We start from the raw sequence: 57671 nt of genomic DNA, 5'->3' as shown, positions 1-57671 counted from the left end.
GCGCGAACCCCAAGTACGACGTGAACACGAGCGCCGCGGTCGTCAACACCCGGAAATATCCTCTGGAGAAGAACTGCTCCGGAACGCTGCCGCCACCGAACACGCCCACAGCGTCGAGGACACCGTAGGAAAGGAAGCCCGTCAGCACTACCAGAAGGATACCGACCACCACGTTCTGAATCTTCGCGGTGTTTTCCGTACCGCCGATACTCAGTGCCGTCAGTGCGACCCCGAACAGTAGCCCGATTCCGATGACCGGGCTGAACGGGAGTACGACATTGAGTTCAGCGAACACAGCGCTCGCGTAGTGGCCGAGTCCGACCAGATAGAACGCGGATGCGAACATCAGCCCCAGCCACAGCCCGAGGCCCACGATTGCGCCATACGCCGTCCCCATTCCCCGCGAGATGAAGTAGTACCCGCCACCGCTCCGGGGCATCGCCGTGGCGAGTTCGGAGGTCGGAAGCGCCACAAGCAACGCAATCAGGCCGCCGATTGCGAACGAGAGCGTCGCGGCGAGTCCAGCGTTGGCAGCAGCCAGCCCTGGAAAGACGAAGATGCCGGCCCCGATCATCGTCCCGATGCCGATTGCCAGCCCACCGACGAGCCCGATGGTCCGTTCGAGTTCAACGTCGTCGTCGTGGACAACCGCGTCGTCGGTGACGGCTTCTGGCTCCTCGACAGGTGCCTCACCGGCGACGTTCTCGCCCGCTGGCGCGACATCAACAGGCTGGTCAGTCATATGATAGATGTAGTTTCACCTGTCGGATAAAACCGCCGCCGAGATGGGGTTTCAGTTCTGGAGGCGACAAGAGCCGACTTTACGGGTAGTAATCCGGACAGTGAAAGCAACTGAACAGAGCAGGGCGTTGCGTAGAGTCGGCGATTCAGGCTCTCAGTGGTTGTCATGTTCGGCTTATACTGTCGGCTGTCCGTCTGGAAAGAACGTTGCCATTCCGGGGTGGAAAATATCTCAGAACAGGTACAGCCGACAGTATTAGTCGGGGCTCGTTTGGGATCACTAGCACTCACACACGTCGGCGTCGACACCGTGTGAGTCCTCGTCGCTCTGGCTGTGCTGGAACCGACCGACGACGCCAGCGGCAGTACCGCTGACAACGGCGGCATCGGCAGTGGGTTGGCCAGCTGTCGTCTCATTGAGAACACCGTCGTGGACGTGTCGGCGTTCCCGCACGGGCGACCTGCCACATTCGAGGGCGTTGTGGCACCGATTCTGTTCTTTTGCAGTAACGCGGCTGATTACGTCGCCGGCCAGAACGTAGCCGTAGACGATGGCCGCCTGCAGGAAGCGTGATCGGGCAGCGGTCCGCACACAGCCAGACAGTCAGACACCAATACAACCCCGCGGAACCGTCTGTCTCACCGTGAAAGCTGGTTCTGTATCGCGTTCCCGAGGTTAGACGCTATCGGCGGTTTCCGACTCATCGCTATCCCGCCGTGCAAGTACGATGCCGGCGATGAAACAGGCAGCCCCCAGCCCGTAGAGACCATAGCTCAGTGGTGCCGAAACGAGGAATCCTGCGACGATCAGTACTCCGAACGCGGCGTGCAGAATCGCAGTCTGATTCACAGCCAGATTAGCGGGTTCAGAAGCAAAAATAGCGCGGTACCGGGCTCGCTGATCGGGTCCAATCGAGAAGGGGTTGTGTGTGGGTATGAGAACGCCCCTCACTCACTGTTGGCACCGTTCGAATTCCGGCCACAGGTCATCGACCCCACACGGTCGTCGCCGACGCACTCGATTCAGGCGGGGTGAAGTCGCACAATAGGTGCGTCCGATGAGTCGACGGCAGCGAGCACGCTTCCAGTATCGGGTTCGACCACGACATCACGGATCCGCCACCCTCGGTCGGTGAGGAGAGGCGTCGCTTCTTCGACTGTGCGCCCATTGACTGTAAACCGGGCAAGGTATTGCGAGGCCAACCCACCGACGAGCAAGTCACCGGTCCACGCCGGAAAGGCGTCGCCGGTGTAGAACGTGGCACCGCTGGGTGGAAACCCACCTGATCCACAGTCCCACGAATACACTGGTGCAACGACATCGTCGCGTTCCGCGTGGCTGACGCCGATCGGATCGCCGCTGCCGTAGGTACAGCCCTCGTCGGCGACCGGCCAACCGTAGTTGCCGCCCCGTTCGACGACGTTGATTTCGTCGCCGTCCTGCTCGCCGAACTCGGTCTGCCAGATAGCTCCCGTGTCGGGATGGACGGTCATCCCCTGTGCGTTGCGGTGGCCGTAGCTGAATATCGAATCGACTGCGTTCGGGTCATCGGTGAACGGGTTCGCATCGGGAATACCGCCTGAGGGTGTCAGTCGAAGCGTGGTTCCGAGTTCGTTCGTCCTGTCCTGAGCGACGTGATTGGGGCCGAAGTCCTTGAACTGCCTGTCGCCGACAGTCATGTACACCAATTCGTCCGGACCGAACACGACTCGGGACCCGAAGTGCCCGTCGGAGTCGACGAACGGCTCCGCGACGTGCAGTTGTTCAAACGTCTCGAACTGTGGGGCAGCCACATTCAGGCGGCCGCGGCCAAGGTGTGTGGCCGACCCACCGCTGTCGTTGGCCTTCGAATATGTCAGATACACCCACGCCGGATCAGGAAAGTCAGGGTGGAGCGCTGCATCAAGCATCCCGCCCTGACCCCTCGCGTACACCGACGGTGTGCCAGTAACAGGCGTGACTGTGCCGTCCGCTAAGTCGACCAGCACCACGCGGCCGACGCGCTCCGTGACCAGCAACTGTGAGCCGTCAGGCAGGGGTGTGATGCTCCATGGCGATTCGAGTCCGTCGGCGACGGTTTCGACGGCCACAGCCGTCTCTGAACCGTCGGTCTGTCCGGAATCCGTCGCTGTAGCGCCGTCCCCCTGCTCATCACTGGGAGTATGACAGCCCGTGAGTGTGCCAGCTACCGCAACTCCGCTCACAGCGAGGAATGTCCGTCTGTCCATCGTGGCCACAGCTACGGTCTCAGTGCTGTTAACTGCGGCCCTGATCGGTCCACGGCGACAGTGATCCGATCACCGATCGGTACGTTTCTGACTATCTCAGGCCTGTCACAGCGAAGTGTCTTTTAGCCACCCGCAGCTACGTCTCATTGATGGACCGTCACAATGAGCCAGCAGCTGATAGAGAGCGGCTGCCGTCGGAGACGCTCTCGCCGCTAGCGACGCGGATAGACGAACTGCTGGCGCTGTATCGATACGAACTCACCCCCGCTATCGATGCGATCAATGGGGCCGTTGCTGGCTACGGTGGCCTCTTTGACCCGGAGACATCCCCTGACGAGATACGGGCTGCAATCGGCGAACTGCTCGAATCTGGCCCGCCCCCGGCACAGCAGGCCGCGGCTGATGCCGCCGTGTCACAGGTCGTCCTCTATGTGGACGGCAGTGCACACAGTAACGGGCCGGCTGGGGCCGGTGCCGTGATTCAGGCGGATGAGACACAGATTGCCAGTCTCGGACGGCCGGTCGGCTCCCGGACAAACAACAACGTTGCCGAGTACGCCGCCCTCCATCTCGGACTGCAAGCGCTGGCAGAACGGTGTGACCCGGAATCAGTCGAGATACGAATCGATTCGATGACCGTCATCAACCACATCTGGGGTGACAGCGAGAGTACTGTGAAAGCGACTCCGTACAGCGCTGCAATTACTGACTATCTGTCGACGCTGCCCGCCCACGAGTGGACGCATCTGGCTGACAGTGACCCGAACCCGGCTGATGCACAGGCGACGGTCGGAGCCGACATCGCAGCACTCGGTCCGGGGTGAGACAGGGGGTCGGCGAGCCGGCCGTTCGCCTCGCCTGTAGAGTGACGCAGAAGTGACAGATTACTGTGCAGGTGGCCGCTGTTCTGCTGTTTTTATTCCTTGAGCACGTGTAGTATGATAATGTACACCGATGGGCAGTTCGACTATGACGTGGCCGTGGTCGGCGGCGGGCCGGCCGGCCTGACGAGCGCGCTGTACACCACTCGACTGGGGATGGACACCATCGTCATCAACCGCGGTGGGGGCCGCGCGGCGATGATGACCGATACGCACAACGTCATCGGCGTCACCGAGGACGTGTCGGGGAACGAATTCCTCGAGACAGCGCGCGAACAGGTACAGGACTACGGCGGGACCTACGAGCGGGGCTTCGTCGAGTCGGTGGACCCACTCGCCGACGAAGACGAGGATGGATTCACCGTGACGACAGGCGACGACGAACTTGCTGTCAAGCGAGTCGTTCTAGCCACCGGGTTCGCCGACGAGCGTCCGGACCCGCCGCTGCCACGGACCGGGAAGGGGCTACACTGGTGTCTCCACTGTGACGCGTTCATGTTTGTCGGCGAGCCGGTCTTCGTCATGGGGACCGGCGAGGCCGCGGCCCACGTCGCGATGATTATGCTGAACTACACCGACGACGTGGATATACTGACTCGCGGCGAAGAGCCGGAATGGAGCGAGGAGACGCAGACGATGCTCGATAATCATCCTGTCGAAATCGTCGATACGGAACTATCTGGCAAGCAAACTGATGACGACGGCTGGCTATCCGCCTACGAGTTCGAAGACGGGAGCGTTCGGGAGTACAAGGGCGGTTTCCCGATGCTCGGCTCGGATTACCACGCAGAACTGGCCGACGAACTGGGGCTCGATAGAAACGACGACGGGACGGTAGCCGTGGACGACCACGGCGAGACCAGTGTCTCCGGCGTCTACGCTGTCGGAGACCTCACACCGGGCCACAACCAGATCCCGATTGCGATGGGTGAGGGTGCTGACGCGGGCATTGCGATCCACAAAGACCTCAGGAAGTACCCGCGTTCAGTTGACGAAATCGAGTCCGAAGGGGCGGTCGAGGACGTGGACGTTCCCGCAGTCTCGGCGGAACTGTTCGCGACGGCGCTGACGCATGAAGGGCATGCCGCCGGGCCACGCTCGGAGGTGACGCCAGAGGCCCGCGCTGACGACGACTGACGCTCCGGAGAACGGACGCTCAGCTGTTCACTACCGCTGGGAGCGGTGGAGAGATGCAAAGGACTGGTCGGTCCTATCGAACCCACAGACAGGGAGCAGCCGTAGAATAGTTCAATTGGAGAGGTGAGGAAGCAATCGAGTGCCAGCTCGGGGACGCGATCTACTCGTCTTCGGTTTCATGCTGTCGATAGGATTCGAGAAGGTCGTCAAGCAGCAAACAGCGGGGGTCAGTAACGGGGTATGCTGTGTCGATATACTCTTCTGCCGTCTCGATGTCACCGCGAATAGCGAACTGTCGAACGCGCGCAGCGTTCTCGTAGAAGTTCTCGTTGATCTCCGGCGACATCTCTGCCCCGCTGGAAGCCGGCTGGTGCTGGAAGACCTCTTTCTGAAGCTCGTTAAAATCAACCATCTCGGGCTCGTAATCCTCGATTTCGGAAAGAACGTACTCAACGGCGAACCGCTGAAACTCGGACTTGTTCGAGAAGACACCTTCCGCTACCATCTCCTCGACGCAGTCCATCACCGTTTCGGGGAACCGGACCGTTGATTTGACCACGTAGTTATCACCAGACTGTCGACCCATATAAAATATACTCACGAAGAGATGGGTCACGTGGCATGATAGAGCCCTGTCCATGGACCCACAGCTCGACGACTGATTCTGTTCCGGTCTAGCTGTCGATACTGTACTGTGTTGGCGCCGGCCGCAGCTACTGTGTTGAAAAGTCGCGATTACAGAACATACTTTTGCCGTGGACACCTTCTAACGCCTGACAATGGGTCGGCCAAACGTGCTACTCGTCGTTCTTGATTGTGTCCGTGCGGCGAACACCTCTCTGTTGGGTCATCGGCGCAGGACGACGCCATTTCTCGAAGAATTCGGTCGTGAGGCGACGGTGTACACACAGGCACGGACAACCGCTAGCTGGTCGTTGCCGGCCCATACGAGTCTGTTCACCGGTGTTCCGTCCGAGGGCCACACGCTCCGGATTACCGAACGGCTGCAACCCGGCCAAACCATCTTTGATTTTCTTGCTGACGAAGGCTACGAGACCGGCGTGTTCACCGAGAACCCGTATCTCACAGTGCATCCATCCGGCCTCAGTGACAGCTTTGAGACCGTCGTCACGGAACGACCCGATTCGACAGATGTTGACGACCCATCCGAGACCCGTAACGGCGTCGACGGCTTCTGGTACGCTGATAAGCTAACTGAGTGGATCGACGGGCAAACGGAGTCTTGGGCGGCGTGCCTGAATCTGATGGACGCGCATATGCCGTACGCGACGCGGGACGCCTACGATGAGTGGGGCACGGACTTTTACTGGGCAATGCACGACGAACTCCCGATTAAGTGGGAGTGGAGCGTCTACGGGGAGCAACTCCCGGCAGGGGTTGGACAGCTACTCAAGCCGCTGTACGACGGAGCGATTCGACAGACTGATGCCATTCTAAGGCAGGTTATCGGTGAGTTGAAGGAACGGGGCGTGTTAGACGAGACGCTCGTAGTCATCACATCCGATCACGGTGACGGGTTCGGGGAGCCGCCACAGGCGGCTACTGAGCCACCTGCCGTCATGCACGGAATGGGTACACAGGAAGAACTGTTTCATGTCCCACTGCTCGTCCGAGGTCCGGGGCAGACCGATGGACGGCGAATCGAGTCCCTAGCGACGCTATCACAGTTCCCCGACGCCGTACTGGCTGCCTTCGACGGCGAAACGGACGACTCCGGGTGGTTCGTCGCACCCGACGGGCAGACGACCGCGTACCAAGCGCCACCGACCGGTCAGACGGCAGAGTACGCCGAACAGTACACTGACGAACCGGACCGATTCCGACAGCCTGCATCACTCGTGTATCGTGACGGCCCCGGCGACACCGTATACAAGCGCGCAGCGTGGGGAGATGACGAGTACGAAGCGGTCGTGCGCGGCCGTCGCTCCGAACGTAGTGACGAAACCCCTATCGACCGGCCGCCGTCAGCAGTTGTTGCTGACTCTGCAAAGCGGAGTGAGACACTCGACAGCACCGAACTCGCTTCTGGGGAAGACGAAATGGCAGAATACGACATCGATGGCTTTGACGACGTAGACCTCAAGTCGCGGTTGGAGCGGCTTGGCTATCTTTGAACCGGTGCAAACTACTCCGCGACCGAGATACGTCTCCCCAATCTCGCCACGGCTGCCGCATCTGCGATGCCTGAGCAGAATCGAAAGCGATGTTTGTGACAACTTGATTTGTACGAACGATGTATAGCGATATTCTCGTTCCAACGGATGGGAGTGCGTCAATGCAGCAGGTGCTGGAGCATACAATCGATATTGCCGACGGACGGGATGTCACCGTCCACGCGCTGTATGTCATCGACGACCGGGCGTTCCTGTCGATGGATGACGAGATGCAGGACGAAGTGCTGGAGAATCTGCGAGCGGAAGGCGAAAAGGCCACGTCGGTCGTTCGAGACACGCTTGAACAGGACGGGATTGAAGTCTCGACAGCTATCCAGCGGGGCAAACCAGCGGACCACATTGTGTCGTATGTTGCAGACGCCGACATTGACCTGATTACGATGGGAACGCAGGCAGACAAATACGAAAAGAATATGCTCGGAAGCACAGCGCAGAAGGTCGTCACGAAGTCGTCTGTTCCCGTACTCACTGTTGACGTGTCCGAGTCAGAACAAGAGAGTGCGTAGTCAGTAATCGCAGACTGTTCGGTTGCCGCCTGACTACCAGTTGTGCCGCTACGGTCTCGGATAGTAGTTGGTGATAAGCTGGTTTGAAATAATGATACAATGAAGTGTTACATCTAAACACTCTTGCCCGACTGAAGCTGTTTGTGACTGTTTTGGATGGTAAGTCGTAACCGAGAAGTTCCGCGCATCCGTCGTCAAAACCGCTATGTCTACGACGTTGACCGTTGCGGGGATGAGTTGTGGTCACTGTGAGCAAACCGTCGAGGAAGCCATCGAATCGCTCGCTGGTGTCAAAGACGCTGAAGCCGACAAAGACGCCGAACAGGTGTCTGTCGACGGCGATGTCAGCACAGACCAACTCATCGCCGCTGTGGAGGATGCGGGGTATGACGCAGGGACCTGAGACAGCCCCATCGCGGATAGTGTCGTAGTTGTTGTCGATACGGCTTCCGCTGCTACGGCTGAGGAACACCACTCACGCAGTCAAGCGGGTGAGGAACGTCCGGCTCAGTCGAATAGCCCCTCTTCTCGAAAGCCAGTCATCAGATCGTCGATGAGGGCCTCAGCCGTCTCGTACGGATAATTTTGGTACTCGGCGTACTCCGCGCCAAAGTCCATCACTCCGACGCGTACGTCACCAGCCTCGAACGTCGTGCTCGGGCCGTCCGGCAGAGCTGGCACCAACTCCATCGGTTCCTCAACAGGGTACTCTGCGCTGGTGAAAACCGTCTCTAGTTCCGCTCTGAGTTGCTCGGCGGTGTCTGCTGTCATACCGGGAGCTTTGTCGAGAGGGACAAAAGGCTTGTTCTGTGCCAACAGGTAACTGCTACCGTGTTACCGCTGATGAGCCATCGAATCCATAGTAGAACCGTCACTACCCAGATTCGAGAGCGGCTGTACGCATTCTGAACACCCGAGGGAGAAATTCTTGCTCCTTGGGATATCGTATTAACATTTTTTATCCAGCTATCGGAACGCACAGTCGATGCCCTCCACGCTGCGGCGGACATTCCTCGGAATGGTCGCCACCGGCTCAGTCGCCAGCATCGCAGGCTGTTCGTCGTCGTGTCCTGACGACGGCGCACCAGACCCATCGCATACAGTCGAACCGAGTATAGACACCGCTGGATTTGAGACAGTACCCGGCGGCTCGTGGCCGTCGCCGCGGTTCGACGCAGCGAACACGGGCTATGCGTCAGTCCAACTGGCAACGACAACACCGTCGGTCAGATGGCAAGCAGATATTTCGACCGCAGCTACTGGCGATGAAACAACTAGTGCGGCGGTCGTCGCCGACGAAACTGTCGTGCTAACGACTTCGACCAGCGTCGTCGCGCTGTCACTCAGTGACGGAACAGAACAGTGGCGGCACGAACTCACACCAGCCACAGTCCCGTCAATTGTCGGTATTGGAGACGGCCCAGCGCCACCGGTGCTAGCAGACGGTCGGGTCTTTCTCTCCACGGAAGAGGGTGTTATTGCACTCGAGATTGGCGACGGAACTGTCGCGTGGCGGAACACCGACACGGCCGGAGCGGGCGTTCCGACGGTAACTGATGCTGCCCTGTTCGTTCCCATGACCGATGGGGTTGCGAGATTTGATGTCGACGACGGACGACGGCAGTGGACGGCAACCGTCGATGGACCGAGGCTGGCCGTGGCCGACGGCACTGTGGTTGTCGCTGGTGAGCAGATCGTTGCGGTAGACGAAGCAACCGGAGAGCGCCAGTGGGAACACTCGGACCGACCCGACGGATATCCTGTCGTGTCCGATGGGACGGTCTATGTGTCCGGCACGTACGGCGACCTGATCGGCCGTGACCTCACAGACGGGACCGAGCAGTGGCGTCTCGACGACAGACGGTCACTCGAAGTCCCGGTCGTGACGCCCGATAGCGTGTACGCAATCGAGCGTCCCGGTGAGTCCGCCAGCGCGACGTTCGCTTTCGACCGCGTCGATGACGGCCCACCGGCGCCCCGGTGGTGCTCGGAGATCAATATTAGTGGCGCGGTGACTGCCGCAGCTGACGATGCTGTGTTCACGTTCCAGCGTGACGATGGTCTCACCGCGTTCACGACGCGTTTCGGCGAGGCAGTATGGCAGTATCCGGCCGAGTATGAGGCAGTCTCACTGGCGGTCCTCGATGGTGGAATCGTGAGCGCGTCGCCGGACGGAACGGTCGTGGCTCTTGGAGGTGCGTGACCTGCTATGTGGCGTCGCTCATATCGGATCGCTAGCGCGCTCCTCGGTCTGAGTGCAGTTTGTCTGCTCATCACGACAGTGCCGTTTGAACTCTGGCCGGCACCGCGGCCGGGAGATTCGTATGTGTTCAACCCACCGCCGTTTAGTGCGATCTGGGTGCAACAGACGCTCAGACCCGGACTCATCATAAGCGCAAATGCGTTACTGTTGGTCGGTCTGGGCGCAGTACTCAGGCGAGACAGCGCGTCGATGTCCCGCTTGCAGCGTGCGTTCGCACTCGGCGCGCTCTTCGGGACTGGGATCTGCTTGCTTGGCACGCTCCTGTTCATTACAGCCGGCCCAAACGATATCGGGAGAGAACTCACCGCCTTCCTCATTTGGGCGCTTGCGATCCCGCTCATAGTCACCGGACTCGTCGGCTGGGGCGCTGGCTACCTCCGGTCGGACAATACTCGTCTCGGTGCTGCGCTCGCTGTCCCACCCGGACTCGCTGTCGCATACATCGGTCTCTCGATGGCAGGCGTTGACTTCTCACCCGTTGGCAGGCTGCTGTTGATTATACCGACGAGTGGCATGGCGCTTGTCGTCGGCTATGACCTGTGGACCGACAACGCCGTCGCCGAGGAGAGATAACGAGGTCCGGCAGAGTCGACCTACCCACGGCACGCTGATATCCAGTCACGTTTCGTCGCTATTCCAGAGCTATCGAGCGATTGCATCGGAGACAGAACCGTTACAGGTCCAAGTAGCCCCAGCGCCACTCCAGACTGTGCAGCAAGTCACCCGGTTCGACAGGCTACAGACCCACCGTTGGGCCGGGACGACCTGTTCCGGACAACGAGCAGCCGACTCACCCGAGTAACCCAGCCTGACCGGGGATCAGCTGTGCTGCGCGCTCAGGCTGTCGGTCAAACACCGCTACGACTGGAGTGACATCAGGCAAGTGTGGCAGGATATACTCGCCCTCAGCGTATTCGATAGTAACCGTCTCAGTTCCGAGCAGCGAATCAAGAGGCGTCTGCTCAACGCGGAGACCACGTTCGTCCCACGACTCAATGCGCCAGAGTGCCGTGCCAAAGAGGCGGTCGTATGCGACGACCACACCGGCATCAGGGTCAATTCGGTATTCGACCGTGCCGTATCGCAATAGCTGATCGAAACACAGCAAAAGAATCGGGATGCTAACGCTTGTGACAACAATTACGGCGACGATGTCCCACGCACTGCCGATTGCAAACAGGACCGCAACGAGCAGCCCCATACCACCGAGAAACAGGCTTCCCGAGTGGTATGGGAACTGGAGTAGGCCACCGAGTACCCGTCCCCAGCGAACCGGGCGAACGCGCTCAGGTGCATCAGTGAGCGTCCCGCCAATAGATCGTGCTTCCGGCGGGGCGTTTTGCCAGCCATATTCCGCATCGTATGATTTGAAATAGACGGCAAGACGGTCGCTGTAGACGCCCAAGAGGTCAGATGCGAATTTGAAACAGACGACCATGAGTACCAGTGGCAGGCCGACGGCAGTCGGGTCAAGACTGCCGAGTTCCGCTTCAGGTCCCTCCGTAGCTGCTGTTATCAGCGTCAGAGTGATTATACCGCCGAAAAAGACGGTTACTATCCGAGGCAAAAGTCCACGAAACGCCGTCGTCGAGTTGTGTTTCCGATACTCCCCATTGTAGAAGTAATTCCGTATCGTTGTGACCCCCGTCAGACCGAAAATCCCGACAGTTGCCAGCAGCACACCAGTTACCGTCTCTGTACTGGGCTCCGGCAGTGGACCGATGAGCAGGGCTCCAGTAAACAACCACACGCCTGCCAGAATGAGAACAGTAACCGGGAGTACGAGTAGCGTCGTGAGATAGACCTGCAGGCCGGTTCGGGGGATGGAAAGGGAGAACTGTCGTTCCGCCAGCGGTCCGATAAGCAAGGTGCCAGTCTCAATATCCGGCGGGCGACCGGCGAACACTGCCCGGACGAGTGCCCAGACCGAGTCGACACCAAGCTCAAACCAGTACAGAAACAGCACTGCAGCCGCATTCCAGCCGAACAATCCGACACCAACAACAGGGAGAGAATTCGAAACAATGGTACTGAGCAGTTCTGTCCGACGGCTATCCTCTGGAGAGAGAACCCGTCTGGTGAAGGGCATCAATCTCTGATGGTAGCTACCCACGTATGAACGAACTGATTACACCGCTACCCGTGCTCCAGACACCGACTCGAAAGTGACCGTAATCGGATGAACGTAAATAAATTAGCAGAGTGGAGCCATATACAGAGAGTTCAATAGAGTATAGTACACATACCAACCATATTAGCCAGATTTACCCCAAAGAATTAAATTAGCCGGGAGATATAACAGATGATATGAGGAAACGGCTACGAAAAGCACTGAATACGATATCTGTCCCACGAGGTGAGCACAACACGAGCCTTGATGCTTGCACAGAATGCGGTGGGCCTTCACTGCCCGGCGCTGGCCGCTGCACTGACTGTGTAGAAGCCTAACTCATTCTGGGACGTATCGCCCCGTGAACCGACGCTCCTGACCGTTTTCCGGCCTCGAATACACGTCACTGGCTACGTATGTGATACTCTCATGGTCAGCCTCAGATTGTTCCGACGGGAGCGATGCTATTTCGGGTTTGGGACAGAACGCGGCTAAAAGTGAGCGACTGCCACGTTATTGGGAAGTTCACACTGCGTCGCTGTGCCGTCACTCGTCGGTCTCGCGGCGGATCATGGCTGTCGCCTCGTATGAGATAACCAGTTCGTCGTCCTGATTCAGTCCTTCGTGGCGGGTTGTGATGAATCCCCGGTTCGGGTCGCTGTCGGAGGGTCGCTTGTCGATGATTTCGGTCCGTAATCGTAGCGTCTCACCGGGCTGGAGCGGCTGATGCCAGCGGAGGTTGTCGACGCCGACGCCAGCCTGTGTTGCCATATCCTCGCTGTTCTCGACGTTGAGACGCATACAGATCGCGGCGGTCTGCCATCCAGACGCGACTAGCCCGCCAAAGACGGAGTCCTTCGCTGCGTCCTCATCAGTGTGGAACGGTTGGGGGTCGTACTTCTCGCCGAATTCTATGATTTCGGATTTCGACACAGTGTATCCATCGGATTGTCGTACGTCGCCAACCGAAACATCCTCGTAAAGTTTCATACGATCATGGACAGGGTGCACAAACAAAAAACCCGGCGCAATCACCGACAGAATGCATTTCCGTGGGGATGGCGGCAATACCGGATTCAGGAATTATTGCACTGCGTTCGGGAGCCGCTGGCGAACGATGTGCAGTAAGTCAAAGTGGCGGACAAACCCCTCTCGGTGGTGCCGTGCTCAGAATAGCAGCAGAATCAAGCCCGGCGTACTTAGCTCGAACTGAGCCGCTCGCTCCAGTTTCCGCTCGTAACTGCGACAGCCAGAGCAACAGTCCCGACGACAGCGATAAGCGCTCGGCCGCCAAGTCCCAGCGACATCCCGGCGAGTGACGCGATCGTGTTCGTCAGCAGGAACAGCACGACGACAGGGAGAATCCAGCTAACTGTCAGGAGCCACGGTCTGGCGACCCATTCGAAACGGTCGGTTCCAGCACGGAACTCCGCCAGCGCTTCGCCGCGCAGCAGCCAGCCCACGATGACAGTGAACGCGAACAGCCCGACGGTCAACATCAGGTCTGCGAGCGTGCCGGAGACGAACTGAAAGACCGGGCTTGTGAGTGCCAGCCCGCTCCCGGTGGCCGCAAGCAGGACCGAGACCAGCACCGTTGCTCGGCGTCGCGGGATATCAAAGCTGTCAACAAGCGTTGCCACCGGCGTTTCGAGCAGGCTGATACCACTGGTCACCGCGGCCATCAAAACGGTCGCGAAAAACGCCGTCGCGACCAGTGTGCCACCCGGAAGCGTCTCGAACGCTGTCGCGAGCGCCACGAACAACGCCCCGGGGCCGCCCTGCCCGGGGTCAACGCCCTGAGAAAACAGCAGCGGAATGACGACCAGCCCGGCGAGGACACCGATGAACGTGTTCGAGACCGCAATGACCAGCGTGTCTCGTGGGAGAGATGCATTGTCGTCGAGATACGAGGCATAGGTCAGCATTACCCCAGCGCCAAGCGAGAGGGTGAACAGTGCTTGGCCCGCCGCTGGCCCGATGACGCTCAGGAAGTTGGCGGCGAGGTAGTCGGCGTCGAAGCTGAGATAGAACGCGTAGCCGGCGGCCGTACCCGGTTGGGTGGCCGTCCATATCGCGAGGCCGAGGAGGATTATCACGACGCCCGGAAGCATCACCTTCGAGACGCGTTCGATGCCGTTGCTCACGCCGAAGAAGACAATCGCGGCGACGATACCAAGGAACAGCAGGTGAAAGGCGACCGCTTCAAGGCCGAAGCTCATTGCCCCGAAGTACTGCTGGGGCTGGCCGAAGTACGCCCCGACCGGCGAAACCAGCGTGTAGCGGAGGATCCACCCGCCCACGACGGAGTAAAACGAGAGGATGACGAGCGTCGTGAGGACGTTGAACGCGCCCAGCCACGACCCCCAGCGGGAGCCTGTGAGCGAGCGCAACGCTGCGGTTGGCGTCTGCCGGCCACAGCGTCCGAGGACGAACTCAGCGAGCAATCCCGGGACACCGATGCCGACGACGACGAGCAGGTAGACGATGAGGAACGCGCTGCCACCGTTCCCGGCGGTCAGCCACGGGAACCGCCAGATGTTCCCGAGGCCCGCCGCACCGCCGACGGCGGCAAGCACGAAGCCGAGGTTCGATATCCATGAGTCACGATCGGACATTCGTGTACAGGTCTGTACGGTGGGTACTCAAGTCCCTGTTGATTCGGTTGCTTGCGCGCGATTATGAAGGCGTCAGCTAGCCGACAGCCGAGCCCGTCTGCAGGCTGTTGCACAGCCTCCGGATTAACTGCCGGTATGCCGGCCGCTTGTCTCAGGACAGGGCTTCGCCGGGTCAGACCGCGAGGTACTCCGCAATCGCGTCCTCGTCGGCAATTGTCGACGGACCGAGTTCGTCGACGACCGTGCCACGCTCCATCGCGTAACAGCGGTCGGCCATCTCGCGAATCACACCGAGGTTCTGCTCGACGAACAGAATCGTCGTCCCGAGGTCGTCGTTGATGGTCTGCATGTCCTGACTGATCTGGTCAACGATAGAGGGCTGGATACCCTCGCTTGGCTCATCAAGCAGGAGCAAGTCGGGGTTCGAGATCAATGCGCGGCCGATAGCAAGCATCTGCTGTTGCCCGCCTGAGAGCGTGCCAGCCTCCTGACTGGCTCGCTCTTCGAGGACCGGGAAGTAGTCGTATATCTGGTCGTACAGCGTCTCGTCGCTCTCCGACCGGATTGTCTCGCCCATCTTGATGTTCTGCTCGACAGTTAGCTTGGGGAACACGTCGCGGCCCTGCGGGATGTAGCCGATACCGGCCCGTGCGCGCTCGTCGGCGCTCGCGCGAGTCACGTCAGTACCGTTGTAGCTGATGGTCCCGTCGCTGGGTTCCAGTAGCCCCATCACCGTCTTCAGGAGCGTCGTCTTGCCGACACCGTTTTTCCCCATCACGCCGACGATTTCCCCCGCCTCGACGGCGAGGTCTACGTCCCGAAGTATTGGTGTCGTGTCGTAGGCGGCGGAAACATCGTCGAGTTCGAGCATCACGACTCACCCCCCAGATATATCCGCTGGACTTCCGGGTCGGACGCGATCTCCTCAATCGGTCCCTCGCGGAACACATCGCCGTTGTGCAGGACGGTCACTTCTTCGGCGATGCTTGCAACGAAGTCGGTGTCGTGTTCGATGACGACGAAGGCGATTCCCTGCTCCTCGTTGAGTCGCGTGATGCGCTCGGCGATGGCCTCGCGCTCGGCCACGTCCAAGCCGGCAACCGGTTCGTCCAGCAGGAGCAGATCGGGCTCGAGCGCGGCGGCCATCCCTATTTCCAGTTGCTGTTGCTGACCGTGTGAGAGCTGTCCGGCAGCGACCTCCTCGTAGCCAGTGAGTCCCGCGGCCTCGATGGCCTCGGCGACCAGTTGCCGTCGTTCCGCCCCGTCGGCGAACTGCTGGACGGGAAGCCTGACGTTCTCTCTGACGCTCAGGTCACCATACACGGACGGGACCTGAAATTTCATACTGATACCGCGTGAGACCCGCTGATGTGGGTCGAGGTCGGTGATGTCGTGGCCGTTGTAGTAGATACTGCCGTCGGTAGCCTCGTACGTCCCGGTAATCAGGTTCAGTAGCGTCGACTTGCCAGCGCCATTGGGGCCGATGAGACAGCGTAGCTCTCCTTCAGCGACCGAGAAATCGACGTCGTCAGTGGCAGTGAACCCACCGAACTGCTTGACGAGCCCGTCGGTCTGTAGCAGTGTCTCCGTTCTGTCGCCCGTTGCCAGTTCCGCGGCAGTCTGTCGGACGTTCGGTCCGAGCGAATCGATGTCGGATTCGGTTTCAGTATCACTCATTAGTCACTCACCTCACTCGACGCGTCGGGTGCGTCAGCCCCGCCGGCCTCGCCCGAACCGAGCCGGGCTTTGACGACCTGCTCATGGACCCACGGGACGAACCCGCTCGGGAGCACCAGAATCGTCACCAGCAACAGGGTGCCAAGCAGGACCAGCGCTAGCTCCCCCGCCATCGAGATACGAAGGTATTCGACTGCGAGCGTTGCAACGACGGCCCCAAGGAGGCTTTTCCGGCCGCCGATACTCACCCAGATAACCGGCAGCGTGGCGAAAAGCAGTGAGAACACGGTCGGGTCGATGTAGACATTCCGTGCGGCATAGAGGACGCCGGAGAGGCCAGCCAGCGCGCCACCGAGCGTGAACACGACGAACTTGACGCGGGTCACGTTGTAGCCGAACATCTCGGTTCGGTCCTCGTCCTCGCGAACGGCGACCATCACGCGGCCGTAGTCCGAGTTGACGAGGACCCGTAGCCCGAGGTATGCCCCGACTAGCAACGCTAGCACGAGGTAGTAGAACGGGCTGATTTCGACTGCCCCGATACCGATGATCCGCATCGGAAACGGGTTGTAGATGAACTGGTAGGACGCTCCCTCGACGCCGAGGGTCAACAGCGGGATATCCGGCATCCCGTTGAAACCGCCCAGCGCCGCTTCGCCGATAGCCCACTCGGACCCGGCGGTCTGGGCCATGAACGTTTGGAGCACGATTGTCGAGACGAGCGTGATGATGGTGACGTAGACGTCGCGCACCCCGCCATAGAACATGAAATAGCCCAGTATCGCCGCGCTGACGCCACCGCCGACGACGCCAGCAACGACGGCAGCCGTAATACCGCCGGGAGTCGCGAAGTTGATCGAGACGACGCCGAACGTGTAGGCCCCGATGCCGAAGAAGACGACCTGACCGAAGCTCAGCACGCCCGAGTACCCCCAGACGACCGACAGCGAAAGCCCCAGCAGCGCCAGCACCATGAACAGCGACAGCTGTGAGCCGTCACCGAACACCGGGTAGACGGCGAGTGCCGCCACAGCGACGACAAAGCCGATCCAGAACCCGCGGGAGTCGCCTATCGTGTTCGGTCCCTCGAACCGACTGCGGAGCCGACTCGCGAGCGAACGGTTCGTCTCGCCGTTTGCACTGTTTGTCGACATTTACTCGCTCTCCTGTCTGCGTTTCCGTAGCTGTTCGATGAAGCCGGTGATGCCGTCGGGAAGGAACCGAAGCGCGATGAGCGCGGCGACGAGCAGCGCGATGCGGCCGATAAACGTTCCATAGAGGTTCGAGAACGTGGCCAAAATCGCTCCGAGGACACCCCCAGAAAGCGCAGTTCCGAGGACGACGCTCGGGCCGCCGACAACGACGGCGACGAACGCCTCGACCAAGAACTGGTCGCCCAGCGTTGGCTGCATCGAAATAACTGGTGCGAACAGCGCACCGGTCAGCCCGGCCAGCGCCGACCCGATGCCGAACGTCAGCATATACATCCGGTCAGTGTTGACGCCCATGGCCTGTGCCGTTTCCTTGTCCTGTATCGTCGCCCGGGCGCGCATCCCGAATTCGGTCCGGGTAAACAGGTAGTAAGTGGCTACGAGCAGCCCGATGCTAACGCCAGCGAGAACGATCCGGTACGTCGAGTAGGAGAACTCGCCGTACGAAATCGCGCCGAACGGCGTGGCTATCTGATCGATAGAGTTCCCGAAGCGGATTCGGGCACCCTGTGTCAGTATCAGACTGAGCCCGAAGGTGGCAACCATCGAATCGGCCAGCCGGTTGTACAGCGGTTCGATGACGTCGCGGCCCAGCGTCCGCTGGCTGATGTAATTAGGCCATGCCCCGGAGATAATCACCCGCTCGGTCAGAATCCCGAAGAGACCGGTGACCAGACCGCCAACAAGCATCGCGACGACGAGCGGGAGGCCGAGTTGCGTCACGGCCAGCGTCGCGGTGTAGGCCCCGATGAGAATAAACTCTCCGTGGGCCAGATTGATGACGCCCATGATCCCGAAGATGATGGCCAACCCCGCCGCGGCGAGCACGATGAACGCGAAGCTGTCGAGGAACTGTAACGCGAGGTTGATGCCGTTTACCATCCCTATTCGGCCTCCTCGTAGTAGTCGACCGGGGTGTACTGGGTCTGCTCCGGGTTCTCGGGGAGGTTACAGCCGGCCGTCTCCGAGAGGAACGTCTCGGGGATCTGGTGGTTCTCGACGGCTTCGACGTTGTGCTCCTCGTCGGCGCGCATAATCCACATGTGGTGGTCGACGTGGTGGGTCGCGCCGTCGAGCTTGATCGTCTCACCTTCGGGCGCTTCGGGTGCCTCTTCAGTGCCGAGTTCGATCCCCGACTCCAGAGCGTCGATGACTTCCGGCTGTTCGGTGGTCCCGGCCTGCTCGACGGCTTTCTTGTACATGTACGTCGAGAAGTAGTTGGTCTCGGCCTCCTCGTTGAGGTAGGGCGCGTCGGGATACATCTCGAAGTACCGGTCGACGAAGCCGCCGTCGCCCGTGTTGCTCTCGGTCGGAACTTCCTCCATGTAGTTGACGCCAGCGTAGATGTTGGCCATCGCCGGGGCGTCGAGCCGTCGGTGCTCGTACCCCTGTGCCATCGCCGTCGAGGTGCCAATCGGGATGTCAAGTCCTGCCGAGGCCTTCTGTTCGTAGAACGACGTGTGGTTCGCGCCCACGAGCATGGACATGACGAAGTCCGGGTCGGCTTCCTGAATGCGGTTGATCGTCGAGCCGAAGGAGGACTCGCTGAGCGGAATGAACTCCTCGCCGAGCACGTTCGCGTCGTTTTCGTTTGCCAGCACCTTCACCCAGTCCGCTGAGAGCTGCCCGAAGTTGTAGTCAGCCGCGATGGTGTAGATGTCCGGGCCGAACTCCTCGACCAGATACGGGAGCACGATGCCGAGCTGCTGGCGGGCGGTCGGCCCGACCGCGAAGGTGAACTCATCACAGACACCGCCTTCGTACTGGGTGGTGTAGAAGTAGAGCTGTTCGTTGCGGTCGATTATCGGACGGATGGCCTCCCGGGTCGCCGAGGAGTAGCCAGCCCACAGCGCGTCGACGTTTTCCTCATTGATTGCCGTGCGGGTGAGCTCCTGATACCGCTGGTTATCGGACTGAGGGTCGCGCTGGAACGTCTCGATCTGCTTGCCGTCGATCCCGCCGTTGGCGTTGATCTCTTCGATGGCGAGCATCGACGCCTTGGCCTTTGGGTCACCGACGAGGGCGAAGTTCCCCGACTGGTCCTCGAGGACGCCGATTTTGAGCGTGTCGGTGCTGCTCGCAGTGTCGGTCGAGGTCCCGCCTTCACCGGCCGAACAGCCGGCAAGGCCGGTGACGAGTGCGGCCCCACTCGCGCCGAGGAACTGGCGACGGCTGACAGACGACCGGGTCATGCTTTCACCTCCGAAACCGGGTTCCCGTTACGGCCCTTATATCCACATTCTTTGACTATCTTTCGTTCTTTACCAATGATATCCGAACGTTCGTCCATGATTTTGTTCACAGTGTTGCCGTTTGGGAGGGGGAAAATAAGGTTTACCACTCTTATCTTATATTGTCCTCCATACCGACTGGAGAGTATAAGGTCGTCTAAGGATATGACAAATAGTCGCGGAAACCGCTAGTGTTGCGGTGAAAATTTGAATGATCCAGCGAATGTGCCAGAGTGGCGACCGATACAACAGAAAGAGAAACACAGAGCGCGTTTCCGTCACAGCGGGTCGCCCGGGCGCTGTCGGCTAATTTTACGCTCTTAGTCCGCAAATTATACCTCATAGCTTGGCCCGCGTCACAGGAGCCAGCTCTGTCGATACAGCAGGCAGACTTGACATGGGTCGTGTTGGCTCCGAGAAGTAGGACAGTTCGATAGTCGAACCCCTTTATCTGTAGCCGAAACTTTAGCATTTAATCCGATTCTCGATATAGGGGCGTCACTTGCGCAGAGAGCAACCATTTTAGTATGTGTATTCAAAGATAGGGTCAGATGATAGACGAACAGTCAGAAATACTCGGGGCGGTGGCGCGATGAGCGACGGAATCGTGCCCGGCGAGGTCATCCCGGGCGAGGGGACTGTGACACTGAACGAGGGTCGCGAGACGACCGAAGTGACGGTCGGCAACACCGGCGACCGACCGTCTCAGGTCGGTTCGCACTTCCACTTCTTCGAGGCCAACGCGGCCCTGGAGTTCGACCGCGAGGCGGCCATGGGAATGCGGCTGAACATCCCTGCCGGCACGGCCGTCCGGTTCGAACCGGGCGACGAGCAGACGGTCGAACTCGTCGCGATCGGCGGGAAGCGCCGCGCCCACGGGATGAACGGACTGGTCAACGGCAGCGTCGACGGCGACACCAGCGATGCCGTCGAGCTCATGCGGGCGGCCGGGTTCGGTGACACCGGCGAGACAGCAACGGACGGCGGCAACACGGAGTCGGAGTCCGAACGATGACACGCGACATCGACCGCGACAACTACGCGGAACTGTACGGGCCGACGACGGGCGATAAAATCCGATTGGGCGACACGGAGCTGTTCGCCGAGGTCGAGGAGGACCTGCGGACCCACGGCGACGAAGCGGTGTTCGGTGGCGGAAAGACGCTCCGGGACGGGCTGGGGATGGCTCCCGGCGTCACACAGGCGGAGGGCGCGCTCGACTGGGTGTTGACGAACGCGACAATAATCGACCCGATACTCGGCATCGTCGCCGCCGACATCGGGATTCGGAACGGTGAGATCGCTGGCATCGGGAAGGCCGGGAACCCCGACACGATGGACGGCGTCGACATGGTCGTCGGTCCGTCGACGGACGTCTACCCCGCCGAGGGGAAGATCGCGACGGCCGGCGGCCTCGACATCCACATCCACTTCAACTCCGCGCAGCTCCACGAACACGCGCTGTCGGGCGGTATCACGACGATGCTCGGCGGCGGATACGGCGGCGGCGCGACGACGACCACGACCGGGCCGGAGAACATCAAGCGCTTCCTGCAGGCCGCCGAAGCGTGGCCGGTCAACGTCGGCTTTTACGGGAAGGGCAACGCCTCTGACCCCGGCCCGCTCCGAGAGCAGGTCGAAGCCGGGGCCTGCGGGCTCAAACTCCACGAAGACTGGGGGTCGACGCCCGAGACCATTGACACCTGCCTCGAAGTCGCCAAAGACGAGGACGTGCAGGTGTGTATGCACACGGACACGCTGAACGAGGCCGGCTTCGTCGAGAACACCTTCGGTGCCGTCGACGGCCGGACCATGCACCTGTTCCACATTGAGGGCGCGGGTGGTGGCCACGCCCCGGACATCATGGAGATGGTCGGCGAGCCGAACATGCTCCCGTCGTCGACGAACCCCTCGATGCCCTACACGGACAACACGTTCGACGAGCACCTGGACATGGTGATGGTGTGTCACCACCTCAACCCCGACGTGCCCGAGGACGTGGCCTTCGCCGAGTCCCGGGTGCGCGCCGAGACCATCGCCGCTGAGGACGTGCTTCATGACATGGGTGCGATTTCGATGATGACCTCGGATTCTCAGGCCATGGGTCGCATGGCAGAGGTCATCCCGCGAACGTGGCAGACGGCCTCGAAGATGAAATCCCAGCGTGGCCCACTCCCCGAGGACGAAGGGACCGACGCGGACAACCACCGCATCAAGCGCTACATCGCGAAGTACACCGTCAACCCCGCTATCAGCGCCGGCATCGAGGACCACGTCGGGACGCTCGAACCCGGCAAGCTCGCCGATATCTGCCTGTGGGACCCCGCATTCTTCGGCGTCAAGCCGGCGATGACGTTCAAGGGTGGTTTCCCGGTCCACTCCGAGATGGGCGAAGCGAACGGTTCGCTGATGACCTGCGAGCCGATTCTCCAGCGCGAACGGGCCGGCGCGGTCGGCAAGGCCAAACACGCCCTCTCGCTGTCGTTCGTCTCCCCGGCGGCCGCCGAGGCTGGTATCGGCGACGAGTACGGGCTTGATTCCCGTGTCGTTCCAGTCGAGGGCGCACGCACACCCGGCAAAGACGACATGGTGTATAACGACTACTGTCCCGACGACATCGAGGTCGACCCCGAAACGTTCGAGGTCCGGGTCGACGGCGACCACGTCACCTGCGAACCGTCTTCAGAACTCCCACTCGCACAGCGGTACTTGCTATGAAGCTCACAGCCAAAGAACAGGAACGACTCACGGTCTTTACCGCCGCAGAGGTCGCGCGTCGCCGCAAGGAACGCGGCGTCCCGCTGAACCACCCCGAAGCCGTCGCCTACATCAGCGACTGGTGCATCGAACGCGGCCGGGACGGCCAGTCCGTCGCCGAGATCCGCTCCGGCGCGTCGAAGTTGCTCGGCCGCGAGGACGTGATGGACGGCGTCCCGGAGATGATCGACATGATTCAGGTCGAACCCGTGTTCCCCGACGGGACGAAACTGGTCACGGTTCACGACCCGATCCGCTCCGACAGTGTCGGCGCATCCGACGCCGATGGGGAGGAGGCGACGGAAACGACGACTGACGGCGGAGACACGGACAGGGACGAATGAGTCTCACACACCGCGACGTAGCGACGGTTGGCATCGGCGGCCCAGTCGGCTCCGGGAAGACCTCGCTGCTGACCGCGCTCGTCCCCGAACTGCGCGAGCAGGGGCTTGACGTGGGCGTTATCGCCAACGATATCCTCACGCAAGAGGACGCCGACGTGCTCCGTGAACGCTTCGCCGGGGTCGTCCCGGAAGACCTCGTGGCCGGCGTCGAAACCGGTGCCTGCCCGCACACCGGCATCCGCGAGGACCCGTCGATGAACCTCCAGCAGATAGACTCGTTCCTCGCCGAGCACCCGGAGCTTGACATAGTGCTGGTCGAGAGCGGCGGCGACAACCTCGCGGCGACGTTCAACCCCGAACTCGCGGACTACTCGCTGTACGTCATCTCGGTCGCAGAGGGGGAAGACATCCCCCGCAAGCGCGGCCCCGGCGTCGTCGACTGTGACCTGCTCGTGGTCAACAAGACCGACCTCGCGCCCCACGTCGGCGTCGACCTCGACGTGATGGAGCGGGACGCCGACGAGGTCCGTGACGGGCCGGTCGTCTTCACCAACTGCAAGGACGAGACGAACATCGACGAGGTGCTGTCACACGTCCGCGAAGGGGTGCTGTTCGCCTGATGGCCGCCGACGCGCCGCATCCGGCGTTCGAGGGGTATGCCACCGAGGCCGTCCCACAGGCTGCCGTGGGGTCGCCGGGGAAAGACGGTGTGCTCGAACTGTCCTTCGAGCAGACAGGCGACGGGACGACGCTGGTCCACGACTACGCGACGGTCCCGTTCCACATCTCGGGGACGCTGAGCCACGACCCCCACCCCGACGCCGACACCGTCTTCATCCAGTCGCCGACCGGCGGCGTCGCCCAAGGCGACCGCCACGACGTGTCGATAACCGTCGGCGACGAAGCCGTCGCGCACGTCTCGACCCAGAGTTCGACCAAGGTCCAGACGATGACGTGTAACTACGCCGCCGCCGAGACGACACTCAGCGTCGGCGCTGGCGGCCATCTGGATTACGTGCCCGAGCCGACGATTCTCCACGCCGACTCGCGGTACCTGCAGGAGCTTTCGGTCGACCTGTCACCCGGTGCGACCGCCGTGGTCAGCGACGTGGTCGTCCCGGGCCGCCTCGCTCGGGGGGAACGCTTCGAGTTCGAGCGATACCTCTCCCGTGTTCGGGCGACTGGGCCCAACGGGCTCCTGTTCGAGGACGCGACACACCTGACACCGGAGGACGAGGACCCCGCGGCCCCCGGCGTCCTCGGCGAGTTCACCGTCTACGGGACGACGTTCGTCCTCGCACCGGACCGCGACGAATCCGAACTGAGCGATGCGCTCCACGCGGTCGTCGCAGACGGTGATGCCCGGGCCGGCGCGACAGCGTTACCGAACGGGGCCGGCGTCGCGGTCCGTGCCCTCGGCGACCGTGCCGAGACCGTACAGGCCACGCTTCACGCGGCTTGGGACCACGCCAGACAGGAGTTGCTGGATGTGCCTGCGCCGTCCGGGAGGAAGTACTGATGTTGGTCGCAGACACCTATCTCGGCCACCATGATGACGACTCTGTCGCCGAGAATCTCGACGCGTCAGACTGCGCCACTGTCGTACTCTCGGACACCGAGCGCCAGCGTTCGCGGGTCCGAACTGAGACGACAGACGGCAGGGACCTCGGTATCGTGGTCGCTCGTGACCTCGCAGACGGCGACGTACTGGAAGCCGAGGACGGCAGCCGCATCATCATCGAACTCGCCGCAATCGAGGCTCTGGTGCTCGATTTCGCCGACAGCGACGTGTCACCGACCGAGGCGCTGGAGCTCGGTCACGCAGTCGGGAACAAACACTGGACCCTCGCGACCCGTGACCGAGAGGCCCTGTTTCCCGTGACCGACTCGAAGGAACGGATGGAAGCGACAGTCGCCGAACTGCTCCCCGCAGACGTGCCGACACGGTACGAGCACGTTCCGCCGACCACGTTCGACGATGGCGGGGTCGATCACACCCATGGCGAGAGCGACCACACACACGACGGTGGCCACAGTCACGGCGGCGGCCACGCCCACGACCACGGTGTCCGTACCATCGATGGAGGCGACCAATGAGCGACGCCGCGACGCTGGAATCGTTCCGGCTCGCCGATTCGTTTCTCCCGGTCGGGACCTACACCGTCTCGTACGGACTGGAGCAGTTCATTCAGGACGACCGGGTCGAAGACGCCGCGGATCTCGAATCGCTCCTGTCGACGTATCTCCGACAGCAGGTCGGTCCTGCCGAACTCGTCGCGCTCCGGGCCGCACACGCCGCCGCGACCGACGGGAATCTCGACGGGATCTGTCGGGCCGACCAGCGGCTTTCGGCTGTAACGCTGGCCGCGGAGTTCCGCGAGAGCGCCCAGCAGTCCGGCGACCGACTGCTCTCACTGCAGACGGAACTGCGTGACGAGACGCTGCTGGACCGCTACGTGGAACGCGTCGACGCTGACGAAGCCCCCGGGAACTACGCCGTCGTGCTCGGCGTGACGACGGCGCTGGCCGGCGTCGCCGTCCGTGACGCCTGCTTGCTGTGCTGTCACGGCTTCATCACCGGACTGCTGGGGGCGGCCCAGCGACTCCTCTCACTTGGCCACACAGACGCCCAGCGGATTCTGGACGAACTACGACCGGTGATGACGGCCGCAGTCGACGATAGCGAGAAGCGAGGGCTAGACGAGATGACTCCGTTCGCCCCACTGGTAGACATCTTGGCCGCCGATCACGAGCGCGCGGAGCGGCGGCTGTTCGCCAGTTAGTCACTTTCCGGTTCGCGACTGTGAGACACGTTGCAAAAGGATATGTGGATCCGTTATTCGGCACTCGCAACGAGCAGGAACGTCTCCGGTCGCACCGCCTCGAACTCGACAGTGAAGCCGTGCCGGCGGAGCGCGTTCGTGGCCTCATCAGCGGAAAACCGCTCGTCGACGGGTGGGCCGTTGCTACCGCTTCCAGAGGCTGCCCAATCCGCGATGGCGAGCGTCCCGCCTGACGTGAGCACTCGTGCGACCTCGTGTAACGCCCCGTCGCTCGCGAACTCGTGGTACGTCATCGTCGAGAACGCTCCGTCGAGACTGCTGGTCTCGAACGGGAGGTCGTCGACCGCACTCGTCACGAGGTCGACATTGTCGGGGACCCCTTTCTCCCGATAGTAGTCATGCATCGCGTCCTGAATATCGACGGCGTACACGTGGTCCACGGCTGGTGCGACCTCGTCAGTGTAGAATCCGGTTCCGCTTCCGAGATCTGCGACCGTCTCGTCACTGTCGGGCGACAGCGCCCAGCGGAGTTCTTCTGCAGAGAGAAACCGGTACCGCTGCTGTGCGTCCTCAAGCTTGTCAGCCCGGCCGGCGTCGAACGTGTGATAGCCCATGTTAGAGGTTCTCGAACGCCTCGTCGACGAGTTCGCCGGTGTCGGCGACGATATCCGCCATCTCCTCGCTGTCAGGTGCCATTCCGACAAGGCGGGCAATACGCATAATCGAGACGTGATAGACGCGCTGTTGGCCGGGTTCTTCTTCCCAGATGACGACGTTACAGGCCATGAGTCCACCGAGTTTGTTATCCGTCGCATCAAGGGCACGGTCAGCGACTTCGGGGTTACAAGCCCCCAGCACGTAGTAGGGGTCACGATCCGCGTCGATCTTCTCGTTGAGCATGTCGGAGGGCGAGAACTCAACGGGGACACCGAATCCGGCGTCGGTAAACACGTCTCGGACGTGTTCGATTGCGTCTTCGTGACTCATTTCGAGTGTCGCCTGTTGTTCGCCGATGTCCGCAGGGTTAATCTGACTCGGGTCGATTGGGAGCGTCATTCGTGTATTGTATTGTGCCTACAGAACAAAGTCTCTTCGGATACACTGCCGGGAGAACCGAGGGGGGTTCCGAACACTGGATCGGCCAAAATAGTTGGTACTCGTCGACGATGCACCTGTAGCTTGTCGGTCGGCTATGAAGTGTTAGCCACTGCCTGAAAACTAAGGTAGCTATAAAATGGCGAAGAAACTACGGCGTTAGCGAGTCCTACCACGGTTCTGAGCTGAGTCCGCCTGTAATAAGCCTTGAGACAGCTACCGGCTAGTTAGTGGCGGATATGAGACTGTTCTGCCTTGTTCAGCGTTTGAGAGGGTGTACGGCCGTGACGCCGCTGATGGGAACCTACAGTCAGTGGGGCCTCACTCTTGACTGTCGGGTAGACTCGTCCAGAGCATGATAGTCTTGTATGGAGTGTACAAAACAGATAAGTCGCTCCGGTGCGAATGTAGGAGTGATGCCTGACGAGCTAGAGGAGATCAGACGGCAAAAGCTGGATGAGCTTCGTGCCCGAGACGAGTCGAGCAATAAGGACGGGTCGGAATCGAAGACGCTCTCTGACCCGATTTCAGTCGACGGAAAAGCCGAGCTGTCCGAGATTGCTGCCGATCACGACGTGGTTCTGGTCGACTTCTACGCCGACTGGTGTGGGCCGTGTCAGATGCTCGAGCCCGTTGTCGAAACCGTCGCCGCCGAGACCGCTGCGACAGTAGCGAAAGTGGATGTCGACGCGAATCAAGACCTCGCCGCCGAGTACGGCGTCCGGGGTGTCCCGACGCTGCTTCTGTTTGCTGACGGGGAGCCAGTCGAGCGACTCGTCGGAATGCAGGACGAAGCACAACTGCGCTCAGTAATCGAAAAGTACGCTTGATTCGGGGGGACAAGCCTGCCTAGGGCAAAACGGGACCTCGATCTCATTTCACCAGCCGGAGACCTCGCAGCGGTTCATTTCAACCGTCTACACGAGACTTCCGGCAGTGTGGTCGTCACAGACAGCACCGTAGTAGTCCGCCGACGTGTGGTTTTTCCGACGCGACTGCTCTGGTTGGCATCGGGCTGCGAGTAAGACTGGGGAGTCTGTATTGTGCTCTGTGACGATGAAATACGATATTAGAACTCCTATCAGGCTGACCCGCATCGCTGTTGGCCCCGGGCTGGCGGTTGTTGGACTGGTGACGCTCGGCAGTCTGTTGGGTCTCGGGACGACAGTCGGTAGTGAACGCGCCAAAAGAGGCGCAGAATAGTTGTCCGCCGCAACTACTTGAGACAATTGGCCGTTCAAACCAGAAGCTGGATGTCAGCGTCGGCCATGTCCTGAAGCGCTGTCGCAGCACCGACGCCCGTAGTGACGCCGTCGTAGAAGTTGTCCTCGTCGTAGTCCATCAGGTCAATGGTCATCTGGCAGGCTTGGAACTCCACGCCCATATCGAGGCTCGTCTCCAGCAGCTCCTCGATTGTCGCGGTGTCGTTGTCCGCGATCCGTTTTTCCATCATTTTCGTCGTCACGCGATCCATCCCGGGGAGCGCGGCGACCGCGTTCGGCACCGGCATATTCGGGTTGCCGACGGAGCTGAGCTTGAGGTTCTTCGAGCGCTCCTCGTGAAGGATGTCCAGCCCCCAGAACGTGTGGAAGACAGTCACCTCATACCCAAACGCGGCGGCGGTGCTGGCGAGGATGAGCGGCGGATATGCCATGTCCAGTGTGCCCTTTGTCGCGATGATGCTCATCTTCTTCGCGTCGTCTTCGGTTGTGGCCTCGGCCAGCGCGTCTTCGAGGTCGTCGACGCGGGCGGCCAGCTCTGCACGCGAAGGCAAGTCATCGGATGGCGCGTCTGGTGTGTCTGTACTCATCGTTACTCCGTCTTGCGGACGTAGTGCTTGTACACGTCGTCGCCCTCCTCCTGAGTGACGAGCTCGACACCCTCAGTTCCGGCGGCCCAGCCGTCGATGTCGCTCATGCTTCCCGAGTCAGTCGCCAGTACTTCGAGAACATCACCCTCGGTGAGGTCGTCGATAGCGGCCTTCGTTTTCACCACTGGCATTGGGCACGATGCACCTTTCACGTCGAGCGTCTCCGCGATATCGAATTCAGCGTTCATTGGTTAGTCGCTCCGTTGAGCTGTATTGGAGCTAACACACAATACCGATCGCGCAAGTAAAAGATTGTCGGTTCTTGTGATTTCAGCAAACAACCAGCAACCGACAAAACGTCCACAAGTAGCCTATTGGTCCGATACAGTCGATATTAAGTGTCCATACAGTATCGTCTGGGTTGTAGTATTGTCTGTATTGTGGATTTCTATGCAAATCCTTTTACGTGACAACCCTGTAGAAACGAGTGCACAACATGAACGCTGATGACTTTCCGACGCCGGACGTTGCCGTTGAATCGATTGATCCGGACTCGCTCAAACAGCGTATTGACGCCGGCAAGGACGTCACGCTGCTTGACGCGCGCATGCAATCGGACTACGAGGAGTGGCATATCGATGGCGAGAATGTCACCTCGTTCAACGTTCCGTACTTCGAGTTCCTCGATGACGACATCGACGAAGCTGTCCTCGATCAGATCCCCGATGACCGCGAGGTGACCGTCCTGTGCGCGAAAGGCGGCGCAAGCGAGTACGTCGCCGGCACACTCGCAGAACGTGGTTATGACGTCGACCACCTCGAAGACGGCATGAACGGCTGGGCGAGCATCTACGAATCCGTCGAAGTCGAACGATACGACGGCGCAGGCACACTTCTACAGTACCAGCGACCGTCCTCGGGCTGTCTCGGCTATCTCCTCTATGACGACGGTGAGGCCGCTATCATCGATCCCCTGCGGGCGTTCACCGACCGCTACCTCGACGACGCCGCAAACCTCGGCGTCGACCTGCAGTACGCACTCGATACGCACATCCACGCCGACCATATCTCCGGCGTTCGCAACCTCGACGCGGAGGGCGTCGAGGGTGTGATTCCCGAGGCGGCCGTCGGCCGCGGCGTCACGTACGCCGCGGAGCAAAGCTCCACGAGCCCTGCCTCGCAAGCTCGGCAGGACGCCGAAGACGTGACTACGGCCGAGGACGGCGACACGTTCCAAGTCGGCGACGCGACCATCGAAACAGTCTCGACCCCCGGCCACACGACTGGGATGACTTCGTATCTCGTCGACGGGAGCCTGCTCGCGACCGGCGACGGGCTCTTCATCGAGAGCGTCGCCCGCCCGGACCTCGAAGAGGGCGACGACGGCGCGCCCGACGCTGCCCGGATGCTCTACGAGTCCCTTCAGGAGCGGGTACTGACCCTGCCCGAGGACACGCTGATCGGTGGCGCGCACTTCAGCGACGCGGCCGAGCCCGCCGAAGACGGCACCTATACAGCACCACTCGGGGAGCTTATTGCGGAGATGGACGCGCTCACGATGGACGAAGACGATTTCGTGGAGTTGATCCTCTCTGATATGCCGCCACGGCCGGCCAACTACGAGGAGATTATCGCGACGAACCTCGGCCAGAACGCCGTCGACGACGAGGAAGCGTTCACGCTGGAACTGGGCCCGAACAACTGCGCGGCCAGCCAAGAATCCCTTGCGGGTGACTGACGACGCCAATGGTACTTGAGACACTCCCACTGCAGGCAACCGCCGAGTTGTTCCCAAATGGCATCAGTCGCTACGCCGTCGGGGGCCTGCTGGTGGGGCTCGGGACAGTCGTCATCTACCTCGGAACCGGCATCAGCGCCGGCGCGAGCACGTTCCTAGAATCGACGCTGTCGTACGTCTCGGACCGGTCCCGGTTCCAGCGGTACGTCAGCTCCCGTGACTGGCGGGTCGTGTTCACGCTGGGCATCATCCTCGGTGCGGCCGTGTACGCAGTCGTCTATCAGGGCGGCGCGTGGACCACAGACGTCCAGCCGTGGCGACTGCTCATCGGCGGGATATTCGTCGGTATCGGGACACGGGTCGGCAAGGGCTGTACGTCTGGCCACGGCGTCTGTGGCGTCGGCTCGGCGTCGAAGACGTCGCTCGTGGGCGTCCTGACGTTCCTCGCCGTCGCCATCATCACTGCGCAACTGGTCGCCGCGCTGGGGGTGAGTCCGTGAGCTACGAGACTCGGGCGGAGCGGGAGTCTCAGAACGAGCGAACGGGAGCGACCGGAGGGAGCGACACGTGAGCGCCGACCGCCATCCCCTGTTCATGCCGCTGATTCTCGTCGGCGGACTGATCTTCGGGTTCGGACTCGCGTACAGCCAGATGGCGCGCCCGGAAGTCGTTCTGGATTTCCTCCAGTTCGAGGACTTCGGGCTGGTGTTCGTGATGTTTGGCGGCGCTGCCGTGACAGGAGTAGCTTTCTTCCTCGCGCCCCGCCTCCTCGGCCACGCGCCGCTGACTGGCGATAGCTTCCAGCGGCGTCTGAAGTCCTTCGACCGGAACGTGCTGATTGGTGGGGCTATCTTCGGCGTGGGCTGGGGACTGTCCGGTATCTGTCCGGGAGCTGCCTACGCAAGCCTCGGTATCGGTAACATCACGATCCTCTGGGCGCTGGCCGGGATGTTTCTCGGCGCATATCTTCAGGGCTACTGGCGTACCCGGAGTGATACTCGCGACGCCGCCGTCACGGGCGCGGACTAACCGTCAACGGAAGCGTGTATCAGCGTGAGGTGAACGGTCTGGACCGTCTCTCCGAGGGCAGTTTTTGCCGGATAGTGCGTGCAGTTGTGCGAACTGTACACAAGTCTTATAACTCCGTAGCGGCTACAGAGAGCTGATAACAATGCCAGATTCGATGTCTGAACAGCTCCGACGGGATATGCAGTGCGAGGGGCTATTGGAATGTTTCCACGGACTCAAAGAACTCGACAAAGAGTGCTTCCGAGCGCTCGTCGAGGCCGAAGAACCACTGACTGTCGACGAGCTCGCGGACGCAGTCGACCGCGAGCGCTCGACCGCGTATCGCGCCGTCCAGCGACTCCTTCAGACGGGCTTCATCGAGAAAGACCAGATCAACTACGATCAGGGCGGTTACTACCACGTCTACTCGCCGACAGACCCGTCCCAGATTGCAGACGAGATGCAGCGCATGCTTAATGACTGGTACGCGAAGATGGGCCAACTGATTCAGGAGTTCGAGAACAAGTACGAACAGTCCGAGTCCTCGCCCCCTACTGTCGAGAGCTAACGCCGTCTTCTTTTGTTATCACACTCTGTCGTTCCGAAGCGAGCGGATTTCTACCTATGAAGGCGTAAAATGCCCCACTACTTCTACCGGTAGACGTTGTTTCGTAGTATTGTCTATTTCATGAAACTCCAATTTGGCGCTGGCGCGGACGATATATTGAGAGCACCTGCTACAGTGTCCGACGCCGGGACGACCGCAGCGTCGTCGACACCAACGAGTGCCTGCGGATGACAACCGACGGTGTCTGGGCGCTGGCCGACAACGTCGGCGAGTCAGTCCACAGCCACCCCATGCTCTCGGAAGTCGTGCAACGGGGATTCTCCGGGTAGTTTTGTAACAGACACTCCTCTGGCCGATTCACTCGCGACCGTGCCGGCCGTTGCCGGTGTCACAGCCGGGAAGCGACTCAGGAGTGCCGTCAGTGACCGAGTTCGTCGCGTGGCCGTTTTGATATTACTTTCAATTATCGGCAGCAGGCTGGTGGCCGGTGGTCTTGGAATCGTGTAGGAGGCAGGTCAGCATATCCTCGACCACAGTCAGTCGTGAAGATGCTGGAGAGGAGCAGTTTTGAGAGAGGGACAGACCGACCGGTTCGAATCCGTACCGGACACACTCACCAGTCAGTAGCCCACGCAGTTACCCGTCCCTCACTCAACCCTAAGTACCTCAGCGCCGCAGAGGCCAGTATGACAGACCCGTTCGTAGTCATCGGTGGCGACGCAGCCGGGCTAAGCGCCGCAAGCAAGTTCGCCCGAGAGGCACCGGACCGTGACGTGGTTGTCTTCGAGAAAGGCGAGTGGGTGTCCTACGCCCACTGCGGGACCCCGTATTACGTGAAGGGTACTGTCGAGCGACTGACGGACCTCCTCTCGCTATCGCCCGAGAAGGCGTCCGAGCGGGGTATCGACCTCCATCGGAACCACGAGGTCGTCGGCGTCGACACCGACGCCAAGACGGTCACCGTCGCCCACGGCGGCGGGACGTTCAACCAACCATACGGCGATCTGTTGGTCGCGACGGGCGCACACGCGGTGACTGAGCCAATACAAGGGGCAGAACTCGACGGCGCGTTCACCATGCACGGGCTTGATTCGGCTGCCGCGGTCCGTGCTGTGCTATCTGAGCCGGGCGAATCAGCTGTCGACACGAGTATCGAATACGTCGATACGGCGCTTATCGAGAAGTACACCGATTGGGAGCCACCGGATCGAGTCGCCGTCATCGGCGGCGGCTACGTCGGCGTGGAAATGGCCGAGGCGTTCCGGGCTCACAGCGTCGAAACGCACCTCTTCCAGCGGTCGGGCCACCTCCTGCCGCCGTTCGGAGAACCAGTGGGCGAGCGCGTGGCCGACCACCTCCGGAAGCAAGGCGTGACGTTGCACCTTCACACCGCCGTTGAGGAACTCGTCGGTAATGAACACGGGCGGGTCGCGTCGGTTACCCACGACGGCGGCACCACTGATGTTGACCTCGCGCTTGTCGGCATCGGCATCAGGCCGAACACGGCCCTCGTCGCGGACACGCCGGTCGAAATCGGGGCCTCCGGTGCGATAGCGGTCGACGAGTACGGGGCGACGAATGTCGAGGGCGTCTACGCCGCCGGGGACTGCGCCGAAGCCAGCCACGCAGTGACCGGCGAGGGCGACTGGGTACCGCTCGGACTGACTGCGAACCGGGCCGGTCGCGCCATCGGCCAGACCGTCGCCGGTGACTCCTCACCCGTCGGCGACATCGCTGGAACAGCCGTCGTGAAGGCGTTCGACCTCGAATGCGGTCGCGTCGGCCTCCTCGACCACGAGCAGGCCAGCGCTGCCGGCTTCGACCCGGTGTCGAAGACAATCACGGCTGGTTCCCGGTCAGGGTACTACCCCGGTGGTGACGATACCGATGTGACGCTCGTCGCCGACCGGGAGAGCGGTCGCCTGCTGGGCGGCGGGATCGTCGGGGAAGACCGGGCGGCGATACGTATCGACACGCTCGCGACAGCCATCGAAGCAGGCATGACCATCGACGAACTCGAACAGCTTGACCTTGCGTACGCGCCGCCGTTTAGTCCCGTCTGGGACCCGGTGCTGGTCGCCGCGAAAGTACTCAACGGACAACTGGACTGAGAACGTGCGGAAGGCGGCTTTTCGAGAGAGGTGAACACAGGGACAGCCCCGGTACTCCGGGGCGGCGGCCCGCTCGGTCTCCGTCTACAGGTGCACGCCTGCTGAAATCAGCACCGAACTGTTCCCCAGATGACCGGCCAGTATTATTCCGTTCGGAGTGTCACAGGCGCTTCACACCGCTGGCGACGGCGAGGTCCATAGCAGGCCGAGTCCGAGCCACAACCCCAAGTCGGAGAGTCCGAGCGAGACTACGGAATCGTCGCCGAGCGGGCTGTACAGGGCGGCGAGTTGCAGGAGCAGCGACCCACCGACTGCGAACGCCAGCCACCGATCCGACAGTGTCGGTATCCCCCGGAACCAGCGGATCACAGACAGTGGTATAGCGATGTCGAAACCGTCTAATTCAGCCCCGGGGATGAACTCCATCAGTTGGCTAAATCAACAAGAACTGAAACCGGAATTGAAGTTGCTCTGACAACAGAAAGCCAGTCCTTTCTACGGACTCGCGAAGAGGTGGTCGGTTTATGAGTGAACAGACACCGAAGGAAGTCTGCTAGGCCTCAGTATCTACGCCTGTGTAGTAATGGTGAGTACAGTTGACAGCAGCGGACAGCGGAGGGACAAGAGGGGGTGTAAGGGGATGGAGCGCGTGAGAGGGCATGTCAGAGGGCACTCAGTGGGCTCCAGCCCCAAGCGGGGATCGGGCGTGGGCGATGGTAGGCGGGCATGTCGGATACTTTTCGGGGACCGCCTCCGACCGGCGGCTACCGAGAACTACTGGCCGGTGCATACTAAAACCCCACAACGAGTTTCTGACTCAGAAACACTGTTCCGGAGTTCTAGAAGCGTGCTCCTGTCCGATTCGACTAGTTTCCCACAACACCAACAAACGCTGTGCTGTAGCGACTGATACTGTTGGCTGTAACTATTGCAAGATATTCGCCACTCCGGGGTGGCGAAACTCTTCATAGACTTACAGCCGACAGTATGAATCCCCCCGAAAGAAGAAACCGAATCCGCTCCGTTCCACTCGATTCCGCCGAAACGGTAGGGTCGCCTGTCGCGTCAACGTCACCGCGGCAAACTCAGGGCAGTTGTCTGAACGAAGTCTGTGCCCTGAGTGAAGCGCGTATCCACACACTGTGGGCGGCGTGGGTTGTGCCTGTTCCACCTTGCCGTCGAGCCCAGTCGTACCCCTCTATACGTCCATTATGCGGGACTTTATCATCGTTCGTGTTCTTATGACACCAAAATGCGTCATCGATGACACCCACCAGCGAACCACTGCGGGTGGTCACGCTCGGGGGCCGTGCTATCGCCACGGCACTCGACGAAGAGACGACCGCCGCCGGGCGACCACTCACGGCCACGACTCACCAGCCAGACGAGTTGGCCGGCAGTGGTGACCCCGACTGTATTCTGGTCGATCAGCGTGAGTTGGATGGGTGGCGTTCCGTCGTAGACAGAGCTACCGAAACCCGTCCGTCGGTTCCGGTTGTCGTTCTCGTTGCAACCGCTGCAGAAGACGCGGTGGCGACGGCGATTAAGCGCGGTGCGAGGAGCACGCTTCCGCGATCGGTGTGTACCGCTGAACCAGCTGCCGCCGCAACCCACATCGGCCGTCTCGTGAGCGGCGACAGAGACAGCAGAGCACAGGAAACAAACCCCGAAAGAGAATCGGACGACCGACTTCGGCTTGTCGCCGACAACGTCGATGAGATCATCTACGTCGCGAACTGGGACTTCTCCGAGGTTGAGTACGTCAATCCCGCCTACGAGGCAGTCTGGGGGCGACCGGTCGAACCGCTCTACGATGACGCGACGGCATTCATGGACGGAATTGACCCACGGGACCGCGAGGAATTCGAGGCGGATTTCGATGCGATGCGAGCGGATATCCGGAACGGAACGCCAGCGGAGAGCTACGAGTTCGAGTTCCGAGTCCGCCAGCCGGACGGAGAGATCAGGTGGGTGACGGCGACAGGCTATCCCGTGACGACGGAGACGGGTAAGAAGCAGTATGTTGGGATCGTCGAGGATGTCACCGACCGCCGTGAACTAAAACGGACGTATCGCGAGCTTTTCGAGAGTGTCTCCGATGGCATCGTTGTCCACGACCCCGAGACAGGCGAGATTGTCGACGTCAACGAGCAGTTCTGTGCGATGAACGGCTACGACCGCGAGGAGTTACTCGGTGAGACTGTTGAGCTAACCACGCCGGACAACAACGCGTACTCCTACGACAGTGCGAGAGAGAAGGTCAAACGGGCAGCCAAGGAGGGGCCACAACTGTTCGAATGGCACAACGAACGGAAGTCCGGGGAGACGTTCCCCGTCGAAGTGAGCCTGCGACTCGCGACGCTGCAGGGCGAACAGCGGGTGCTTGCGAGCGTCCGTGACATTACCGAGCGTCGGGAACGACAGTCCCAACTTGAGACCGAGCGTGACCGCTTGTCGGTCCTGTTCGAGAACACGCCGGACCCAATTATGGGCGTCAAGTTCGTCGACAGCGACCCGTATATCACCGAGGTAAACGAGGCGTTCGAGACAGAATTTGGGAAAGACGCTGCGGACATCACCGACCGCCCTATCGCGGCCGCCATCGTCCCGGACGACGAACGCGAGGGGTACGAGGATATCCGCCAACAGGCACTAGCCGGCGACCCCGTCGAGCGGGAGGTCCGCCGGGAGACCGCCGATGGTATTAGAGACTTCCTGCTCAGGGTGCTTCCGTTCGAAAGCGGGGGTGACCGCCATGCCTACGTCTGGTTCACTGATGTCACCGAGGGCCGCGAGCGCGAGCGGGCTATCGAGGAGGAGCGACAGAAGTACTCGACACTGGTCGAACAGAGTACGGACGGCGTCGTCGTGGTCCGGGACGGTGAGTACGTCTTCGTCAACGAGCGGTTCACGGAAATCACTGAGTACGACGAGAGCGAACTGCTGGGGATGCCCATTGAACAGGTGTTCGTCCCGGAGTCTCGCGAGCTGATCCGGGACCGATACGAACGTCGGGTGGCGGGCGAGTCACCGCCGAACCAGTACGACGTCGAGGTGGAGACGGCGACGGGCGAGCGCCGGACACTAGAGTTGGCCGTCTCGCGCATCCAGCACGAGGGCGACCCCGCCACAATGGCGACCTTCCGCGACGTGACTGACCGGAAAGAGCGCGAACGGACCGTCAACCAACTCCAAGTCGCCACTGAGCGACTGCAGAGCGTCGACACGACCGAGGCGGTTTTCGACATCGCCGTCGAGACGGCACGGGATGTCCTCGGGCTGCCAATGACCGCGTGCTGGCGGTACGACGACGAGCACGACCGGCTCACGTACACTGCCGGAACCGAGCCGGTCGAAGAGATGGAAACCGGCCCGGTCGAGTTCACGCCGGGGGACCGAGAGTACGAGGTCTTCCAAGCCGGTGAGCCGACGACGTACGACCCAAGCAAGCACCACTCACACAACCCACTCGAACAGTCTCTCATCGTCCCGGTCGGTGACGAAGGGCTTCTCGCGGCCGGCGAACGCGGCCGACAGGAGTTCGAACAGTACCTCATAGACGTGATGGGCGTCCTCGCGGGCCACGCGGCGAGTGCGATCGAGCGTGTCCAGCGGGCCGAACAACTTCGCGAGAGCGAGCGCAGACTCGGTGCCATTATCGACCGGATCGACGAGGCAATCTTCCTAGCGCCGGCCGCCGAGTTGACTACCACCAACCCTGCCGCGGAGTTCGTCAGCTCGGGGTACGAAGATATCTGGGGCCAGTCCCTCGAACGCATTCAGGAGACTCACGACGAGGGCTTCTTTTCGACACTGCATCCCAAGGACCGGGACGACTACCGGGCGCTCGTCGAGGAAATCGTCGCCGACGTGGAGCACGGAGAGCCACGAGACAGGTACACATGCGAGTACCGCATCGAGCGACCGGACGGCGACTGGCGGTGGGTCCGGTCGGAGTTCTACCCGACAGCGTGGCCCGACGGCCACCCGCGAATCATCATCGCGAGCCGGGACGTGACCGACCGCAAGGAGCGCGAGCAGACGCTGGAAACCTTCCACGATGCGACCAACGAACTGACGACCGCCGAGACGACCGCCGAAGCCAGCACCACGGCAGTCGAGGCGGCGGCAAGCGTCTTCGGCCTGCCGGCGACTGCCGTTTATCGATACGATGACGAGACCGGCCGTCTCGACCCGGCTGCGAGCGGTCCGGAACTGCCACCGGCAGCGGACCTCGGCTCGCTGGGAACGGAGCACGACGCCGCGTGGGGCGCGTTCATCGACGAGCAACTGCGACGCGTCGACAACGCGGCTGACGCACTCACCGACGACGTACCGGACGGCGCCGCACTGCTCTTTCCGCTGGGTGGCAATGGCCTCCTCACAGTATGGCGGTCCGACGAAACCTTCGACACGGACGCCGCGAACATTCTGGCAGCGACGCTGGAGGCCGCCCTCAACAGACTCCGTGGCGAGCACCGACTTGAGTCTCGCCGGGCCGAGCTCGAAGCCCAGACCGAGCGGGCGCGCCGACTGGAGTCCATCGCAGAGCTCACACAGCGCGTTGAAGCGGCCATCACGACGCGGTCTTCCCGCGAAGGGATTCAGGAATCTGTCTGTGCTGAACTGACGGACGTCGAGCCGTTCGAAGCTGCCTGCGTGGTCGAAGCCGACATCGGATCGGACCGCCTCCAGCCACGTGCAGTCGCTGGGATAGCGCGCGACGACGTCGAGGAACTCCTGCTAGACGCGGCTGGAGACGCGAGCCCGGCAGCCCGGGCTTGGGAGACGGAAGAAGCCGTGGTCAGCAACGACCTCGTCGGCAGTCGACGACAGGGGGGCTGGCGCAAGCGACTGCTCCGCGATGGTATCGGCTCTGTCTGTGCCGTCCCGCTGTCCTACGAGGACGTCACTCACGGCGTGCTTACCATCTTCGCGGACGAACCTGACGCCTTCGGAGAGCGCACGGTTGACGTCATCTCCCAGTTAGGTACTTCCATCGGCTACGCCATTACAGCGACAGAGCGGCGGCGTGCGCTCGAATCCGACGACACGCTTGAACTCGAGTTTCAGGGTGAGAACACCGACCTTCCGATGGCGCGACTGGCACGGACGCTTGGGTGCCGGGTCAGCCACCAGCGGACGGTTCATAGACAGGATAGCTCGATCAGCGTCTACTACCGACTCGCCGGTGACGTTCCGACTGAGGTGGCCGAGCCGGCGGAGAACGTTCTTCCGGGTGACCTAGCGGTCGTCTCCCGTGGGGCCGACGAGGCGGTCATCGAACGGCGTGGCTCCTCGTGGTTCGGATCGTACGTCTCGGAGTACGGGGGCATCATCCGACGCGCACGGGGGACTGCCGAGGGCGTCACGCTGGTCGTCGAAATCCCAACCGAGACGGACACGCGGACAATGGTCGAACGCGTCCAAGACGAGTTCTCGGACCTAGAACTGTATGCACAGCGCCAGCACCGCGAGACGAGAGAGACAGCTAGAGAGATACAGGACCGGCTGCAACGGGAGTTGAGCGACCGACAGTACGAGGCCCTAGAGACGGCACAGGCGATGGGATACTTCGAGTGGCCCCGTGAGAACAGCGGCGAGGACGTCGCCGACGCGCTGGGGATTACGCAACCGACCTTGAACAAACACGTCCGACTCGGAGAGCGGACAGTGTTCGAGATCCTGTTCGGGTCCAATGACGAGAGAGGGCCGTAATTCGCAATCGGGGCAGACGGTACAGACCATCGCAGGCGAACGGAGGGCTGAGTTCGAGCGGTGGAGGGCCGTGATGCGTCAGCGGGGACACGTAATGAGGGGCTATCGGAGGCTCAGTCACTCGCAGACTCACAGACGCGAACGCGACCGTCGAAGCCGTCCTCGCGGAACTGTACCGCGACCCCTTCGAGAACAAGCCGGAACTGTTGTCTGTGGTGTCCGTCCGACTCCGGGTGCAGGCGTGACGCGACGACGCCGGCCTCGGTCAGCCGCTCGAGTCGGCGATACACTGTCGGACGGGACATATCGCACTCCTCGGCGATAGCCCGTGCCGGCATCTCGTCACTCGACAGCGCCTGCAGGATGTCGACGACGTACTCGTCACCGAGCAACGCGAACAGTTCGTCGAACGCGATGGCCAGTGAGTCGTCGCTAGCCGTCGATTGCGCGTCGACAGTGTGTGTGCTCTCATGCCGGTCGCTATGGACATCCGACGTTCGGGCGCTGGGCAGCGTGCCGCCACGGGACTGGGTCTGATTCCCCCTCATCACGTAGACCCACGGACTGACTCTCCCCGAATGTGGTGGCAGTATTGACTGCCCCATGCCGAAATCAGGGGCTATCTATAATGACCGGGGTCAAAACCCGACCGTTCAGTCACGCTACCGGCAGAATCCACACCCAATCTCAGAGCCAGAAACACGCGGTGCCGGTTTAGAATAGATGCTGTCGTAAGTCCGCCCATGTTCCCATCTACCCCATCGGCCTGTCCCCGGCGATATGTGCAGTGCTGGAGCGAGTCGGCGGCTTCGGGAGGGCAGCCCGGATGATGGGCGGACCACGGGCTGACGGGCTGGCCACCGACCGACAGTCACAGCACGAGCGACGGGACCGGCACGGGACCGCGGGTCGCGCACACGAGCGCCAAGTGCTGGTCGTCGGCGACGACCCGACGGCAATCGCAACTGCGGGCTTCGTGAGTCAAGTCGGACTCGACCCGGTGTTGGCACGGCCGCCGAGTGAGCGGGCGGGGCCGAATACACTGACACTGTGGCGCCCTGGGCTGGTGTTGCTGGAACGACTGGGACTCAGACGGCCGGTCGAGGCCATCGGAACCAGACTGGACCGACTCGCACGTCCAAACGTCAATTCGTCGTGGATGACCGACCAGTCGGATCGACCGGCACTGCTGAGCATTCGCCGAGCGGAGTTGTTGACCCTCCTCGATCGGCGAGTCCGGGACCGCATCCGGACACCAGAGCGGCCGCTTGCTGGTATCGATCGGACGCACAACCGGGTCGACGTGACCTTCGAGGGTGGCATAGAGGAGTCCTTTGATACCGTGGTCACGACAGATTCGACGCTGGCGCCGACCGTCGAACCACGGCACATCGCGGCCACTACCCATACTTGGGCGTTCGACTGGCCGACCGAAACACCGGCTCCGGATGGTCCCACAGAACGATGGGACGACAACCGGGCCGCGTTCTCTGTTCCCGTCGCAGATGGCACGAGCGTACGCCTCGTCTCGGTGACTGATTCGACACATGCCGCGACCGACATCAACTCACTCAAACGTCGATTCGGGACACTTCTGGGGTGGTCTGCGAACTCTTTTGAAGCACTCTCACAGCACGCAATCCGGTATCACCAAGGCACACGTGCTGTTCCGGTCTCAGTCCATAGTGGCGGGGTCGTCCTCATTGGGTCGGCGGCGCGTGCCTCGCTCCCGGGAGAGTGCCTGCGCACGACGCTCGGGATCGAGGACGCGTGGGTACTCGCCGACGCACTCGCGTACGGACCACGGGACCGTGATGACGCCCTCGACGAGTACGAGCAACGGCGTCGCCGAAGGAGGTGGGAACTCGATCAGTGTTCGACAACCGCCACACCGGCAGCGCAAATCTCGAAAACCCTCTCGCCGTTGTTGTCTCGATTGTACGCGAGACGGGCGCTGGCCTTCCGGCACGTGACGAATGGATGCCTTCCCGATGTCGCGGAGTCGATACCGGCGTCGCTGTGAACGTCCGTCAACAGCACCCGTTCAGACGAAAAGAGCCATACGTTTGACCCGTAGCTAACATCTTGGAATGCAAACCTCTGGTCGGGGACAGGTTCCGATTGGACGAGGACAACCGGTTTCGCTAGATCGCCCCGCACAGCATCGGTAGCGTCTGTTTCCACGTCTGAAGCGCTGACTCTCAACAATCATAATCGAGATTCTTTATTTCGTTTATTTTATTAAAATGGAATGAGATATCTAGTCCGTATGGCCCTCCAACTCAGCCATGCGGTTAGCGACGGTATTCGGCGTACACTCACCCGCACTGGTGGAATCCTCTTCGTTGGGTTCCTCGCGATTCAGTTCGGGTTTCAAGCAGCTGTCAACAGTACTGTTCTCGGCTATCTCCCGCCTGAAGCTGCGGCACAGTTTAGCCGGAACGCTGGGCTTGCACTTCCGATATCTGGAAGTGCCGGACTCGCGCTGTTTGGTGTGCTCATTCTTCTGAGCTCGATGTACTTTGTGATTCTCTCTCGGACGTTCGCTCAACCACTGAGCGAGATGTCGACGTTCCCTGCAATGGCGACGCAGCGACTCGGGCGAGCCACGGTAACCGCACTGGTCGGCGGATTGATCGTGAATATCACGGTGATGATTGGCTTCGTCCTCTTGTTCTTCCCAGGGCTATTCTTTGCGGCCTCATTCTTGTTTTTCATCTTTGCAATTGCCGTCGAGGATCGCGGCATCATCAGTAGCCTCAAACGGAGCTGGGGACTGGCTCACGGCTCCCGGCTCAAGCTCGGCGTCCTCGTTGTTGTCTCCGCCCTGTTCGGCGGAATCATCGGTGGTGTCACACCGCTGTTGAATCTCGCTGGTGCGCCGGTCGCCGCTGACATCGCGACGGTTGTCCTCACGACGGTGTTCTTCCTCCCGTACTACGCCATCATCGCGTCGGCGTACTGTCAGCTACGTGATGGAGGAAACGTTCCTGACCGGTCTACATCTAAGCCAGTGAACACATCACAGGTATCTGAACTCTAATCGGTCCACTTGGCCTGCTAAAACCTTCAGCAGGCAACATTTTCTTGCTCGAACGGCCACTACAGAATCTTCGTGTAGCGATAGATGATTCGTTCGACAGTCAAACGAAGGCCTTCCACATACCCAGTGGTTTACTTGTGTTTCGTAACATGACCGTCAGCCGAGGGATATAATAACGAAGCCCCTCACCGACTTATATGGATTGGAGCTTCAGGATTCGGAAAGATGTTCCACCATGGGTAATGAAACTTGTACTGCTCAGCGCCATCCTGTTGATTACTGGGCTTCAGTATTTCAATATCATATAATGCGTGTCAATTCACCTTAATGCGGTTCCTACAGTGGACACAGTAGAATTTTTTCGAGGGGTTTCTTTGCCCCGATTATACATGTTGGTTAGACATCAATCATAAGAAAATCCCTCTGGATGCAAACATTTACCGGCGAATATGTACTGTTCCCGCCGGTTGTTTGAGTACAGGTAGCCTTGATGAGTACGCGCTTATCGCAGACGAACTTGATTTTCCAACGGCCAGTCGACCATATCTGTGGCCCGATCCGACAGAGGTCAGAGCTGTAACGAGAGTCGATTTCACCACCCAAGACACAACCTATCGGTTTGATTTGATCGTGACACCGTAAACAGGACGCAGATGTCGGTGTTGCCGGCATCGGCCGATCAAAGCGATGATGAGCGCAATCACGGCAGCAGAAAGGTACCCAATATAAGCATCAATAGCGCCGGGGCTTGCGTGGCTCCGGCATACTCAAACCGTCCTGACTCAAGCACGGTCGCGTCGGTAGTTCTTGACTGTAAAGAACCCCCCAAGTAATGCCAAGACTGAGCCCACACCGATGAATATATACTGTCGATTCGACACATGGTTCTTGAGAAACGCCTGATCGGGTGCGTCAGGATTGACGTAAGCAGTTGTTTCCGTCTCTGACTCATACTCTGCTATCACGTCTTGCGCGGCGGCTTCTGTGTCATATCTCGGCGGAGTTGCCCCGGGAAACACTTTGTCTCCAGTATACGTCTCACCGGCGTACGTGTAGGTAAATTCCACCACGGGTTCGTGTTTGACCGTGGCCCCACTGCCCGTACTGGAACCTTTAGTTTCGACGCCAACCTCAGTAATGGTTGCTTCTACCTTGACTGATTCACTGACCGCATTCGTCGACTGGACGTAGTCAACTGCTCCGAAACTAACCAGTCCGATTGCAGCAATAAGTAACAGGAGGGACTGTCCAACAGTGTTTGGTCCGTTTACCGACAGGCCATCATCGGACATCAAGTTTAGCTGGCATCTTTTCCGGGACAAAACTGTTGGTTTTGGCTCTGGTGAATCGCCTGACTACGTCGGTTTCTACAGGTGCAGCAGGCCGAGTACCTCGGAGTCATTCGGGAGATCGAAGATCTCCCGTGATGACGAGACGCTTCGCGTCTCGAACCACTTGACCCGAAGCAGTTCACACAACCAGTATGAGGTCTCACGTGAGATCGCTCCGCTGGAACCGGCGCAGGCCGGCCGCCAGCGGGATCGCCGCCCAGCCACAGAGGACGATGATGCTCAGCGGCTCCGCGAGAACGAACGGCACCGCCGTACCGGCCCCCTCCGTGGCCGGCGATCCCCCGCCGAGCCCGAACGAAATCCGGAGCGGCGTCACCCCTACATCACCCGCCATATTCGCCACGACGGCATACGCTTCGATCGGATTCAGCCGGTCAACGGCGAGGAGCCATGTCGGGGGTTCGCCGCCCGGCAGTGAGCCCGCGACGAGGTAGTAGACGCCGACGACGAGCGGCTCCCAGAGGAATGTCAGGCCGAGAAAAACGCTGAAGCCGGCTGCCATCGCGTTTCTGGTCGTCGAGACGGCCGCTGACAAGCCGACCGAAAGCCCGAGGAAGCCGATTCCAAGGAGTGCCGTCGCAGCCACGACACCAACGAGCGGACCGACTGCCACTGCCCCGAAGACGGCGAGGCCAAGCACTGCCGCAACGATGAACGCTCCGGCGAGCCCGGCGACCAAGATGGCGCTGGCCCCGAAGAACGTCCCGACGACGACCTCCATCCGCGAGGGTGGCAACCCGAGCAGGAGCCTGAGACTCCCTGCTTCACGCTCACCGGCGACCGAGACGGTGCCAAGGGCAATCGCCGCGACGGGAACGAGTAGCTGAAACGGGAGGCCAAGGAAACCGACCGCCGACAGTACCACGGGGTCGGCCGACCGGCCGATCGCCCAGTAGATCAGTATCGTCGACGCCATCAGGAGCCCGAAGACGACCCGCAACGCGTCCGATCGGATTCCATCGCGGAACTCCTTGCGGGCGATGGCGACCAGCCGACCGACAGCGGTCGATCCGGTCGGGGACCGATGTGATGTGTCGGTCACTCAGTCAGCACCTCCGGCGGCTACCGGTCCGCGGTCCTCGCTGTCGGTGTAGACCGAGAACAGTTCCTGAAGAGTCAGGGTTGCCGAGCCGACGGCCGCCCGCAGACCATCTACCGTGTCGACAGCGACCATTTGTCCCTCGTCAAGGATGGCGATCCGGTCGCAGGTCGACTCGACGTGATCTAGGACGTGACTGGAAAAGAAGACGGTTGTCCCGCGTTCGAGTTCAGCTGCGAGCAGGTCTTGCAGTCGCGCGACGCCGTGTGGATCGAGGCCGGCGGTCGGTTCGTCGAGGATCAGCAGGTCGGGATCGCCGACCGTCGCCATGGCAAGAGCCAGCCGCTGGCCCATCCCTTTCGAGTACGCCCCTGCCGGGCGGTCGGCGTCGGCGGCGTCAAGGCCGACCCTGTCACAGACCGCCGCGATGTCGACGCTGGCCCCCTTCAGCCGGGCCGCAAGGCGGAGGTGTTCCCGTCCGGTGAGCCGGTCGTACAGCGAGTAACCGTCAGGGACGACGCCGATCCGTTCGTGGACCGCTCGCGTCTCAGTCTGTGCGTCGTAGCCGAACACCCGGACGGTCCCCTCGGTGGGGCGGACGTAGTCCAGCAGCACGTCGATCGTTGTCGACTTCCCTGCCCCGTTGGGACCGAGGAAGCCGACGGCTTCGCCGCAGTCGACCGTCAGGCTCAGTCCGTCGACAGCGAGGTGGTCGCTGTACCGTTTGGTGAGTTCGTCGATCTCGATTGCAGCCATACAGTGAACTGGCTGCCACATCTTATATTCGGACCCAGAGAGCTTCAGAGTCAGAAGCTCTTTGTGGCCATATATTACACCTCGGAGACGAGAGGGAGACGCATGGGCGAGGACACCGACATCGCCGCCAAAACAGTCGGCGAACTGCTCGAAGACGAGTACGCGCGGTCGATCCTCGCCGAAACAAGCACCGAAGCGCTGTCGGCGACCGAACTGGCCGAACGGTGTGGGGCCTCCTCGCCGACAATCTACCGCCGACTCAATCGACTCCAAGAACTCGATATGATCGACGACGAACAGGCGTTGGATCCAGACGGCCACCACTACCGACGGTTTTCGGCCCGGGTAGAACGGGTGACGATCGAACTCACCGACGGCGGCTACGAGGTGACTGTCGACCGTACCGCCGAGGACGCCGTCGACCGCTTTACCGAACTTTACGAGGGGCTCCGATGACCGCGCCCAAACTCACTGTCGAGGGTGGCTCGGCCGCCGGGGTCGTCGTCGCTATCCTGCTGGCAATCGGAATTATCGCTCTCAGCGCGTGGATCACGGTTGTCGCCTACCGCGGTTACCGGAAGTCTGGCGACCGGTCGGTGCTGTTCCTCGCGGTCGGCATCGCACTGACGGCGACGGTGCCGACGACCGCCCGGATCGCCCTCCCCACCGCTGGTATCTCGTCGCTGCTCACTACGGCAGCCGCGGTCGGCGTCCAATTCGCCGGGCTGGTGGTAATCCTCTATGCGATCTACGGCCGATCCGAGGCGGTCAGTTCGCGTCTCGTGGCGGGGGCGGCCGCCTGCTCGCTCGCCGTGTTCGCCGCCCCCGTTGTGGCCGTCAGGACGACCGATCTGGGACAGTCAACAGCGATGACAGCGGTCAGTAGCGTGACGGCCGTCCTCGGTGGATTTGTCGCTGTCCAAGCCTACCGGGGCTATCGCCGATACGACCGCCGGCCGATGCTGTTACTCGCTGTCGGGCTCGCACTATTGACTGTCGGCTCGTTCGTCGCGATCACGACCGCCGAGTGGGTGTTCCCGGTGTCGGACGCCGTAGCCGTCGGCACTGTCTGGACGGTTGAACTCCTCGGACTGGTGGCGATCCTCCAGTCACTTCGGGTCGACTAACGCTCCGACGTGCCGGCGTCGACAGCATCGGTGACAGCCAGCACCTCATCAAAGTCAACACTGAAACCGATAACAGCCGCGATGAGAGTCGAGTACCCGTCGCTGAGTGTGTCGGCCTGATGGTTCATCGGAGCAGTAGCTGTCGCTCTGTGTAAATACAGAAAGCCCACTCCAGAGAGATCCCTCTCCTGAGTGGGCTATGATAGGTATGAATGGTGGCGGCGAACCGCGTTTCCCAGAGGCTCGCGCACTCCAGTACTCCCCGGAACGCTGGTGGGCTTATCTTCCGTGTTCGGGATGGGTACGGGAGGCAACCCCACCGCTATGGCCGCCTAACGTCGAGTCACGGAATCGAACCGTGAAAGTACCAGTCTCGATCAACACTCCACCGTGTGTCCGTGCGATCCAGTTTGCGCCTGGACTCGGTCAGCGACGAGATAATTCGTCGGTGAATGAGTCACAGTGCGTATGAATGATGGCTTTGGTCTGTTAGTGCTCGTGGGCTTAACGTCTCGTTACCTCGACGCGCACACCCCGAGTCTATCGACCGCGTCTTGTACGCGGGACCTCTGCGGTGTCTCTTTTCCAAGTGGGTTTCGAGCTTAGATGCGTTCAGCTCTTACCCCGTGTGGCGTGGCTACCCGGCACGTGCTCTCTCGAACAACCGGTACACCAGTGGCCACCAACCGTAGTTCCTCTCGTACTATACGGTCGTTCTTGTCAGACACCATTACACACCCAGTAGATAGCAGCCGACCTGTCTCACGACGGTCTAAACCCAGCTCACGACCTCCTTTAATAGGCGAACAACCTCACCCTTGCCCGCTTCTGCACGGGCAGGATGGAGGGAACCGACATCGAGGTAGCAAGCCACTCGGTCGATATGTGCTCTTGCGAGTGACGACTCTGTTATCCCTAGGGTAGCTTTTCTGTCATCAATTGCCCGCATCAAGCAGGCTAATTGGTTCGCTAGACCACGCTTTCGCGTCAGCGTTCCTCGTTGGGAAGAACACTGTCAAGCTATCTTTTGCTCTTGCACTCTTCGCCGGGTCTCTGTCCCGGCTGAGATAGCCATAGGGCGCGCTCGATATCTTTTCGAGCGCGTACCGCCCCAGTCAAACTGCCCGGCTATCGGTGTCCTCCTCCCGGAGTGAGAGTCGCAGTCACCGACGGGTAGTATTTCACTGTTGACTCGGTGGCCCGCTAGCGCGGGTACCTGTGTAATGTCTCCTACCTATGCTGCACATCGGCGACCACGTCTCAGCGACAGCCTGCAGTAAAGCTCCATAGGGTCTTCGCTTCCCCCTGGGTGTCTCCAGACTCCGCACTGGAATGTACAGTTCACCGGGCCCAACGTTGGGACAGTGAAGCTCTGGTTAATCCATTCATGCAAGCCGCTACTGATGCGGCAAGGTACTACGCTACCTTAAGAGGGTCATAGTTACCCCCGCCGTTGACAGGTCCTTCGTCCTCTTGTACGAGGTGTTCAGATACCTGCACTGGGCAGGATTCAGTGACCGTACGAGTCCTTGCGGATTTGCGGTCACCTATGTTGTTACTAGACAGTCCGAGCTTCCGAGTCACTGCGACCTGCTCCGTTCCGGAGCAGGCATCCCTTCTTCCGAAGGTACGGGACTAACTTGCCGAATTCCCTAACGTTGGTTGCTCCCGACAGGCCTTGGCTTTCGCCGCCATGGACACCTGTGTCGGTTCTCGGTACGGACATCATGCTCGTCTTTTCATGGGCCCCAGGTTGAATCACGTTTCCCTATGCCGCCGTTCGTCCGCTTCGTACCATTACGGTTTCCACGGAGTTTGACGGTTCGACCGGGCGAAAGCCCGGCGTGATCGACCCCAGGGCGTCAACTTTCACTGCATGATGGCACGGGAATATTAACCCGTTTCCCATTTCGTCTCAGTCGAGTTGCGGTGAGACTTAGGACCGGCTAACCCTCAGCTGATCAGCAGTGCTGAGGAACCCTTATCCATTAGGCCGTCGGGGTTCTCACCCGACTATCGCTGCTACTATGGCCAGGATTTTCGTCACGCATCGGTCCACAGGAATTCTCATCCCTGCTTCCACCCAATGCGAGCGCCAATCTACTCGATTACCAGTATCAGTGGTACGGACAGGTCTCGGTGGTGGATTTGAGTCCCGATCATTTTGGGCGCCTCAAACCTCGGCCGGTAAGCTGTTACGCTTTTCTTAGAGGGTAGCTGCTTCTAAGCTCACCTCCCGGCTGTCTAGGGCTCGAGACCACCTTCAGAGGATTACACTTAATCCACACTTGGGGACCTTAACCTATCTCTGGGTTGTTCCCCTCCTGGTACACAGGCTTACCCCGCGCACCGGAATCCCCGCGTCAAACAGCGTCTGTAGGTTTGGAGTTTGACAGGTGTGCCGACTCCTCTCGGAGGCGGACACACCAATCGGTCGCTCTACCCCACAGACTACCTCGGCGGAGGTCATGCTTCGACATGTTTCGATTGGAACCAGCTGTTGCCGGACTCGATGGGCCTTTCACCCCTACACATAGATCACGAGAGGGTATTGTAGGACACCAACTCTAACAGACTTCCACGTGCCTTTCGGCACGCTTCATCTTGTCCATGCGTAGATCGTCCGGATTCGGGTCGTGTCCATATGGCTCCCCGCCCTTGAAGACGGCGGCCCTCGGGCAAAGCCCTGCGGCCATGTCGGTTTCCCTGTGCCTCCCCGGATACTCCGGTTAGACTTGCCATACAGACACACTCCCTGGCTCGTTTTTCAAAACGTACGACAGAACATCGGCTTCCCGTGAGTCTTACTGGAGACTCGCGTCTCCCTCATTCGTCATGGGACCTTGTATGCCCTGTCGCTCGATCGCCAACTGATTTCATGCTCTATTTCGCCTCCCTTCTGAGGGTACTTTGCAGCGTTCGTTCACACTACTTGTTCACTATCGGTCTCAGGTTGTGTTTAGCCTTCGCAGTCGATGCCTGCGTTATTCGCGAGGGATATCCAACCCCCGCTACTCTGGCACTACCGCACAGCCTACTGGTCTCGAATACGGGATTGTCACCCTGTATCATGCTCTGTTCCAAGAGACTTCCTCGAGACGGTCGGCTGATGAGAGGTAGCCCTGACACCACATTGCCCGTGAGGGCTTCGGTTTGGGCTGTATCGCGTTCACTCGCGGTTACTGACGACATCACATTGCGTTTTCTTTTCCTCCCGATACTGAGATGTTTCAGTTCTCGGGGTTCCTCATTGCGCGAAGCAATTGTTAGAGAGATTCTCATTCGGAAATCCGTGGTTCTTCGCCTCCGTGCGGCTCCCCACAGCTTATCGCAGCTTGGCACGTCCTTCATCAGCGCCTGAGCCGAGCAATCCACCAGCTGGCATAGTAGCCAACGTCGTTGTGACTCGTTCAACTGAACGAGTCCAGTGGACGCCTGGATCGCACGTACACACGGTTTCATTCTCGCCCCCAAGGTGGAGATGGTGGGCGAATCGACCCTTCCCAAGCGCGGTTTCACCCGGCTTGGTGCATCTGTCGTCGTACCACACTCGAACGCCGTCCCACACTTAAGGGGACGGATTCGGCGGTGGTACGAAGTACGGACCCGTCGGGAGTTGCACCCGACATCCCCGTGAGGGGATATCCGCCTCGGATAGGTCGTGTGAGCCCAGCGGGCCCATGCAGTAGTCGGCGCTTGCCGACTCGCGGTGACTTGTGGTCACCAGTCAATGTAGGTGGGTCAGGGCAAAGCCCTGATCCCGGTCAGTAGGAGGTGATCCAGCCGCAGATTCCTCTACGGCTACCTTGTTACGACTTAAGCCCCCTTGCGGAGCCCAGATTCGACCGTCGCATGACGGCCTCATCCGGACCCCACTCGGGTGCTTTGACGGGCGGTGTGTGCAAGGAGCAGGGACGTATTCACCGCGCGCTTCTGACACGCGGTTACTACCGAATCCAGCTTCATGCGGGCGGGTTTCAGCCCGCAATCCGAACTACGACTACGTTTGGAGATTAGCTTCGCCTCTCGGCGTTGCATCCCACTGTCATAGCCATTGTAGCCCGCGTGTTGCCCGGTCCATTCGGGGCATACTGACCTACCGTTGCCCATTCCTTCCTCCATTTTAGCAATGGCAGTCCTCCTAGTGTACCCAACCACCGCAGGGGTGTTGCTGGCAACTAGAAGTGTGGGTCTCGCTCGTTGCCTGACTTAACAGGACGCCTCACGGTACGAGCTGACGGCGGCCATGCACCTCCTCTCAGTAGCGTCGAGTAAAGTCGTCAACCTGACTGTCATTACTACTGTCGGGACCGGTGAGATGTCCGGCGTTGAGTCCAATTAAACCGCAGGCTCCTCCGGTTGTGGTGCTCCCCCGCCAATTCCTTTAAGTTTCATCCTTGCGGACGTACTTCCCAGGCGGCTCGCTTATCGTCTTCACTACGGCACATCACGTGCTCATGGCGCGTGACATACCTAGCGAGCATTGTTTACAGCCAGGACTACCCGGGTATCTAATCCGGTTCGAGACCTTGGCTTTCGTCCCTCACTGTCGGGTCCGGTCTCTCAACGTGGTTTCCCCATTGGTGGTCCGTCCAGGATTACAGGATTTCACTCCTACCCCGGACGTACCCGTTGAGTCTCTCGGCCCCAAGCTGTGTAGTTTCCACCGGACGCCGACCAGTTGAGCTGGTCGATTTCCCAATGGACTTACACAGCAAGCTACGGACGCTTTAGGCCCAATAATATCGGCCATCACTTGGACTGCCGGTATTACCGCGGCGGCTGGCACCGGTCTTGCCCAGTCCTTGTTCCTGTACCACCTTACGGTTCAGAAAAGCGAGGGCTATATGCCCTCACACTCGGAGTCCCCCTATCGCACTGTCGTGCAGTGTAAAGGTTTCGCGCCTGCTGCGCCCCGTAGGGCCCGGTATCTTGTCTCAGATACCGTCTCCAGGCTCTTGCTCTCACAACCTGTACCGATTATCGGCATGGTGGGCCGTTACCCCACCATCTACCTAATCGGCCGCAGCCACATCCTACAGCGCCGGAACGTTTCTCACTCTCGGCACTCCAGCCTGAGAGTAATATCCGCTATTGGCCTCAGTTTCCCGAGGTTATCGCGGTCTGTAGGGTAGTTTGGCCACGTGTTACTGAGCTATATGCTACGAGTCTAAACTCGTGCAACTAGCATGGCTAAATCGGACTCCGATAGCAATGGCCTCCGGCAGGATCAACCGGAATGTGCTGATATACATCAGCGGCGGAAGTGGTTGCACTCCGTCGGAAGCTAACACACTGGTTCCTACGCCAGTGTTGACTACTGCATGGGTCCGTGGGCTCACATCAGATTCCATCTTGACGGCGGACCGCAGGGGTGGAATCCTCATGGGATGAGACCTCGCCGACCCCAAAAGGGAAAGCGAGAGTCTCTCGTAGCTCGGCCGACCTAGGTGGCCACCCGAGCATGTCGACCCGGGCTCGCTGCCCGGGGCGACCTTCGCATCATATCCGATGGGAGGGGAGTATATAAATGGACGGTCTCGAGCCTGCTGTGCGTAGCTGGCACACGGTGGATATTGGCTAACGGTTTGTACCATAAGTTGCCGCAGTGGTCAGTATAGGTTAGCTATCTACCGAGGATATCTCCAAGTATCAGGCAACCCCACCGAACATTACCCCTCCAGCCAGCGGTGGAGCGAGCACGGACCCCAGCGAGATGCTCCCCTTGGAAACCCGCACTAATGTCGCCAGAATCTGGCGTTTAATCGAGCTAATGGGGGCTGAAAGACCACCAGATACAAATCTCAGGTGCAGATACTGTCGATATGGACATCGTCGAACTACCTGCTGAAGAAGATGCTGTCCGTCGGTTTGTCGAGGAACTTTGGCTGCCGTACAATCTCGAGCTCGAAGCGACCACTGATCAGTTCGCACTTGCTGACGATGTCGATCTTATAACAGAGGAGGTTCCATTCCGACTCGACCGTGTCGACTCGGAGGGATACCGGGTCTGGATCGCCATTGAGGGTGCTACCGATGCAGCCACCCTCGCCGATATGGGTGGCGAGTTTGTTGGTTTCATCGCGGGTGAAATCGACGAAGCACCGAGCGTCTTCGACCGACCCGATCGGCTGTTCATCTGTGACATTTATGTTCGTGATCCCCACCGCGGAACGGAACTGGCTACCGACCTATTTGATCGTCTCGAGATTTGGGCCCGTGAGGCCGGCTGTAAGGAGTTCAGCCTTGATCCACACGTGGACAACAATCGAGCCATTGCCTTCTATGAGAAGATCGGTTTTGAGACGACGCAGTATCACATGGTGGCTAGCATAGAGGACTGATGCTTTCGACTGTCGGTCACCTTCGTAGGAACCATCCGCTTCTAATTCAAACGGACAGGTGCCCTTACAGTCTCTGGCGAGGGTCCCTGAACAGCCTGAATAATGGCTCTTTGACAGAGAAGGACTTTGATCCGAATGGCACCGTCTAGTTCTTGATCTCCTCAGCTACGACAGGAAGGATGTCATGAGTGGTTCCTAGGGTTTGTCCGACATCACGGAGACAGACTAAAACCGTTCTAGGCGACGTCGACGGCGACCCAGCGGGTGAAATACTCGGCACTGAACAGGTCGTCACCCGCACCGACACTGTGTCCATACAAGCTAGTCACAGGTGTCCGGCGACCTCGATTCGATCAGGTTTGCCGCCCCGAAACTCTGGAACGTCGGACGTGGGTCTGTGACCGGATCTGGTCCGAAGTCGGCCACATACCCGATCACAACGGACTCACCACGCACCTCAAGTCACACGAACGTTACGCTGACCTCCGTTCTCAGTCAAGTCAGCACGTTCTTCAAGAACTCGCGGAGGCGTTCAACGGCTGGTACGGCAAACGACGCAATGGAGAGACACGGGCGAATCCACCCGGCCACCGCAAGCACGGCGACGACCACCCGCGAAGTACAATCACGTTCTGTGAGTACCAGACTCTCCCCAACGTTGACCTCTCCGCTATCGAGAGTGCGCAACAGGTACGAGTCGTCTGGACGGCGACGAGTGGGAACCACAATAGCCCAACGCGGTCGGGATTCCCGCGTCTTCAGGCGCGGAAGAATATCAGACCAATGACCTAATCTGTGACAGACGGGTTGTCAGCGTCTCTTTGTCCCAAGGAAGTCGCTTCTCACGCTGTTTGACCCCCAGTTGTGTCAGCCGAGCACCGATAGTTGTTTCATCAGCAAGCTGTTTCGAGAGCGCCCATGCGTAGATCTGTGCTTGGAGTGTGTGTCGGTCCTGTGTAGCTGCATCATTATCTTGGAAAATAATTTTAATCTCAGCTGTTTCCCAGTGACTGTCTGCCTGTCTGAAGATGACATCTGGTGTTCCCTTGACCTCTGTTTCGAGGCCGTCTATCCGCAGCAGCAACTGTACTGACTCTTCGACATACACGTCTGCTGCAGTCTGAATCTGTGCCCACAACTCTGACTGTGCAAACTGGGGACACACGGTTTCGCTGATGAACGATTCTATCTGACGCTGTTCCTCATCGGACAGGGACGGCCGCTTCGCGAGTTCGTACTCCAGTGAGCGTCCAACGACTCCTTCACATTGACGGAGTGTGTCAGTCTCAATACTGCCGCGGTGACGCATCGCCGTCGCAATGACGTGGTGACTGATTTCGCCGATATCCTCTAGACCAGCCGTCTCCAACGTGAGGTCAATTTCGTCACTGATCCCTTCGTGTTGTGTCTGTAATGGCCGGCTTTGGAGATGGTCAAGTATGTGTGTGTTTGGGTCGTCTAGCAACGGAAACAGCGTACTGGGGTTGACGTATCGAGGTGTCCACGGCGGCGGTTGCTCGGCTGGTACGGTTGTGATTGCTGGTGTCAGCGACTCACTCTCGGATACTTCTGCGTTGTCTGCGGTATCGCGATGGACCTGAATAGGGATTTCCTCCCCTGCCGGCGTATTGCAGGTGTACGTGTCCGGGACTGTTGCATCGAAGTCAAGCCCCTCTCGGAGAGTGTCAATCCAGTAGTCACGGGGAGCAGGTTGCTCGCGCTGCTCTGGAAGTGGAATCACTACATGGTCACGCGCCCGTGTGAGCGCCACATAGAGTAATCGCCAGCGGCCGGCCCGGTGTGCGTGGGCGAGCGTCGAGAGCGGCGGTGACCCTGCCAGACAATCGTCTGCGGCCCAGCGTTGGCTGACCCACCGGAGACCGGCATCGTAGTCCCACGGCCGACAGTCAATCGTGTAAATCCCGTGCTCGAAGCCAGAGAGCGCTGGTGTTGCGGCTGTTGTCTCACTTTTCGGTGGCGCCAGTGCGACCGTTGATCCTTGGGCGCTAAACGTGTCGACGTGTGGACCCATTTTCCCGATATGCTGGCCAATATCGCCGAGAGCGATGACGTCGTCTTCGTCACCTTTCATTTGGAATATCGTTTTGAAGACAACGTCGTAGTCCTGCTCACTGGCAAGTGGGAGCTTCGGCCCACGCTTTGGATTTGCATATACTTGTTTGAGCTTTCCGACCAGTCTCTCGAGTGAGTTCGAGGAGTCACTTTCCAACTGTCCCACATACGTCAACAGGGCATCAAGAGCAGTCACTCGCTGTGTTGGGTTTTCACTCAAATCAAGTGGGTCTGACCACAGGTCAAGTTCAGTAATGATTGCCTCGATGACTGTTGTGGGTGACCCGGCCTCGAGTGTTGCTTTTTGAGCCACAAGGTTGTCGATCCCATGAGCGAACGCAACTGGTGGTCGGTCTCCATCTGTTTGCTCAACAATTGCACTGAGTGATGGCCCATAGAGCTCGAACACAGCTGGTATTTTTGTCCCAGAAATGACGGTCTCTGAGAAGACCGATTCAGAATCAGTTCCGCGTAGCAGGGAGCGCAATTCTGCTTCGAGGTCTGGGTGTGAAAGCGCCGTACAGACTTCGACAATGAACTTGACCAGTGGGTGCGTGAACAGGTCTTCTGTAGCGTTACCAACTGAAAGACCGACACGCTCGAACGCGTGGGTGTAGGCTTGGAGATTGGTTCGCTGATGGAATAGCACGGTGACTGTCGGGTCAGTATCTGGCTCGGCGTCGTCCGTGAATCGTCCACTCGCGAGGCCATCCGCGATGCAACTGGCAAGGATGTCCGCCTCACCGGTCCCTCGATCTGGGGCAATATAGTCTGCACTGCCTGGACTGGCCGTCGTCGAGAAGGCCCCAATATGAACGTTTGGAGTTGCTGTCTGTTCACGGGTCGGCTCAAGTTTGGAGTAGCTCTGAGTGACGGTCTCGGTAGCGCCACGGGCACTGTCGGTGAAAACATCCCTAAATATCGCATCGACGGCGGCTGCAATATCTGGCCGACAGCGGCGCGTCTGGTGTTCGTATTCAACACAATGTGTTTCCCAGTCGATACCGAAATACCGGCCATCGTCTATCGCGGTCCGGAACAACGCAGGTTGGGCGTTCCGCCACAAGAAAATGAGCTGTTTGAGATCACCAGCAAGGAGTACGCGCGTGTTTTGATCAACGAGGGGAGACAGTGCAGCACTCTGGACTGTCGAAACGTCTTGTGCTTCGTCGACCACGATAACAGACAGTTGGTCGGTATATCGGTGCTGCAGCCGACTGCGGAAGCGACTCTCGAAGGTATCATCAGTGAAAAAGCGGGCAACCCAGTGTGCAGCATCGAGGTGTGATGCCACTGCTCGCTCTCTTGTCACGTCGTCATAGACGTCAACATATGCCTCAAGTAGTGAGCAGAGGTCCGCAATTGCTGTTGACCATGACTCGAAGAGGGACCGATCAGATGCAACTATATCGGATTTTCTCTGATCGTCGACTCGCTGTTCATACGCCGCCGCTGCCTCCTCGTCGACGAACTGTTCAACAGCCATTCGAATGTCGGCAAACGACGCTGGTCTGCCTGTGGGATACGTCTCTTCGACAATCGTCTCCAGTTGCTGTTGGAATGCTGGCACCGAGAGTTGCCGCTCGCGACACGCAAGTTGCGCCTTTCTCAGTACGGCGCCCGCGTCATCCTGATACGCTCCATCTCCGGGATAGGCCTCCGTCAGCCGTTCAAGATGGGCTGCATATCGTGGCGAGTCACGCAGTCGGTCAAGACACTCGGCACGCACACGCTGTAACTCCGAATTCTCACCGACAGTTGGACCCTCGGAAAACCCGACTTCCGCCGCAATCGATTGAAAAATTGAGCCGAGAAAACTATCGACAGTCCCGATATTGCTCGCGTGTTGGACACGCCGACCGAGTGTCTGCGCAGCCTCGACTGACATCTCACACTCGACCGTTGGGTCTCGTGCCAACGTCTCAAGAGCCTCTGCGATACCCGGCCCGATACTCGCTGCATCATCGCGTGTAAACGAGATGAACGCCAGCCGTTCCTCGGGGGCATCGACGCCATCGAGAGACGCTCGGATAAGATACTCTGCAGCGATGAACTCTGTCGTCGTCGATTTGCCTGTGCCGGGGTCAGACATCTGGATGAACAGCCCTGACTCGTTCTCGAAGAACTCGTCTCGAATCTCACGTTGTGCGCCATCTAATCGAATGTACTCGTTCTGTGGCTGCTCGTCAGTCACGGTATTTCGGCTCAT

At 60.2% G+C, this 57671-nt stretch carries 50 protein-coding genes, 3 rRNA genes and 3 pseudogenes (1 of these 56 running past the window's edge); 28 read left to right on the top strand and 28 right to left on the bottom strand.

From position 1 onward, the window contains the following. The 4 genes from Har1129_RS18110 to Har1129_RS18100 form a co-directional block, all read right to left on the bottom strand. On the bottom strand, window positions 1-742 hold the 5' portion of the coding sequence (locus tag Har1129_RS18110; RefSeq protein ID WP_151102234.1) for an APC family permease. 689 nt of this gene lie to the left of the window's left edge; 742 of the gene's 1431 nt are visible here — the first part of the coding sequence; it begins with the start codon at window positions 740-742; its stop codon lies beyond the left edge, outside the window. A 279-nt stretch (window positions 743-1021) separates the two neighbouring features. Then, entirely contained in the window at window positions 1022-1333 is a 312-nt protein-coding gene (locus Har1129_RS20770; RefSeq protein ID WP_191906207.1) for a hypothetical protein, read from the bottom strand. An 84-nt stretch (window positions 1334-1417) separates the two neighbouring features. Beyond that, on the bottom strand, window positions 1418-1591 hold the full coding sequence (locus Har1129_RS20765) for a hypothetical protein (protein ID WP_191906208.1): 174 nt from the start codon (window positions 1589-1591) through the stop codon (window positions 1418-1420). Between the two features lie 173 nt (window positions 1592-1764). Beyond that, window positions 1765-2970 carry a PQQ-dependent sugar dehydrogenase gene (locus Har1129_RS18100; protein ID WP_151102233.1) on the bottom strand — a complete coding sequence of 402 codons (1206 nt, stop codon included), beginning with the start codon at window positions 2968-2970 and terminating at the stop codon, window positions 1765-1767. 149 nt (window positions 2971-3119) lie between these two features. Between Har1129_RS18100 and Har1129_RS18095 the strand changes: the two genes are divergently transcribed. Together Har1129_RS18095 and Har1129_RS18090 are read left to right on the top strand one after the other, a co-directional pair. Then, window positions 3120-3794, top strand: coding sequence for a ribonuclease HI family protein (locus tag Har1129_RS18095; protein ID WP_151102232.1), 675 nt, complete (start codon window positions 3120-3122; stop codon window positions 3792-3794). A gap of 120 nt (window positions 3795-3914) precedes the next feature. Next, window positions 3915-4988, top strand: a complete 1074-nt coding sequence (locus Har1129_RS18090; RefSeq protein WP_151102231.1) for an NAD(P)/FAD-dependent oxidoreductase — start codon at window positions 3915-3917, stop codon at window positions 4986-4988. A gap of 160 nt (window positions 4989-5148) precedes the next feature. On the opposite strand, the gene Har1129_RS18085 is transcribed toward Har1129_RS18090, so the two are convergent. After that, window positions 5149-5574 carry a ribbon-helix-helix domain-containing protein gene (locus tag Har1129_RS18085; protein WP_191906209.1) on the bottom strand — a complete coding sequence of 142 codons (426 nt, stop codon included), beginning with the start codon at window positions 5572-5574 and terminating at the stop codon, window positions 5149-5151. Between the two features lie 193 nt (window positions 5575-5767). Here Har1129_RS18085 and Har1129_RS18080 point away from each other — a divergent pair, with 193 nt between their 5' ends. The 3 genes from Har1129_RS18080 (at window position 5768) to Har1129_RS18070 (ending at window position 8092) form a co-directional block, all read left to right on the top strand. Beyond that, window positions 5768-7123, top strand: a complete 1356-nt coding sequence (locus Har1129_RS18080; protein ID WP_151102230.1) for a sulfatase — start codon at window positions 5768-5770, stop codon at window positions 7121-7123. A gap of 119 nt (window positions 7124-7242) precedes the next feature. Further along, window positions 7243-7689 (top strand): universal stress protein, encoded by a 447-nt coding sequence (locus tag Har1129_RS18075; protein WP_151102229.1) that lies wholly within the window; start codon window positions 7243-7245, stop codon window positions 7687-7689. Between the two features lie 205 nt (window positions 7690-7894). Beyond that, complete coding sequence (locus Har1129_RS18070) at window positions 7895-8092, top strand: heavy-metal-associated domain-containing protein (RefSeq protein WP_151102228.1); 198 nt, start codon at window positions 7895-7897, stop codon at window positions 8090-8092. Window positions 8093-8196: 104 nt separating this feature from the next. Here the strand turns inward: Har1129_RS18070 and Har1129_RS18065 are convergent, their stop codons facing one another. Beyond that, a complete protein-coding gene (locus Har1129_RS18065; protein WP_151102227.1) occupies window positions 8197-8460 on the bottom strand; it encodes an MTH865 family protein in 264 nt (87 codons plus the stop codon). Window positions 8461-8707: 247 nt separating this feature from the next. On the opposite strand from Har1129_RS18065, the gene Har1129_RS18060 reads away from it, so the two are divergent. Both Har1129_RS18060 and Har1129_RS18055 read left to right on the top strand, forming a co-directional pair. Then, complete coding sequence (locus tag Har1129_RS18060) at window positions 8708-9892, top strand: PQQ-binding-like beta-propeller repeat protein (protein WP_151102593.1); 1185 nt, start codon at window positions 8708-8710, stop codon at window positions 9890-9892. A 249-nt stretch (window positions 9893-10141) separates the two neighbouring features. Further along, entirely contained in the window at window positions 10142-10525 is a 384-nt protein-coding gene (locus Har1129_RS18055) for a hypothetical protein (RefSeq protein WP_151102226.1), read from the top strand. Between the two features lie 217 nt (window positions 10526-10742). Here Har1129_RS18055 and Har1129_RS18050 read toward each other — a convergent pair whose 3' ends face one another. From Har1129_RS18050 to Har1129_RS18015, 8 genes are all read right to left on the bottom strand, one after another. Then, window positions 10743-12041 (bottom strand): DUF6498-containing protein, encoded by a 1299-nt coding sequence (locus tag Har1129_RS18050; RefSeq protein ID WP_151102225.1) that lies wholly within the window; start codon window positions 12039-12041, stop codon window positions 10743-10745. A 567-nt stretch (window positions 12042-12608) separates the two neighbouring features. Then, window positions 12609-13052 (bottom strand): MaoC family dehydratase, encoded by a 444-nt coding sequence (locus Har1129_RS18045; protein ID WP_151102224.1) that lies wholly within the window; start codon window positions 13050-13052, stop codon window positions 12609-12611. A 209-nt stretch (window positions 13053-13261) separates the two neighbouring features. Then, complete coding sequence (locus tag Har1129_RS18040) at window positions 13262-14677, bottom strand: sodium-dependent transporter (protein ID WP_151102223.1); 1416 nt, start codon at window positions 14675-14677, stop codon at window positions 13262-13264. 172 nt (window positions 14678-14849) lie between these two features. After that, window positions 14850-15548 (bottom strand): ABC transporter ATP-binding protein, encoded by a 699-nt coding sequence (locus Har1129_RS18035; protein WP_151102222.1) that lies wholly within the window; start codon window positions 15546-15548, stop codon window positions 14850-14852. Then, window positions 15548-16354 carry an ABC transporter ATP-binding protein gene (locus Har1129_RS18030; RefSeq protein WP_151102221.1) on the bottom strand — a complete coding sequence of 269 codons (807 nt, stop codon included), beginning with the start codon at window positions 16352-16354 and terminating at the stop codon, window positions 15548-15550. The genes Har1129_RS18035 and Har1129_RS18030 overlap by 1 nt, the downstream gene beginning before the upstream one ends. Next, complete coding sequence (gene urtC, locus Har1129_RS18025) at window positions 16354-17508, bottom strand: urea ABC transporter, permease protein UrtC (RefSeq protein ID WP_151102220.1); 1155 nt, start codon at window positions 17506-17508, stop codon at window positions 16354-16356. Before urtC ends, Har1129_RS18030 begins: the two co-directional genes overlap by 1 nt. After that, a complete protein-coding gene (urtB, locus tag Har1129_RS18020) occupies window positions 17509-18447 on the bottom strand; it encodes an urea ABC transporter, permease protein UrtB (protein ID WP_151102219.1) in 939 nt (312 codons plus the stop codon). A 2-nt stretch (window positions 18448-18449) separates the two neighbouring features. Continuing rightward, a complete protein-coding gene (locus Har1129_RS18015) occupies window positions 18450-19757 on the bottom strand; it encodes an urea ABC transporter substrate-binding protein (protein ID WP_151102218.1) in 1308 nt (435 codons plus the stop codon). Window positions 19758-20388: 631 nt separating this feature from the next. Here Har1129_RS18015 and Har1129_RS18010 point away from each other — a divergent pair. From Har1129_RS18010 to Har1129_RS17980, 7 genes are read left to right on the top strand one after another with little or no spacing between them, the layout of a single operon-like run. Continuing rightward, window positions 20389-20811: an urease subunit beta gene (locus tag Har1129_RS18010; RefSeq protein ID WP_151102217.1), complete on the top strand. Its 423-nt coding sequence runs from the start codon at window positions 20389-20391 to the stop codon at window positions 20809-20811. Next, a complete protein-coding gene (gene ureC, locus Har1129_RS18005; RefSeq protein ID WP_151102216.1) occupies window positions 20808-22514 on the top strand; it encodes an urease subunit alpha in 1707 nt (568 codons plus the stop codon). The genes Har1129_RS18010 and ureC overlap by 4 nt, the downstream gene beginning before the upstream one ends. Next, the gene (locus tag Har1129_RS18000; protein ID WP_151102215.1) at window positions 22511-22897 is read left to right on the top strand and encodes an urease subunit gamma; all 387 of its coding nucleotides are present in this window, start codon (window positions 22511-22513) and stop codon (window positions 22895-22897) included. Before ureC ends, Har1129_RS18000 begins: the two co-directional genes overlap by 4 nt. Continuing rightward, window positions 22894-23517 (top strand): urease accessory protein UreG, encoded by a 624-nt coding sequence (ureG, locus tag Har1129_RS17995; RefSeq protein WP_151102214.1) that lies wholly within the window; start codon window positions 22894-22896, stop codon window positions 23515-23517. The genes Har1129_RS18000 and ureG overlap by 4 nt, the downstream gene beginning before the upstream one ends. Then, window positions 23517-24416 carry an urease accessory protein UreD gene (locus Har1129_RS17990; protein ID WP_151102213.1) on the top strand — a complete coding sequence of 300 codons (900 nt, stop codon included), beginning with the start codon at window positions 23517-23519 and terminating at the stop codon, window positions 24414-24416. Before ureG ends, Har1129_RS17990 begins: the two co-directional genes overlap by 1 nt. Beyond that, entirely contained in the window at window positions 24416-24994 is a 579-nt protein-coding gene (locus Har1129_RS17985; protein WP_151102212.1) for an urease accessory protein UreE, read from the top strand. Before Har1129_RS17990 ends, Har1129_RS17985 begins: the two co-directional genes overlap by 1 nt. Continuing rightward, the gene (locus Har1129_RS17980; protein ID WP_151102211.1) at window positions 24991-25680 is read left to right on the top strand and encodes an urease accessory protein UreF; all 690 of its coding nucleotides are present in this window, start codon (window positions 24991-24993) and stop codon (window positions 25678-25680) included. The genes Har1129_RS17985 and Har1129_RS17980 overlap by 4 nt, the downstream gene beginning before the upstream one ends. A 53-nt stretch (window positions 25681-25733) precedes the next feature. Here the strand turns inward: Har1129_RS17980 and Har1129_RS17975 are convergent, their stop codons facing one another. Next, window positions 25734-26294, bottom strand: coding sequence for a class I SAM-dependent methyltransferase (locus tag Har1129_RS17975; protein WP_151102210.1), 561 nt, complete (start codon window positions 26292-26294; stop codon window positions 25734-25736). A 1-nt stretch (window position 26295) separates the two neighbouring features. Then, entirely contained in the window at window positions 26296-26736 is a 441-nt protein-coding gene (locus Har1129_RS17970) for a DUF302 domain-containing protein (RefSeq protein ID WP_151102209.1), read from the bottom strand. Window positions 26737-27191: 455 nt separating this feature from the next. Between Har1129_RS17970 and trxA the strand changes: the two genes are divergently transcribed. Beyond that, window positions 27192-27605 carry a thioredoxin gene (gene trxA / locus Har1129_RS17965; protein WP_151102208.1) on the top strand — a complete coding sequence of 138 codons (414 nt, stop codon included), beginning with the start codon at window positions 27192-27194 and terminating at the stop codon, window positions 27603-27605. A 407-nt stretch (window positions 27606-28012) separates the two neighbouring features. Here the strand turns inward: trxA and Har1129_RS17955 are convergent, their stop codons facing one another. Both Har1129_RS17955 and Har1129_RS17950 read right to left on the bottom strand, forming a co-directional pair. Continuing rightward, complete coding sequence (locus tag Har1129_RS17955; RefSeq protein WP_151102207.1) at window positions 28013-28585, bottom strand: DsrE/DsrF/DrsH-like family protein; 573 nt, start codon at window positions 28583-28585, stop codon at window positions 28013-28015. Window positions 28586-28587: 2 nt separating this feature from the next. Then, complete coding sequence (locus Har1129_RS17950) at window positions 28588-28833, bottom strand: sulfurtransferase TusA family protein (RefSeq protein WP_151102206.1); 246 nt, start codon at window positions 28831-28833, stop codon at window positions 28588-28590. Between the two features lie 248 nt (window positions 28834-29081). On the opposite strand from Har1129_RS17950, the gene Har1129_RS17945 reads away from it, so the two are divergent. The 5 genes from Har1129_RS17945 (at window position 29082) to Har1129_RS17920 (ending at window position 34010) form a co-directional block, all read left to right on the top strand. Continuing rightward, window positions 29082-30323 carry an MBL fold metallo-hydrolase gene (locus Har1129_RS17945; RefSeq protein ID WP_151102205.1) on the top strand — a complete coding sequence of 414 codons (1242 nt, stop codon included), beginning with the start codon at window positions 29082-29084 and terminating at the stop codon, window positions 30321-30323. Window positions 30324-30331: 8 nt separating this feature from the next. Then, window positions 30332-30823: a YeeE/YedE family protein gene (locus Har1129_RS17940; protein ID WP_151102204.1), complete on the top strand. Its 492-nt coding sequence runs from the start codon at window positions 30332-30334 to the stop codon at window positions 30821-30823. Between the two features lie 67 nt (window positions 30824-30890). Next, window positions 30891-31352: a YeeE/YedE family protein gene (locus Har1129_RS17935; protein ID WP_191906210.1), complete on the top strand. Its 462-nt coding sequence runs from the start codon at window positions 30891-30893 to the stop codon at window positions 31350-31352. 142 nt (window positions 31353-31494) lie between these two features. After that, on the top strand, window positions 31495-31899 hold the full coding sequence (locus Har1129_RS17930) for a helix-turn-helix domain-containing protein (protein WP_151102203.1): 405 nt from the start codon (window positions 31495-31497) through the stop codon (window positions 31897-31899). A gap of 686 nt (window positions 31900-32585) precedes the next feature. Beyond that, window positions 32586-34010 (top strand): FAD-dependent oxidoreductase, encoded by a 1425-nt coding sequence (locus Har1129_RS17920; protein WP_151102202.1) that lies wholly within the window; start codon window positions 32586-32588, stop codon window positions 34008-34010. Between the two features lie 171 nt (window positions 34011-34181). Here Har1129_RS17920 and Har1129_RS17915 read toward each other — a convergent pair whose 3' ends face one another. Continuing rightward, window positions 34182-34436: a hypothetical protein gene (locus Har1129_RS17915; protein WP_151102201.1), complete on the bottom strand. Its 255-nt coding sequence runs from the start codon at window positions 34434-34436 to the stop codon at window positions 34182-34184. A gap of 837 nt (window positions 34437-35273) precedes the next feature. Here Har1129_RS17915 and Har1129_RS17910 point away from each other — a divergent pair. Next, the gene (locus tag Har1129_RS17910) at window positions 35274-39728 is read left to right on the top strand and encodes a PAS domain S-box protein (protein ID WP_151102200.1); all 4455 of its coding nucleotides are present in this window, start codon (window positions 35274-35276) and stop codon (window positions 39726-39728) included. Window positions 39729-39841: 113 nt separating this feature from the next. On the opposite strand, the gene Har1129_RS17905 is transcribed toward Har1129_RS17910, so the two are convergent. Further along, entirely contained in the window at window positions 39842-40276 is a 435-nt protein-coding gene (locus tag Har1129_RS17905) for a winged helix-turn-helix domain-containing protein (protein WP_191906211.1), read from the bottom strand. Window positions 40277-40554: 278 nt separating this feature from the next. On the opposite strand from Har1129_RS17905, the gene Har1129_RS17900 reads away from it, so the two are divergent. From Har1129_RS17900 to Har1129_RS21380, 3 genes and pseudogenes are all read left to right on the top strand, one after another. Further along, the gene (locus Har1129_RS17900) at window positions 40555-41751 is read left to right on the top strand and encodes an NAD(P)/FAD-dependent oxidoreductase (RefSeq protein ID WP_151102198.1); all 1197 of its coding nucleotides are present in this window, start codon (window positions 40555-40557) and stop codon (window positions 41749-41751) included. Between the two features lie 246 nt (window positions 41752-41997). Further along, complete coding sequence (locus Har1129_RS17895; protein ID WP_151102197.1) at window positions 41998-42771, top strand: hypothetical protein; 774 nt, start codon at window positions 41998-42000, stop codon at window positions 42769-42771. A gap of 402 nt (window positions 42772-43173) precedes the next feature. Beyond that, window positions 43174-43374: pseudogene (locus Har1129_RS21380) on the top strand (hypothetical protein); the annotation flags it as partial. A 179-nt stretch (window positions 43375-43553) separates the two neighbouring features. On the opposite strand, the gene Har1129_RS17890 reads toward Har1129_RS21380, so the two are convergent. The 3 genes and pseudogenes from Har1129_RS17890 to Har1129_RS17880 form a co-directional block, all read right to left on the bottom strand. Then, on the bottom strand, window positions 43554-44063 hold the full coding sequence (locus Har1129_RS17890) for a DUF3592 domain-containing protein (RefSeq protein WP_225307852.1): 510 nt from the start codon (window positions 44061-44063) through the stop codon (window positions 43554-43556). A 199-nt stretch (window positions 44064-44262) separates the two neighbouring features. Beyond that, the gene (locus tag Har1129_RS17885) at window positions 44263-45165 is read right to left on the bottom strand and encodes an ABC transporter permease (RefSeq protein ID WP_151102195.1); all 903 of its coding nucleotides are present in this window, start codon (window positions 45163-45165) and stop codon (window positions 44263-44265) included. A gap of 69 nt (window positions 45166-45234) precedes the next feature. Next, window positions 45235-45918, bottom strand: a pseudogene (locus Har1129_RS17880) (ABC transporter ATP-binding protein); the annotation flags it as partial. Between the two features lie 102 nt (window positions 45919-46020). Here Har1129_RS17880 and Har1129_RS17875 point away from each other — a divergent pair. Together Har1129_RS17875 and Har1129_RS21010 are read left to right on the top strand one after the other, a co-directional pair. After that, window positions 46021-46374 (top strand): winged helix-turn-helix domain-containing protein, encoded by a 354-nt coding sequence (locus Har1129_RS17875; protein ID WP_151102193.1) that lies wholly within the window; start codon window positions 46021-46023, stop codon window positions 46372-46374. Further along, the gene (locus tag Har1129_RS21010; RefSeq protein WP_225307851.1) at window positions 46371-47045 is read left to right on the top strand and encodes a hypothetical protein; all 675 of its coding nucleotides are present in this window, start codon (window positions 46371-46373) and stop codon (window positions 47043-47045) included. The genes Har1129_RS17875 and Har1129_RS21010 overlap by 4 nt, the downstream gene beginning before the upstream one ends. Here Har1129_RS21010 and Har1129_RS21260 read toward each other — a convergent pair. The 4 genes from Har1129_RS21260 to Har1129_RS17855 all read right to left on the bottom strand — a co-directional run bounded on the left by Har1129_RS21260 (window position 47042) and on the right by Har1129_RS17855 (window position 52286). After that, window positions 47042-47173: a hypothetical protein gene (locus Har1129_RS21260; protein WP_255518365.1), complete on the bottom strand. Its 132-nt coding sequence runs from the start codon at window positions 47171-47173 to the stop codon at window positions 47042-47044. The genes Har1129_RS21010 and Har1129_RS21260 overlap by 4 nt on opposite strands. A gap of 85 nt (window positions 47174-47258) precedes the next feature. Continuing rightward, window positions 47259-47381 (bottom strand): 5S ribosomal RNA (gene rrf, locus Har1129_RS17865). 133 nt (window positions 47382-47514) lie between these two features. Further along, window positions 47515-50445: ribosomal RNA gene (locus Har1129_RS17860) — 23S ribosomal RNA — on the bottom strand. Between the two features lie 369 nt (window positions 50446-50814). Continuing rightward, window positions 50815-52286, bottom strand: a 16S ribosomal RNA gene (locus Har1129_RS17855). The 16S, 23S and 5S rRNA genes sit together here, the layout of an rRNA operon. A gap of 584 nt (window positions 52287-52870) precedes the next feature. Between Har1129_RS17855 and Har1129_RS17850 the strand changes: the two genes are divergently transcribed. Together Har1129_RS17850 and Har1129_RS21255 are read left to right on the top strand one after the other, a co-directional pair. Continuing rightward, on the top strand, window positions 52871-53389 hold the full coding sequence (locus Har1129_RS17850; RefSeq protein WP_151102192.1) for a GNAT family N-acetyltransferase: 519 nt from the start codon (window positions 52871-52873) through the stop codon (window positions 53387-53389). 308 nt (window positions 53390-53697) lie between these two features. Then, window positions 53698-54111, top strand: a pseudogene (locus Har1129_RS21255) (RNA-guided endonuclease TnpB family protein); the annotation flags it as partial. Between the two features lie 53 nt (window positions 54112-54164). Here Har1129_RS21255 and Har1129_RS17840 read toward each other — a convergent pair. Continuing rightward, window positions 54165-57656, bottom strand: a complete 3492-nt coding sequence (locus Har1129_RS17840) for a UvrD-helicase domain-containing protein (protein ID WP_225307850.1) — start codon at window positions 57654-57656, stop codon at window positions 54165-54167. Window positions 57657-57671: the final 15 nt, after the last annotated feature.

It is taken from the genome of Haloarcula sp. CBA1129 (assembly GCF_008729015.1).
Taxonomy (GTDB): domain Archaea; phylum Halobacteriota; class Halobacteria; order Halobacteriales; family Haloarculaceae; genus Haloarcula.
The sequence above is the reverse complement of the archived record's forward strand: the minus strand, read 5'-3'. Positions and strand labels throughout refer to the sequence as shown.

What these genes read in the sequence shown, in the direction of transcription:
- Har1129_RS17950 (WP_151102206.1), bottom strand. Translation starts at nt 28,833, where the DNA reads ATGAACGCTGAATTCGATATCGCGGAGACGCTCGACGTGAAAGGTGCA.
- Har1129_RS17975 (WP_151102210.1), bottom strand. Translation starts at nt 26,294, where the DNA reads ATGGGCTATCACACGTTCGACGCCGGCCGGGCTGACAAGCTTGAGGAC.
- Har1129_RS18000 (WP_151102215.1), top strand. Translation starts at nt 22,511, where the DNA reads ATGAAGCTCACAGCCAAAGAACAGGAACGACTCACGGTCTTTACCGCC.
- Har1129_RS18030 (WP_151102221.1), bottom strand. Translation starts at nt 16,354, where the DNA reads ATGAGTGATACTGAAACCGAATCCGACATCGATTCGCTCGGACCGAAC.
- urtC (WP_151102220.1), bottom strand. Translation starts at nt 17,508, where the DNA reads ATGTCGACAAACAGTGCAAACGGCGAGACGAACCGTTCGCTCGCGAGT.
- Har1129_RS18050 (WP_151102225.1), bottom strand. Translation starts at nt 12,041, where the DNA reads ATGCCCTTCACCAGACGGGTTCTCTCTCCAGAGGATAGCCGTCGGACA.
- Har1129_RS21010 (WP_225307851.1), top strand. Translation starts at nt 46,371, where the DNA reads ATGACCGCGCCCAAACTCACTGTCGAGGGTGGCTCGGCCGCCGGGGTC.
- Har1129_RS18065 (WP_151102227.1), bottom strand. Translation starts at nt 8,460, where the DNA reads ATGACAGCAGACACCGCCGAGCAACTCAGAGCGGAACTAGAGACGGTT.
- Har1129_RS17970 (WP_151102209.1), bottom strand. Translation starts at nt 26,736, where the DNA reads ATGACGCTCCCAATCGACCCGAGTCAGATTAACCCTGCGGACATCGGC.
- Har1129_RS17940 (WP_151102204.1), top strand. Translation starts at nt 30,332, where the DNA reads ATGGTACTTGAGACACTCCCACTGCAGGCAACCGCCGAGTTGTTCCCA.
- Har1129_RS18010 (WP_151102217.1), top strand. Translation starts at nt 20,389, where the DNA reads ATGAGCGACGGAATCGTGCCCGGCGAGGTCATCCCGGGCGAGGGGACT.
- Har1129_RS18080 (WP_151102230.1), top strand. Translation starts at nt 5,768, where the DNA reads ATGGGTCGGCCAAACGTGCTACTCGTCGTTCTTGATTGTGTCCGTGCG.
- Har1129_RS17980 (WP_151102211.1), top strand. Translation starts at nt 24,991, where the DNA reads ATGAGCGACGCCGCGACGCTGGAATCGTTCCGGCTCGCCGATTCGTTT.
- Har1129_RS17895 (WP_151102197.1), top strand. Translation starts at nt 41,998, where the DNA reads ATGGCCCTCCAACTCAGCCATGCGGTTAGCGACGGTATTCGGCGTACA.
- ureC (WP_151102216.1), top strand. Translation starts at nt 20,808, where the DNA reads ATGACACGCGACATCGACCGCGACAACTACGCGGAACTGTACGGGCCG.
- Har1129_RS17875 (WP_151102193.1), top strand. Translation starts at nt 46,021, where the DNA reads ATGGGCGAGGACACCGACATCGCCGCCAAAACAGTCGGCGAACTGCTC.
- Har1129_RS18055 (WP_151102226.1), top strand. Translation starts at nt 10,142, where the DNA reads ATGTCCCGCTTGCAGCGTGCGTTCGCACTCGGCGCGCTCTTCGGGACT.
- Har1129_RS18075 (WP_151102229.1), top strand. Translation starts at nt 7,243, where the DNA reads ATGTATAGCGATATTCTCGTTCCAACGGATGGGAGTGCGTCAATGCAG.
- Har1129_RS18085 (WP_191906209.1), bottom strand. Translation starts at nt 5,574, where the DNA reads ATGGGTCGACAGTCTGGTGATAACTACGTGGTCAAATCAACGGTCCGG.
- Har1129_RS17890 (WP_225307852.1), bottom strand. Translation starts at nt 44,063, where the DNA reads ATGTCCGATGATGGCCTGTCGGTAAACGGACCAAACACTGTTGGACAG.
- Har1129_RS17920 (WP_151102202.1), top strand. Translation starts at nt 32,586, where the DNA reads ATGACAGACCCGTTCGTAGTCATCGGTGGCGACGCAGCCGGGCTAAGC.
- Har1129_RS18100 (WP_151102233.1), bottom strand. Translation starts at nt 2,970, where the DNA reads ATGGACAGACGGACATTCCTCGCTGTGAGCGGAGTTGCGGTAGCTGGC.
- Har1129_RS17930 (WP_151102203.1), top strand. Translation starts at nt 31,495, where the DNA reads ATGCCAGATTCGATGTCTGAACAGCTCCGACGGGATATGCAGTGCGAG.
- Har1129_RS18070 (WP_151102228.1), top strand. Translation starts at nt 7,895, where the DNA reads ATGTCTACGACGTTGACCGTTGCGGGGATGAGTTGTGGTCACTGTGAG.
- ureG (WP_151102214.1), top strand. Translation starts at nt 22,894, where the DNA reads ATGAGTCTCACACACCGCGACGTAGCGACGGTTGGCATCGGCGGCCCA.
- Har1129_RS18035 (WP_151102222.1), bottom strand. Translation starts at nt 15,548, where the DNA reads ATGCTCGAACTCGACGATGTTTCCGCCGCCTACGACACGACACCAATA.
- Har1129_RS17905 (WP_191906211.1), bottom strand. Translation starts at nt 40,276, where the DNA reads ATGAGGGGGAATCAGACCCAGTCCCGTGGCGGCACGCTGCCCAGCGCC.
- Har1129_RS18045 (WP_151102224.1), bottom strand. Translation starts at nt 13,052, where the DNA reads ATGAAACTTTACGAGGATGTTTCGGTTGGCGACGTACGACAATCCGAT.
- Har1129_RS17990 (WP_151102213.1), top strand. Translation starts at nt 23,517, where the DNA reads ATGGCCGCCGACGCGCCGCATCCGGCGTTCGAGGGGTATGCCACCGAG.
- Har1129_RS17900 (WP_151102198.1), top strand. Translation starts at nt 40,555, where the DNA reads ATGATGGGCGGACCACGGGCTGACGGGCTGGCCACCGACCGACAGTCA.
- Har1129_RS17985 (WP_151102212.1), top strand. Translation starts at nt 24,416, where the DNA reads ATGTTGGTCGCAGACACCTATCTCGGCCACCATGATGACGACTCTGTC.
- Har1129_RS17915 (WP_151102201.1), bottom strand. Translation starts at nt 34,436, where the DNA reads ATGGAGTTCATCCCCGGGGCTGAATTAGACGGTTTCGACATCGCTATA.
- Har1129_RS18040 (WP_151102223.1), bottom strand. Translation starts at nt 14,677, where the DNA reads ATGTCCGATCGTGACTCATGGATATCGAACCTCGGCTTCGTGCTTGCC.
- trxA (WP_151102208.1), top strand. Translation starts at nt 27,192, where the DNA reads ATGCCTGACGAGCTAGAGGAGATCAGACGGCAAAAGCTGGATGAGCTT.
- Har1129_RS17850 (WP_151102192.1), top strand. Translation starts at nt 52,871, where the DNA reads ATGGACATCGTCGAACTACCTGCTGAAGAAGATGCTGTCCGTCGGTTT.
- Har1129_RS17910 (WP_151102200.1), top strand. Translation starts at nt 35,274, where the DNA reads ATGACACCCACCAGCGAACCACTGCGGGTGGTCACGCTCGGGGGCCGT.
- Har1129_RS17945 (WP_151102205.1), top strand. Translation starts at nt 29,082, where the DNA reads ATGAACGCTGATGACTTTCCGACGCCGGACGTTGCCGTTGAATCGATT.
- urtB (WP_151102219.1), bottom strand. Translation starts at nt 18,447, where the DNA reads ATGGTAAACGGCATCAACCTCGCGTTACAGTTCCTCGACAGCTTCGCG.
- Har1129_RS17955 (WP_151102207.1), bottom strand. Translation starts at nt 28,585, where the DNA reads ATGAGTACAGACACACCAGACGCGCCATCCGATGACTTGCCTTCGCGT.
- Har1129_RS18015 (WP_151102218.1), bottom strand. Translation starts at nt 19,757, where the DNA reads ATGACCCGGTCGTCTGTCAGCCGTCGCCAGTTCCTCGGCGCGAGTGGG.
- Har1129_RS18090 (WP_151102231.1), top strand. Translation starts at nt 3,915, where the DNA reads ATGTACACCGATGGGCAGTTCGACTATGACGTGGCCGTGGTCGGCGGC.
- Har1129_RS18060 (WP_151102593.1), top strand. Translation starts at nt 8,708, where the DNA reads ATGGTCGCCACCGGCTCAGTCGCCAGCATCGCAGGCTGTTCGTCGTCG.
- Har1129_RS18095 (WP_151102232.1), top strand. Translation starts at nt 3,120, where the DNA reads ATGGACCGTCACAATGAGCCAGCAGCTGATAGAGAGCGGCTGCCGTCG.
- Har1129_RS21260 (WP_255518365.1), bottom strand. Translation starts at nt 47,173, where the DNA reads ATGAACCATCAGGCCGACACACTCAGCGACGGGTACTCGACTCTCATC.